Raw genomic sequence first — 56716 nt, forward strand, 5'->3', positions numbered from 1 at the left:
CGTAACGGTGGATATACACGTATCTTGAAGACTGCACCACGTCGTGGTGATGCTGCACCTATGGTTATTATTGAATTAGTTTAATAATAATATTAAGTTTCATTAATTAAAAAATCAGTCATTCTGATGGATTAGTGAGTGTTAAGATGATGGTTACAATGTAACTAAGTCTATCTCTGAGATCTCTGGAAACAGGGACACTAATTCGTCGAATGATTTTTTTTTACCCAAAGGTGATCAAATGGCCAATATAATCTCAATTAAAAATGTTTTTTATAAATATCCAGGTTCCGAATCATACGCTGTTAATGGCATTAGTTTAGATATTAAAGAAAACGAATGGATCTCAATTGTTGGTAAAAACGGTAGTGGCAAGACTACTCTGACTCGTTTGATCGACGGTCTTGAAGAATGTGAATCCGGTACGATTGAAGTGGATGGCGTCATTACCAATGAGGAAACTATCTGGGATGCCAGAAAGAAAATTGGAATCGTTTTTCAAAATCCTGATCATCAATTCGTTGGCGCAACAGTGGAAGATGACGTTGCTTTTGGTTTGGAAAATCAAGGTATGCCACGTGAACAAATGGTTCAAGCTGTGGACGAAGCCTTAACGATGGTCGATATGCAGGATTATAAGAAACGTGATCCTCAATCATTGTCAGGTGGTCAGAAGCAACGTGTGGCCATTGCTGGCGTGCTGGCTATTAAACCTGAGATAATTATCATGGATGAGTCGACTAGTATGTTGGACCCCCAAGGTAGAAAAACTGTCATTGATTTGATTAAGCATTTGCGTGCTGAACAAAACCTGACGGTAATTTCTATTACCCATGATATTGAAGAGACGCAACTTTCTGATAGAATTATAGTATTGAACTCTGGGAAAATCGTCGAAGACACTGACCCGGCTGAGTTATATAAATTAGGTCCTAAATTGATCGATTTTGGATTGGAAGAACCTTTTACTAATTTAGTGGCAGCTGGTCTGACTGATTTGATCGATTACGATGGCTATATCACTGAGAAGGGGTTAATAGATCAATTATGCAAATTGAATTCAAACACGTAACACATTCATATGAATCTAATAATCCTATGTCTGGTCTCGGTCTAGCAGATGTCTCGGCTACCATCAAAAGTGGTGGATTTACCGCCATTGTCGGAAAAACCGGTAGTGGCAAATCAACCATGGTCAAACATATCAATGCTTTGTTGAAGCCTACAAGTGGCGAGATAGTTGCGGGTACTCATGTGATAACGCCTGAGACCAACAATAAAAATCTTAAGCCGCTTCGTAAACAAGTCGGCATGGTCTTCCAGTTTCCTGAAAGTCAATTATTTGAAGATACTGTGGAAAAAGATATTATGTTTGGACCACAGAATTTTGGTTACTCCGAACAAGAAGCGAAGGATTCAGCCAGCAAAATGATCGATGTGGTCGGCTTAGGTCAAGATTACCTTCAAAAGTCGCCATTTGATTTATCTGGTGGACAAATGCGCCGTGTTGCAATTGCTGGAGTTCTAGCTAGTGATCCTGAAACAATTATTCTTGATGAACCGACCGCGGGACTAGATCCAGTTGGTCGAAAAGAGATTATGGACTTGTTTAAGCAACAGCAAGCAAAAGGTAAGACAATTATCCTGATAACTCATAATATGGATGACGTGGCAAATTATGCTGATTCAATGATGGTCATGCATGACAGTCGGTTAGTTGCCACCGGAACTCCACAAGAAATTTTTAACAACAGTGATTTATTAAATAAGGGATACATTAGCCTGCCACAAAGTGCCATTTTTGCACAAAAATTAGCTGACAAGGGCTTTGATTTTAAACAACTACCAATTACTATCAGTGAGTTGACCGCTGAAATAAAAGAACAAATTCACGGTGATTAGATGGATAAATTAATAATAGGACGATATTTACCCGGGGATTCACTGATCTATCGTTTAGATCCTCGGTTAAAATTTTTAATTACATTTTATTTTATTGGCATAGTCTTTTTAGCAAATAATGTGGCTTCATATGCCTTTTTACTAGTCTTTGTATTGTTTGCTGTTTATGTTTCCAAGGTCAATCTGCTGTTCTTTATTAAGGGATTGCGGCCGATGTTTTGGCTGATACTCTTCACCGTGGCCTTACAGGCGTTCTTTACGCCAAGTGCTCATCCATACTGGCATTGGGCATTCCTGTCGCTTTCTAAAGAAGGATTTACCATTGCAGCCTATATTTTCATGCGTTTTGTACTGATCATTTTCATTTCAACTTTGTTGACCTTAACAACTACACCTATCGAGATTTCAGATTCAATCGAGAGCATTTTAAAACCGCTCAAAGTCGTAAAATTTCCTGTTACGCAGGTTGCTTTAATGTTGTCGATTGCATTAAGATTCGTGCCACTGTTGATCGATGAAACGACTAAGATAATGGATGCTCAAAGAGCCCGTGGGGTCGACTTTGGTGAAGGTGGACTAATCAAACGGATCAAGGCGTTTGTTCCGATCCTGATTCCATTATTTGTTAGTAGCTTTTCAATTGCTTATGATCTTGCCATAGCGATGGAATCACGAGGTTATAAGGACGGCGAGGGAAGAAGTAAGTATCGAGTTTTAAACTGGTCAAAACGCGATAATTGGACGATTGTGTTCATGGTATTAATAACAATTATTTTATTGTTGCTGCGGAGTTATAAATGACAAATTATAAATTAACCATTGCCTACGACGGTGCAAACTTCCATGGCTTTCAAAGTCAGCCGAAGTTGCGTACCGTGCAAGGAGTTTTAGAAAAAGCTTTGACCAAAATGTCAAAGGGACAGTCCATCGATGTGATCGGATCCGGTCGGACCGATGCTGGCGTTCACGCCTTAGGTCAGGTAGTATCGTTCGAATTTCCCAATCAATTACCGGCTGATAGCATGTTAAAAGCAGTCAACTCGTTGATGCCGTTAGATGTAATCGTTAAAAAATCAGAAATCGTTGATGCTGATTTTCACGCACGTTTTGGTGTTAAAAAGAAGACGTATCAATATCGAGTAGATTGTGGACATTATACTGATCCTTTCAAGCGTTTTTACACAGGACATTATCCCTATCCATTTGATGTGGATAAAATAAAAACTGCATTGAAGGACCTAGAAGGTGAACATGACTTCACTAGCTTTGCAGCTTCAGGTGGCGTGATCGAAAATAAAGTTCGTACTATTTATCGAGCAACCGTTGATTACTTTCCAGCGGAAAACGAATTAGTCTTTGAATTCACTGGGAACGGATTTTTATATAATATGGTCCGCATATTGGTTGCGACTTTGTTGGAGATCGGTAACGGCAGAAGAGCAGAACATGACTTTTTACGATTATTTGAAATCAAGGATCGTCAAGAAGCACGAGGGACAGCTCCAGCAAGTGGGCTATATTTAAAAGAAGTTTTTTATGATTAAATCTCTTATCTAATATTGACTTATCGGGGAATACCAAGTATAGTTGTACCTGGTATTGTTTGCCCCACGATAAGCCCCGGAATCTTATTGAGTGTCAAACAGACAATGAACTTGGAGGAAAACAAATGCGTACAACACCATTAGCAAAAGCAAATGAAGTTGATCGTAAGTGGTATGTAGTTGATGCAACTGACGTCGTATTAGGTAGATTGTCATCAGTTGTTGCTGCTATTCTTAGAGGTAAGAACAAGCCAACATACACACCTAACGTTGATACAGGTGATAACGTTATTATCATCAATGCAGAAAAGACAAGATTAACAGGTAAGAAAGCTAAGACAAAGATCTATTACCACCATACAAATCACCCAGGTGGTATTAAGAGTATTAGTGCCGGACAAAAACGTGAAGAAACACCAGAACGTTTTGTTGAAGATTCAATTCGCGGCATGTTGCCTCATAACACACTTGGACGTCAACAACTCAAGAAGTTGCATGTATATGCAGGTCCTGAACATGACAACCAAGCACAAAATCCAGAATTGTTGGATATCAACAAACTAATTTAAGGAGGAAAACATTTTGGCAGATGTATTTTATGCTGGAACAGGCCGTCGTAAAGACTCAGTTGCACGTGTTAGATTAGTTCCAGGAAACGGTAAAATTACTATCAACAAACGTGATGTCAAAGATTACATTCCTTTTGACAATTTGATTGCTGATATGAAACAACCTTTAGATGTTACTGAAACAGCTTCAAACTATGACGTTATTGCTAACGTTAACGGTGGTGGCTTCTCAGGACAAGCTGGAGCAATCCGTCACGGTATTGCAAGAGCATTACTTGAAGCAGATCCAGACTTCAGACCAACACTTAAGAGTGCAGGATTCTTAACACGTGACCCTCGTATGAAGGAACGTAAGAAGCCAGGTCTTAAGAAAGCTCGTAAAGCTTCACAATTCTCAAAACGTTAATATACAAATCTCAAATATTACATTTTGTACACCTTCCACTTGTGTGGGGGTGTTTTTTTTATACTCTAGCTAAGCACCTATGGTGCATAGCTAGAGTAAACGGCGGAGCGTGCAACGGAGTGGAGCCGACGGCGATTCCATGCATTTTCTTTGAGTAAAGAGTGCATAGCAGAGTAAACGGCGGAGCGTGCAACGGAGTGGAGCCGAGGGCGATTTCATGCATTTTTTTGACCAAAGAGTGCATAGCTAGAGTAAACGGCGGTTAGGCACTCTTAGCATGGAGTGCTTAGAGTGCTTTACGGCGAGGTTCGAAGAACATCGGCGATTCCATGCCTTTATTAAGAATCTAGACATTATTTTCATTTATTACTTTTTCAATCAAAGTTTTTACCAAGTACCAAAATCATTTTCTGAATTCGCTTCCAATCCATTAGTTTTTTCCATGAAAATAAGATAGAATGAAGTTGTGAAAAAATTATCTATTTATTTATATGGAGGAATATATAATGAAAATTGGGATTCTTTTAGAGACTAAGGAACACGAAAAGGCTTGGAATGCATTTAGATTTGCTAATACCGCTTTAGGCAAGGGTAACGATGTAAAAGTATTCTTGATGGGTGAGGCTGTTGAGATCGAGGACATCAAGGATGATAAGTTTGACGTTGTTGATATGATGAACCAATATACAGAAGCCAAGGGTGAAATCCTAGCATGTGGAACCTGCATCATGTCACGTCATTTGGAAGATAAAACACATTGTCCAATTTCAACTATGGTCGACTGTGTTGAAATGGTTGAATGGTCAGACAAGACAGTCACGTTCTAGATTAATATAATAGGAGAGTCAGTATGTGCGGAAGATTTATGTTTGAGCCAGATGAAAATCCGATGATCGAACGCATTTTTGATCTGGCAGTTTCAGGGGGATTTAAGCCAAAGACTGGCGAAGTTTTTCCGACAGATCAAACTGCGTTGATCGTACCCGGACCTAAGCAAGTCCAAGTAGTTTCCATGAAATGGGGATTTCCAGGATTTAAGTCAGGTCAAACAATTATCAATGCTCGTTCGGAAACTGTTATGCAAAAGTCGATGTTTGCGTCAGCGTTTCAGAAAAATCGCTGCGTTTATCCCACAACTGGCTTTTTTGAATGGAATAATAGCAAGCAAAAGTATCGCTTTAATTATCAGACAGAAGCTGAACCGCTATTTATTGCTGGTTGCTTTAATTATTTTGATGAAGTGGCTCAAAGCGTGCTACTGACGACGAAACCCAACGAATCTATGATTCAGATACATGACCGGATGCCTTTGATCCTGGCAAAAAATCAAATTAATTCCTGGATTTATGATGATCGATTTGCTAAACAATTCTTGTCAGCATCTATGCCGCAGTTAACATCAGTAAATGTAAATAGTAACTAATCAAAAAGCAGGACTGAAAAAAATTCAGTTCTGCTTTTTTAGTATATAAAATTAAAAAGTTGCAATTATTTTTCCAGATATTTTTCGGTCCAACAAATCCTTTAAACCTGATGGAATCTCATCAAAATCAATGGTTTTAGTAATAATCGAATGAAGCTTTTTAGTGGCTAATAAGTTGCCAAGTTTTTCAGCCATAACTGCCAGGTCGTCAATCTGAGATAGGTTGTTATGTTGATGAGCACCACCTAGATTAACGCTTAGCACGCTCTGACCCATTGCACTTAAGTTATAGTCATCTAGTTTAGGTTCTCCAACAATCGTCATTAGAGCACCATTATAAGCTAAACGAGCTAAATCCTTTTGAGCTTCTTCAGGTCCCACTGTATTAACAATCAAATCTACACCAACTCCATCAGTCAATTCTAAAATCTTCTGAGTTGTATCTTCGGTTTTGTAGTCGATGATGTGATCAGGTTTAAATTGTTTTACCCAGTCGATCTTATGAGTCGAAACTGTTGTAAAAACTTTTAATTGAGCTATTTTCGCCAGTTGGATAGCAATACTGCCAACGCCACCAGCTCCAGCATGGATCAAAATCGTCTTTTTACCAGTCAGATTCATTTTGCGATGGATGGCAGAATAGGCAGTCATGCCGTTGCAAAGGACTGAGGCAGCTTCTTGATATGAAACAGAATCAGGGATTTTGGCAACGCAACGATAGTTAGTTTTAGCGTATTCAGCAAAACAACCGTCCTTTGACAGATCACTATGATAGAAGACTCGGTCTCCTAGTTTGAAATGTTTAGGATTAATTGATCCAACTTTGATTACTTCTCCCGCTGCATCCAAGCCTAGGGTATGCGGGTATGTCCAGTTGGGATGATGGCCGCTAACCAATTTGAAATCCACAGGATTTAATCCTACGGCATGCAATTTCACTAAAATTTCATCTTCATGTATGTCAGGAATAGCGAGATCCTGAATTTTTAAACCATTAATTTGCTTAATTTCCGGTGTAGGGATAACTAATGCCTTCATTGAGAGTGCCTCCATCATGTTTGTTAACACCATTCTAACGCAGTTGTACCAACGGATGTGGCAATTGTAAAGCTAATGTAAAGGAAATATATAGCGAAATCTTTACAATGTGTTGGAATCTTTACATTTAATAAACAACGAATATACATTCACTTGCTAATCTATTCTATGTTCTAAAAAATTGTTATAGGAAAGTTGGTAAGTTTCATATGAAAAAAGGGCGGTTTTTAACGGTTTGTTTAGGGGTAATGTTAATGGCCTTATTAGGTGGTACATTAGCAGGATGCTCAGGAAAGAATAGTTCAGCGAGTGGCAGCAGCGACTCAAAGAAAATTTCTATTGTATTTTACCCAAATGAATCTGCAAAAGACTACTTAGCTTCACGTAATGAGTTGAAAGCTAAATTAGAAAAGGCAACTGGTAAGAAAGTTGATATTAAGACAACTACAGATTACAACGTTGCTATTGAAGCAATCGCATCAGGTAAGGCTCAATTAGCATTTATGGGTGCTGATGGTTACATCAAGGCACGTGGTTTGAACAAAGCAGTTGCACCTCTTCTAACAGAATCAGGTCCAGATGGTACATTCAAGGGAGCAAGTTACCGTTCATACTTGATGGTTCCAGAAGATAAAGCTGACAGCTACAAGAAAGACGGCAAGTACAGCATTGACGGAATCAAAGGTAAGAAGATCTCATTCGTTTCAGCAAGTTCAACATCAGGTTTTGCAATTCCAACATACGAAATTCAAAAAGAATTCAAGCTTAAGAATAAAGATGCTTTCTCAGAAAGCGGCAAGTTCTTCAGCAAAGTACTTTACGGAAACTCACACCCAGGTTCAGCAGTTAACTTGTTGAAGGGTGACGTTGACGTAGCGGCATTTGATGATATTGATCTAACACCATTTATGAAAGTTACATCAGGTAGTTACTCAGAACCAGGTTCTAAATTCACAGTTCGTGAAGATGCAGCAGCACCATTCACAGACTTCCACGGCAAGAGTGTTGTAAACATCTCAACATTGCCAGTTCAAAATGGACCACTTGTAGCAAATACAAAGACTCTTAGTGCTAAAGATCGTGCAGCAATTCAAAAGTTGTTCACATCTGACGAAGTATCAAACGATCCTAAGTTGTTCGCAAAAGATGGTTCAAAACAAGCAGCATTGTTCCACAAGAAGGGACCTAAGTCACAACTACTTAAGGTTGATGACAACTGGTACAAACCTACTCACGAATTAATCGGTAAATAGTAAATAGGGGGGCATTACGATGCTGGAAGTAAAAAACTTAGCGAAGAGTTACCAAAAGGATAAACCAGCCTTGACTGATATTTCTTTTAAGATTGATCCGGGTAATTTTGTAGCAATCATTGGCCCATCAGGGGCAGGTAAAACTACAATTCTTAGAAGTCTTAATCAACTTATTAAAGATGATGGAGGCGAGATCCTACTTGATGGCGAAGATATTAGATCTGCCAACAAGAAGGAATTAAGAAAATTACGCCGTCAAATCGGAATGATTTTCCAAAACTACAACCTAGTTGAAAGATTGACTGTTTTAGAAAACGTTCTTCATGGTCGACTCGGATACAAGTCAACACTTTCAGGCGTAATGGGTCGTTATACTGAAGCTGAAAAACGTGAAGCACTTGATCTATTGGATAAGGTTGGATTGTCAGATTTTGCACTTCAACGTTGTTCAGAATTAAGTGGTGGTCAAAAGCAGCGTGTTGGTATCGCCAGAGCATTGATTCAACATCCAAAAGTTATTTTGTGTGACGAACCAATTGCATCTCTTGATCCAGCTTCTGCTCAAAATGTGATGAAGTTGTTAAAAGACTTAACTGAAGAATACAACATCATTTGTATTGCCAATTTGCATCAGATCGATCTTGCAAAAGAACACGCTGATCAAATCATTGGTATTCGCCTTGGTCAGATGGTCTTCAACGATACTGCTGATAAACTAACTCCTGACGTGATCACGGAGCTTTATGGAACATCAGCAAATAAGGAGCTAGCACAATGAATCCATCCAAATTATCATCAGCTAGCTACTTAGGCAAAAAACGCTTGATTCAATCAGGCGTTTTAGCCTTAGTTGCTGCCATTTATTTCGTTGGCTGCTATATTTTGAAATTCGACACCATTCAAGGATTGATGTCGATTCCGACAGCATTTTCTTGGTTAGCGGTTAATTTCCAACCAACTCAAAATTCGATGTCGTATTTGCCTCAAATAATGTCTAAATTATTTGAAACAGTTTTGATGTCGATCGCATCTGTAGTAGTTGCTGCAGTGATTGCAATTTTCTTTGCAATCTTAGGTTCAAAGGTAACTGGAATCAATAAATTCATGCAAATTTTAGTTCGTGGTATTGCATCGTTTTTTAGAAATATTCCATTGGTAGCTTGGGCAATGATCTTGCTTTTCTCCTTCAAGCAAAGTAACTTCACTGGATTTCTAGCCTTGCTATTAATGACAATCGGATTTTTGATCAGAGCTTTTATGGAAATCATTGAAGATGAAGCTGGCGAAGCTATGTTGGCTCTTAAAGCAACAGGTGCCAGTTATTATCAAGTGATTTTTCAAGCAGTTATTCCACAGATCGTACCTAGTTTGATTAGTTGGATCTTGTACATGATTGAAAATAACGTTCGTGATGCCACGTTAGTTGGTATTTTAACAGGTACAGGAATCGGATTTATCTTTGACCTGTATTATAAGAGTTTCCGTTTTGATGCAGCAGGGATGACTGTTTTAGCAATCATTGTTGTCGTAATCGCCTTGGAGACACTTTCGAACCAAATTAGAAAGGTGATCTTATGATTTCAAAAGAAGAAGCAACTCCTATCATCCAACGACCATCATTTCAAAATGATCCACAATCTAAAAAAATTAAATTACACAAAACTACTGCCTCAACTTGGATGATCCATTCAGTTTTTATCGCTTTAGTTTTGATAACTATCTACACACTTGCAACTCTCAATACAGAGAACGTCAAAATGGCTGATGCATTTCATGGCCTAATGATGACTCTTAATCAAATGTTTTTCCATCCAAATGCTGGTTCAGACGGATTTCTAGTCTTACTTGAAGCATTAGGTGTCAGTGTCATCTTGGCAATTCTGACAACGATTATTGGAGCTGTAGTAGGATTCTTTCTAGCAGTTCTGGCATCAAGAAATTTAACTAACGCATATTTGGGTGCAGGAATACGAGCCGTCATGGCAATCGTACGTGCAATCCCAACTATCCTTTGGGCATTGATCTTTTCTATCGCTGTTGGCTTAGGTCCGACAGCTGCAATTCTTGGACTTAGTTTTCATAGTGTTGCGTATTTAACAAAGGCATATTCGGAAAGTATCGAAGAAATCGATCCTTCTATTATTGAAGCCTTGAAAGTTACTGGATGTAAATTCTGGACCATAGTTTTCCAAGCTATCTGGCCAACAATAATTCCTTCCCTAGTATCTTGGACATTTATTCGTTTGGAAATTAATTTTGCTAATGCTGTTGCGGTTGGTGCTGCGGCTGGTGCAGGTGGTATCGGATATCAACTTTTTGTTACAAGTGGTTTGAGTTTTGATTTCCACGAAGTTGGTTACATCGTTTATATGGTAATTATTGTTACGATGCTTTTGGAATTTATCGCAGTTAAATTAAGACAACATTATTTAAGTAAGTAGAGGAGTTTTAAATATGATTGAAGCTGTTATTTTTGATTGGGCCGGTACAACGGTAGATTACGGTAGTTTGGCACCAGTAGTTGCTTTTAAAGCGGCATTTAATACCAAAAATATTTTTCCCACTGATGATGAGATCAGACAATTCATGGGGATGTCTAAATGGGATCACATTGGAGAGATGTTGAAGCTTTCAACAATTCGTCAACAATGGATCGAAGAATATGATGCAGAACCAAATGAAGACGACCGCAAAGAATTATACACAATGTTTGAATCTGCATTAATGGCACATTTGGTCAAAAAAACTGAATTGAAACCTGGTCTGTTAGAGACTGTTCAATTTTTGAATGAATCAGACATTCGTGTAGCCACGACAACTGGTTATACTCCAAAGATGATGGATGCAGTCCAACAAGGTGCAGCCTCACTAGGATATCGTCCTGAAATCGTTTTAACATCTGCAGATGTCGACAACAACGGACGTCCTGCTCCTGACATGATCAACAAGATCATGGGCGAATTTGGAATTGAAAATTCACAAAACGTACTTAAAGTTGGCGACACTTTGGTAGATATCGAAGAAGGTCAAAATGCCAATGTTAAGACAGTCGGAATCATCGAAGGCAGCAGCTTGATGGGGCTCACTGAAGATGAGTACAACAATCTTTCTGTTGAAGAACAAGAACTAGCCTGCGAAGCAGTTCGTCAACAATTTGAGTCTGTTGGAGCTGACTTTGTGATCAATAATTTGTCAGATTTATCAACAATTGTTAAAAGTCTAAATCAACTAAAGGAAATGTAGAATAATGGAAAATGAATATTTATTGCTTACACCAGGACCATTAACAACTAGTGCGACGGTTAAAAAGGCTATGAATCGCGATTACTGTACCTGGGATGACGATTATAAGAAGATTACGCAATCGATTCGTTCTTCTCTCTTAAAAATCGCCCAAGTCGATCCCGAAAAATATACTGCTGTTCCAATTCAAGGAAGTGGTACATACGGAGTCGAATCGGTCATCAGTTCAATTATTCCTACAAACGGTACTTTGTTGATTGCAATGAATGGTGCATACGGCGAAAGAATTGGCCAAATGGCTGATGTTTATGGCATTGATCATGTGGACCTTAAAGTGGATGAACAACAACCAGTTACAAAAGAATTGGTGGAAGCTGAAATCAAAGCTCATCCTGAGATCACACACTTTGCGATGATTCACTGTGAGACAACAACTGGTATTCTTAACCCAATCGAAGATATTATTCCTTGGGTCAAAGCTCAAGGAATCGTTACTATCGTTGATGCGATGAGCAGCTTTGGTGGAATTCCAATTGATGTTCAAGGTTTAGAAATCGATTTTCTGATCAGTAGTACTAACAAATGTATTCAAGGTGTTCCAGGTTTTGCATTTGTGATTGCAAACAAGATGATCTTAAATGGAACTCGCGGATATGCTAGAACTCTTTCATTAGATCTATTTGCACAGTATGACGAAATGGAAAAAGACAATGGTAAGTGGCGCTTTACGTCACCAACTCACGTTGTTCATGCATTTGCTCAGGCTTTAACTGAATTGGAAGTTGAAGGCGGAGTAGAGAATAGATATCAACGTTATCAAGACAACCAACGTCAATTATCAGCAGGTATGGATAAATTGGGCTTTAAGCAATTGATTGCTGATCAATGGCAATCTCCAATTATTACATCTTTTAGATATCCGACTGAAGATTTCAATTTTGCTGAATTTTATCAAGCATTAAAAGCAGCAGGATTTGTGATCTATCCTGGTAAGATTTCGGTTGTTCCAACATTTAGAATTGGAAATATCGGTGAGGTATACTCACAAGATATTACTGATTTATTAGACGCAATCGCTAAGATTTCAGCGACTACTGTCTAGTATAAAGAGCATCAATGATCACAACGTCATTGATGCTCTTTTTGTTTTGTAATGAAATGAATTAATTTATATGCTAAAATGTTCACAATTGGTTTCAATTGGAGGATTCTATGGCAGATTTAAATGAACAATCAACAGTAAAATTTACAAAGAATAATTTTTTAACAGTTTATCCAGCATTTTTGCATAGATTCTCACATATGAGCATTGATCAGCAGGACTTTATCATTGCTGATCCAACGATTGAAAAGTTATATCGCGAACGTGAAAACCACGGTGAGTTAGACTTAGATTTTGACAAGGCTAATGATGAACAAGTCGAAGATCAAGTAAACGATTTGATTGAAAAATTTAACGATGCAAAATAAAAACAGTAATCAATAATTGTTCAAATTAGTGATTACTGTTTTTTTATAATATCGGAATAATTTTATTTATCAAAAACTTCTTCTGACCAACCTAAAACATAAGTATTGTTTCCTAGGTGAGCACCAATTACTGGACTGATCTGACCAGTTTCAATAGTTAAGTCAGGATATTGTTTGGACAATCGTTCTTTCCATTTTTCCATGGAGTCAGCGTTGTTTGTACCAGTTAGAAACATTCTTAGTTTGTAGTCAGTATTTTTACGATGTTCCTCAAATTCTCCCTCGATAAAGTGCAGAGCACGATGCATAGTTCTGATCTTATCAGTTGCAACAATCTTATGCTCGGGATTGTTCATCGTTAGGATCGGCTTGATTCTGAGCATGCTTCCAGCAAATGCGGCCGCATTAGTGAGACGACCACCATGAACAAGATTTTTAAGGTCGTCAACGACGAAATACTCACCGATGGTCCGTTTTTGACTGTCGACCTTAGCAAGTATCTCATCGACATTTTCACCGTCATGGGCGAGTTTAGAAGCGTACTTGACTAAGTATCCCATTGGTTGAATGGATAAGAATGAATCAACGGCATGGACTTTTGGTCCCGTATAATCATTCAAAGCAGTTACAAGGTTGTTGTAAAAGCCAGTGATACCACTAGTGATATGAATGCTGATGATTTCGTCATATCCTTTGGCAGCAACTGTGTCGTAAAAATCAAACATTTCTTGCATTGAAGGTGGAGCAGTAGTTGGAAATTCTGGTGCGGTTGCTAATTCTTTATAAAATTGAGCATCAGTAATATCTACCCCCTCATGGTAGAACTTACCGTTTAGCTGTACTTCGAAATGAACTAAAAAGACGTTGCCTAATTCAGCAAGATCTTTATCGCTTAGCCCTGAAGTACTATCAGTGACAATTGCAATTTTACTCATTGTTGATTCTCCCTAATTGATTTGATCCCCGTAAAACGTTGCTAAATACTCTTAATTTGGACCAGAATATATAGCAAAATAATTTGTATAAGTCATAAAAAAATTACCATTGAAATGGCGTACTGTCAAACTTCACTTTAATTTATAATTTGAGATAAACATAAGTACTAAATTAGTATTGATGATGATATAATTTCCCAAAAGGAGGTCCAAAATGTTAACACTTTTGGCAGCAAATTCAAACAGTGGCACAGCCCTGTTAATTGCAGTTTTAGTCGCAGTATTTGTCATTTTATGGCTACTTTTTAAAACAGTCGGATTCATTTTCCGCCATCCCATTGTTGGTATTTTATTAATACTATTTGGGATTCTTGGACTTTGGAACTATGCCATCATCGGTATCGGAGCTTTAGTTGGTGGGATAGTCTTTCTGATTATTTCCTATTTCTTCAACCAGTAAAATATGACACAAAAAACGATCAATTCTTTTGAATTGGTCGTTTTTAAATTGATTCGATTTTTTCAAATTATTTATTTTGTTTATTCATCACTGAATGTTTCCGCGCATATCCGAAGTAGACGCACATGCCGATAGCAAACCAAATAATGAATCTTAGCCATGTTTCCCAGTTAAGTCCGGCAACAAGGGTCAAACAGAAGATGATTGAAATTAATGGCGTGAATGGAACACCAGGTGCTTTAAAATCACGTTTGATCTCTGGGTGAGTCTTCCGCATCCAGATGATACCAGCAGAAACTAAGATAAAGGCTGTTAAAGTACCGATATTTACTAGTTCGGCTAAAATATTCAAGTTAATAAAGCCAGCGGCAATTGAAGTAATAATGCCAAAGAACCAAGTACCCTTTAATGGTGTTTGGTGACGAGGACTTACAGCACCAAAGAATTTTGGAAATAGTCCGTCACGAGACATTGAGTAAGTGATTCTTGATTGTCCATAGATTTGGACCAAGATCACAGTGGTCATACCTAAAATTGCTCCTAGACTGACGATCATTGACAACCAGCCTTGTCCAGTTTTTGCTAGGACGGCAAGAATTGGAGCATCAATATATTTAGCAAAAATAGGATACTTAACGACACCAGTCATAGTTAACGACATTGCAATATACAAAACTGTGGCGATAGACAATGAAAGCATGATACCTCTAGGTAGAGTTTTACTTGGGTTGACAGTTTCCTCAGCACTTGAAGATACTGAGTCAAATCCAATAAACGAGAAGAAACAAATTGATGCAGCAGGGATGACACCTGATGCTACGCCCTTATGGAAACTATAAATACCATAAGGAGTAAATGGACGCCAGTTACCAACTTTGACATACCAAACGGTACATGTCAAAAATAGTACGATAACACCTAATTTAATGATGACCATTGTATCGTTGATTCTCTTGGTTTGGTTAATACCCATAGAAACGATTGTCGTAATTAGAATGATGATACAAAATGCAGGTAAATTAAATACGGTCGTAACTCCGGGTGTAGTACCAGGGGCAGCGGTCAGGATCTTAGGAATATGAATACCGAAATTAGCAATAAAGTTATTAAAATAGCCTGACCAACCTGCAGCAACGGTTGAGGCACCTAAGGCATATTCAAGCAATAGGTCCCAACCAATAATAAATGCAACAATTTCACCAAATGAAATGTATGAATAAGTATATGCTGAACCCGCTACTGGAGCCATTGAAGCAAATTCTGCGTAACATAAGCCAGCAAAGCCACAGCAGATAGCAGCAATCAAGAAAGATAAGGCAAGTGAAGGACCAGTAGTTAAAGCACCTTTACCGGTTAGAACGAAAATACCTGTACCGATAATATCACCAATACCTAGGAAGGTAAGATCCCAAGTGTGTAGTGTTCGTTTTAAGGGAGATTGCTGAGCCAACAGATCGCTTATCTGTTTTTTTCTAAACAAATCCATATAAAACACCACCTTTATTTATTAATTGCCTTATTTTAAGAACATTCTTGTAATTATTACTATTATTTAGAATTGATCATTCCGTTAGCTATAAACGTTGATATAACAACGATTCTAGCTATGCAAGCGTAACTATCAAAGAAGTTTTTACCAAAATAGGAATTAATGTTAAGTAATGTTTAAATTTGATTAACCAGCTATTTATCAGTATTTCAAACTATTTTTAATTGGTGATTAAAAAAAAACAAACGGATTTATATTCATGCAAAATCACTGTCTAGAAATTGTAATCAAGGTGTATCTAAATTAAAAAAAGTTAATATAATTAGAAAGATTTTTTTCATAAATGGACCGAATGGAGATTATTTGAAAAAACTAAAAAGTATGCGTTTTCATTGGTATGAAAAGGATTGAGTAGCTTTCTGTAATAATTTATACTAAAGACAGTGGCAATGAATTATTAAAATTTTTTTTAACAATTCCTGACACAATATTAATAAATATATATGAAATAATATGGAAAAATGGTTAGGAGTAGTAGCGATGATAAACTTAACAGTCAGTGATGAAAAATCATTAAACCAAGCTATTTCAGCAAAGGTAAATAACTTACAAGTTACCGATCAAGCTTTTGAGATCTGCAAAGAGGCTCTTGACAACTCTGCCACAGCAAGCAACCGTTTGGCTGCTTCAAATAAACAACGTACTTTTGATAATTTATATAAACGAATGCGCTTAGCTATGAGAGGTAAGAACAGTAAGAAGAGAACGGAATTGCAAAATCAAATCACCAGTCAATATATGATCAAGCAAGTCCCAAATAACAACATTTATGAATTGATTAGAGATACATTAGTATAATTAGATGCGACCAAACCTGAAACCAGCTTTGGTCGTATTTTTTTGCAATTTTACAGATTCTTCAGAAAGTGACAAAATGTATTCAGGAGAATAAATATTATGAATGAAATTTTGAACTTGCTAAAATTATTCGTTTCTCAGTATGAACAATCTGATATGGGGAAAATTGGGATCCTGCAGCAGACGACAGATGCTGAATTAAAAAAGATCATTTCACAATTAGATCCACGTGAGTTACAGATTTTAGGATTGTTTGAGATCAATACGGATGTCTCGTTAAAGGAACTCCCAAACTCGATTGGAGTTTCTCAAGCATCTGCTTCACGAAGTGCAAAAAAGCTTGAAGATCTCGATTTAGTCGTCAAGCACAAGACTGAGTTGAATAATAAAGAGTGGCTTCTAGCCTTAACTGAGACAGGTAAACAAGTGTCTGAAATAAAAATTCGAGCTGATCAAAAGCATCAAGACAAGCTTAATGAGATTGCCAAAAATTATTCTGCTGAGCAACTTCAAGATTTAGCTGATATTTTGCGACAAATTATTCAAGTAGACGATTGATTTTCACGATAGGTTCAAGTTAAATACCCCTAAAATTAAGTAATCATTATATTTATGTGATTCCATTGCTAAATTTGTTGATTTGGTTGAAAATATATTTAATGGGGGAAATATCATGAAAATCCAAAATAAATTTTTAAAAGCTACCATGTTTGCAGCAGTATTGTTAGGTGCTACTGTAACTACTCAAAATGTTAAAGCAGACGACGTTTCTGACAAAGATAACGACACTAACAATCTAACTACTCCCGTTAATAATCAGAAAATTTATAACGGTTTTACCGGAACAACTGAAAGTCAGGATTCTTCCGTGCAGGCGACCGTCAAAGATTCTAATGCTTCACATTCTTCTGCTAATGTCACGAGCGATGTTTCCTCAAATACTGAAAATACTCAAACTGATTGGTCAAATACTAGACAATTTAAGCCACAAAATGATTATTATCAATACACAAATCACGCATGGTTAACTTCAACAGATGTTAACAAAGACAAACAAGATCAAGGTACCATTCTATCAACTCAACAAGATGTAAATTCTCAGGTTCAAAATAAGTTTGAAAACTACTTGAACGGTACCGAACATACGACAGATCCGACCATGCAAAAAGCAATCGATTTCTATCATCTATACATGAGTCAAGGATATACAAGTATTCAGCAAGTTAATCAAGCTGCTACCAAGGGAATCGTCAAACAGCTTCAGGAACTGGATGGACTAGGTGACATTTATGAATTGAGCGACAATTTGAATCGTTTCCTTCAAAACGGAGTTACTCTGCCTATCGGTGTCAAAATCGATATTGACCAAGTTAATCCAAGCTTACGTGCATTGTATTTTTATGGAGCAGAGCCACTCTTATTGGATGACAATGGCGATGTTTCCAATAGCTATTCCGAATCTCAAGATACGATTGGTTCATTTCTTACCCAAGCTGGTTATGATATGTCTAACATTGAAAGTATCATCACCAATACGAAAAAATTCGATCAAATTTTGGCAAAGTATCAAACTAAAGAAGATTTGATAACAGACCATTTACAGGCTAATTACAAGGGCGACGGTATCAATCGCACGACTGGTTACTTACCTGTAAATTACGTTAACTTTTCCAATTTGAGCTCCTTTATTGATATTGATAAGTTCATTAACGAGAGTACTGGAACAACACCGGGATACGTTTTTGAAATGACTCCTAGTTTTTACAACAATATTAATGAGATCTTAACGCCTGAAAACTTCCAGTTGATGAAAGCTTGGATGATCTCAAATTATATTTTGAATAGCAACGTATATTTGAATCAATTGTCAGCTGGTTTTCCAACTGTAGCAAATGAAACTACTGAACAATTTAATCAGCGTCTAGGTTACTACTTGACCAAGAATGCTTTTTCAAATGAATTCAGTAAATATTTTGGGGATGTCTTGTTAAATCAGGAGACTCGCAGTGCTGTGAACGATATGGCTAAAAATATTGTTTCAGCTTATCAAAGTGAAATTTCCGAAAGTAGCTGGCTTAGTGCAGCCTCTAAGCAGGCGGCCATCAATAAATTGAATAATATCAAGATCAATGTCGGCTATCCAAAGGATTCATATTCGTTTTACAACACGGTTTCTGTACCAACGACGGGGGATTTCTACCAGACTTATCGCAATATCATGTCTGCTAGATCGTATCAACCATTCCTTGATTACAATAAGCCGGTTGATCGAACTGAATGGGGCAGTTTATCCAGTCTTGATGTTAATGCACAGTATTCAGCCTCTCGTAATGCAATTTTTATCGGAACAGGTATTATTCAAAGTCCATTTTTTGATGTATCTCAAACCGATTCCCAAAATTATGCTGGACTCGGTACAATTATTGGACATGAGTTGAGTCATGCTTTTGATCGTAATGGTTCGCTCTATGACGCAAATGGATTGGTTCATAATTGGTGGTCGAATGATGATTTTCATAAATATCTAGAAAAAAGTGATCAAATAATCAAAGAATATGACCAACAAACCTTTGAGACAGTTGCCTTAGATGGCGAAAACGTTGCTAACGAAGCTCTAGCTGACAACGCTGGATTAAATGTTTCTGAGCGAGCCTTAGCTCAAAAGGGCAACGCTAACTGGGATCAATACTTTAAGGCATACGCAGCCGTTAATCGACACAAGTACTATATTGATAGTCGTCAAACTACGGCAAGATTGAATAAACTTGATGCTATCAAGAGTGATCCGCATGCACCATTCCCAATCAGAGTAAATGTTACTTTACGGGACAATACGTTATTTGACCAAACTTATGGCGTTAAATCGGGCGATGGAATGTATAAAGGTCCAAGTACTAGATTTGATTTCTGGGCATAATAAAGGGCGTTACAACTAAGTTGTAACGCCTTTTTGCTTACGATAATTTAAATGGTTGCATCGTACTTAGATCTTGATGAGTTTGAATATTCTTGAAGTACATATTTACATCTGTACTGTCGTCGTTGACTTTGACGAGCAATGCGCCATCGAATGAATCGCCAGGTTTGACTTCTGTTAGGTTGCTACTATTGACCATACCAGCGTAATCGCCATCACCACCAGTAGGGATGAGCACTTGATCATTTTGCTTAAGGATCATGTTTTCCGATTGAACTTTTTGTGGGATTTGATTGTCCTTAGTTTTGTTAGTGTACGTATATTTGATCAATAGGGCAGAAGCGCCAGTCGAATCCTTGACTAGTTTGACATCATTTTTGATTTTGAATTCAAAATCATCAGACTTGTAATCAAGATTGTTATAAGAGCCAGTATTTGAATAAGTCTTAGCATCTGACTTTTTATCATCAGATTTGGCCTTTGAATCTTCCTTTGCAACTTGTTGACTCTTGGCACTCTTAGTCTTTGATGATTTCTTCTTTGTCGATTTGCTGGAACTTACATTTTCAACTTTGTTTGGATCTCGCTGGGCATCATTTTTGTGAGTGTTTCCAGCACGCCAATATAAAATACCGCCTATAATAGCTATGAGGATGACCGCAAGTGTGATTATGAACGGTGCCTTTTTGTAAAAAGGACGATGTGTTTTACGATATTGGCCACGTGTCATAGTTGGCTTTTGATTGTCCATAGTACTCTCCCATCAGATATGTGTATACCTACTAATGATAACTCTTTATAGTCCATATTATCATATTTCTTTATTCAAAATAATTCACTAAAAGTTGAGTAATTTATTTTCTCAAAAACAGGTGAAAAGTATTGAACAGATTTTTTAAAAGTGGTATAAATATCTGGTTGAAACATCAGGGGTGTTTTTAATCAATTTTACGAGGGGGTAACAATGATGTTGTTTTTTGGTAATCATGGCGACTATGAAGTCACATGTAAATTTTTAGATAAGAAAGGCCAAAGAATTGCTAAGAAGCGCATTTGCCATAATGTTTCTAAAAAAGAAGCACGCGATGGCATGATGAACTATATCACTAATCAATTCTCTGAATCGATTGATATCGCCCATCCAATTAAAGTAGTGGCCAAACCTGCAACTTCTAAATAATTTTTTAGAGGTCACAGCATTAAGACATAAATGATCCTTAAATGATGAAGGATATTAACTAGGCGTAAGCGTTGAAGCTTGCGTCTTTTTTTATGTCCAAAGTTAAATTGTTTTTTATCTGCATGAGTGTGCATATATGCAAATTTATTTGTTATTATAGACCTGTGTAGAGGGGAGCAATCGTTATGGAACATGAACATACACAAGTAACTGGCAAGAGATTTTTCTTCGTCACAGTTTTAAATATTTTGATTACTATCGCTGAATTCTTTGGTGGGTTCATTTCTGGAAGTTTAGGTTTGCTTTCCGATGCCGTGCACAACTTGGAAGATTCACTATCGATTTTTATTTCTTACATTGCTAATGTCATCGGACGTAAACATAATGATGCTGCCAAAACTTTTGGCTATAAACGTGCCGAGATATTGGCTGCTTTTGTTAATTCAAGTATTTTGATTGTGATCACTATTTTGATGATCATTGAATCTATCCGCAGGTTCCGGACCCCACAGCACATTAACGGAACTTTGATGATGGTCGTATCTGTCATTGGGTTAGCGGCTAATTTCATTTCAATGATTGCCTTGTGGTCAAGCTCAAAAGACAATTTGAATATCAAGGCAACTTTTTTACACATGCTGTCTGATACTTTATCGTCAGTTGGCGTTTTTATTGCATCGATTTTTGTTACTTTGTTCCAGTGGTATTGGGTCGACCCACTGATCACGATGATCATTGCCATTTGGCTTTCTAAAGAGGCATATGACGTCGTTAAAGAGTCAGTTAACATTTTGATGGAAGCTAGTCCCAATATCGATTTAAATGCTGTTAAAGCAGCTGTATTGACTGTACCAGACGTTGTGGGTATTCATCATATCCACGATTGGATGATTGATGGGAATTACATCATTTTTGATGCCCATATCAACGTCAATAAGAATTGCAACATGGAAGAGCTCGAGAAGATCTACCGTGAGGTGGAAAAAATTCTTAAAGAGCAATTCCACGTTTCACACGTTACTTTGCAAGCAGAGTGTACTAGAGGACTTAAAGAACCACTAATATTCTAGAAAATGAGGGCGTAATGATGAGTGAAGTTGATTACAAAGCTTTTTTAAAACATGCAAAGGAAAACACTAGCCGTCTGCAAAAACAGACTAAAGGCGTTGGAGCTGACTATTTTAAACTCCATACCGATGCTATGGCAGACGGTGCTTTGTCCAAAAAGGACAAGGAATTGATGTCATTAGCAATTGCAATTTCAACACGTTGTGAGGGCTGTATTGTCAGTCATTTGGCAGATGCCAAAGATTCAGGTGCCACCATTGATGAGGTTGTGGAAACCGTTAATATTGCAATTATGATGAGCGGTGGTCCTGCGATTGTTTACGGCGGCAAAGCTCTTGAAGCTGCTGAACAATACTATGGCGTTGATCTAAAATAATTGTGCCCTTTAAATTAGTTATGGATTAGTGATACCATTATTTACATTAATTCATTGAAAAAGTGGGAATTATTGGATGGTAAAACTTATTTTAGTTAGACACGGAGAGAGTGTCGCTAATGCAGAAAATCATTATACGGGCTGGAATGACGTTGATTTGACTGCTAAGGGGGTCGAACAGACTCATCAGACTGCTCAAAAATTAGCTGGCTATGATATTGATATCCGTCACGTTTGGACTTCAGTATTAAAGCGAGCAATCGCTTCAGCGTACATAATTCAAGATGATTTGGATTTAAATTATTTGCCAATCACTAAAGCATGGCAACTGAATGAACGTCACTACGGAGCTCTCAGAGGGCAAAATAAGGATGTTACACGACAGGAGTACGGTGTTAAACAAGTTCAGATCTGGCGGAGAAGTTTTTACGCATTTCCACCTAAGCTGGATGCACCGGATCCACGAGTAGGACCTTACAAAAATGTTGACCCAAGAGCCATGCCATTGTCAGAAAGTCTCTATGTCGCATACTTACGAATCATTCCTTACTACATTGATCACATTGTACCGGAATTGCTTGATGGCAAAGACCAACTGGTAGTTGCTCATGGCAGCACAATTCGGGCTATGATCAAATATTTGGAAGATATTGGCGACAAAGACATTGATGGCGTCGAAGTGGCAAATGGTGAACCTTTAGTTTATGAATTTGATTCAAAATTGAATTTGTTGAAAACAAATAGAAAATAATAGACCTTAATCCTTTTGGATTAGGGCCTTTTTTTGTGGAGTTGATATTATCTTGTGGTTTTGATTTTGGTTGGACGGTTTTATTTTTGTAGCGGAAACGCGCAAACGACACCCTGAATGCTACTGCATAAGTTTGCCAAAGACTGCGGGGCCTGACGGGCCCACTCCGTCTCTGTCAATCTTATATTCTTGCTTCAAACCTTTTCTTTTGTACTTTTGATATTTTATTGGTCGCTTTTATTTTTATAGTGGAAACGCGCAAAAAAACAATGAGGCCGGACACATAAGTCAATCCAACACTACGAGCGCGTGACGCGCGCCACTCCGTATTGGCTTGCCTTATGTTCTGGCCTCAGACCTTGTTTTTTCCGCTCTACTTCAAATAATATCCTCTCTGCTCTATTGGGGTTGAGAATACTATTTGCGTGCTGGTTCTTCCGAATTGATGCAGCTCGTTTATTAGGTCGTCCAAGTCCTGTGTGGTTTTGAATACTGCTTGGATGATCATTGAGTAGGGGCCGGTTATGCAGTCGCATTCTATTACGTTTGGGATTTTCTCGATGTACTTGTAAAACTTTGGCTTTTCATCTGGAGAAACTTCTAGTTGGATGAAGGCTTTAATATTTAGTCCGAGTTTATCCATATTCAAATTTGCGTTGTAGGATTTGATATAGCCGTTTTCTTCGAGCTTTTTTAGCCGTTGAGATACGGCTGGAGCAGTGATAAATAGTGCTTCGCTTAATTTTTTGATTGATAATCTTCCGTTTGATTGTAAGTAGTTCAATATCTTTTGGTCTATATCATTCATAGCTTTCCTCTCGATAGCAAAAATCACTAAATACTTTATATTATTAAGCAATTAAAAAAACAATTTTTGTTTATCAAATTATAACAGCAAAGGCATTTAATTGTGAAATATCAGGTGCTATCTTTGTCGTTGTAAAGAAAGTGAGGAAACAAATTATGATAGAAAGAATTGAAGAAGATTCAATTGGTACACTTAAAATTAGCGACGATAAATATTATGGTATCAATGCGAAAAGAGCAATGGACAACTTCAAATTGTCGACCAAGCACACAGATATGGAAATGATCAAACAAGTTGCTAGGATCAAAATTGCTGCCGCAAATGCCAATGAAAAAATCGGCAGATTGTCGCATCAAAAAGCTAAATATATCATTAAGGCTGCCAAATAGATTTTGGCAGATAAATTAGACGATCAATTCGTTACCACTGATATTCAAGGTGGAGCAGGTACTTCGACTAATATGAACGTGAACGAAGTTATCGCTAACCGTGCTTTAGTTTTGATGGGACACCAAAAGGGACAATATCAATTCTTAAGTCCTCAAGATGACGTCAATGCTGGTCAATCGACCAACGACGTGTATCCCAGTGCTGGCAAGTTAACCACTTTATTAAAAGCAGAGCAATTACATGCCTCTCTTTCTTTACTGATCAATTCTTTGAACGAAAAAGCAGAACAATTCAAAGATGTTAAAAAAATTGGTCGGACTCAATTACAAGAAGCAGTTCCTACCACTCTTGGCAATAGTTTCCACGCTTTTGCCAGTGGTTTGACGAGATGTCAAAAACAGCTGCAAAAAGGTATGAAGACGTTACTAGAATTAAACTTAGGTGGTACTGCTATTGGGACGGGAGTCAATACTAGTCCTGGATATAAAGAACTCCTTTACCAACAATTGCAACAGGATTATCAAATCAACATTCATCCAGCACCTGATTTGATCGATGCTACTCAAAACCTTGATTCATACGTGCAATTTTCAGGCACTCTAAAGGCTTTAGCAGTGACCATGTCTAAGATATCCCATGACTTGAGATTAATGTCCAGTGGTCCTAAGAGTGGCTTTAACGAGATCAACTTGCCAGCACGTCAACCGGGATCATCGATCATGCCTGGCAAAATCAATCCAGTCATCCCAGAAGTCGTTTCTCAGATTGCCTTTGAAGTTATTGGCGACGATGCAACCGTGACGATTGCTGCTGAATCAGGCGAGTTTGAACTAAATGCTTTTGAACCAGTCATCTTTAAAAACTTATTTGAATCAGTCGACTTTTTACAAAGTGCCTGCGTCATGTTAGCGACTAAATGTATTTCGGGAATCACTGCCAACCGAGACAAATGCTTATCAGACTTACAAAATAGTGCTGAGACGGTCACTAAATTGACTCCAATCATTGGTTATGCAACTGCGACAAAGTTCGTTAAAGAGGCTTTAAAGACTGGAAAGAATGTTTATGACTTGCTCAAAGAGCAGGGCGTCTATGATCCTGATGCCGAGCCATTAGCTGATAGTCAAATTGCTAACTAAAATAATAGACAGCAAAAAAAATAAGACTAATTTTTTCAATTAGTCTTATTTTTGTCTGTCTCATAAATTATTCTTCATCTTCGTCGTCATCAACTGGATTATCAACAGGGATATCCTTGAGAGCTGAACGATCTTTTCTGACCAGACGAATCCGGTTCAGCGATACTTTTCCAAGCACTAGTGGAACACGCTCTTCAACTACATCACTGTATGAAAGACCAAACCAGTTGGCAGGTGAGATGAATTTTTGAAGCAATAGTCTTAGATGAATGATACCTTTTTTAACTCCACTGATCCTAGTGTCAGGCGAGAGGACCTCTTTGATAAGTACGAATGAGAAGTCACCAACTTGACGATCAGGGATGGTGGTGTATTTTTGTGGCTGCGTCTTGATCTCACCGTTTGACATCAAATCGTTAACGATCTGTCTTAAGTAGACGTTAACCTTTTGGTCGACACGGAATCCCAGATACAATTGAACGCTGACCATGTAATCAGTATCAAAAGTTTCGGCACTATAAGCAGCTGTATAAGGTTCATCAGTAACATTAACAGTTACGAACCAATAAACCTCAGCGCGTTTTGGTCGTTTATCAAGGATCGAATACAAGATATTCTTCTTAATACGATAGCCGTCATGAACTTTAGTCAAGTAAACCAAGTTAGTTGTTGTTAGTGGATAGCTTGGGTCTTTTCTAAGGTCGTTTAATTGATGCTTGAATGCTAGTAGTGATGCAAAGTGACTTCTGAACGTATTGTCGTCCATCAAGCGGTCACCGTATCTCCAAACAAACATAATAGCAATCAATGCAGCGGCGATGATCATGGTGATATAAGCACCTTGAATGAACTTGCTACTGTTTGTGATCAAGAAGATACTCTCGATCACGAAGAAGAAACCGATGATCACCGTGGTAAAGAAGCGATTGACTCGTTTCATCAACATCCACTGATGCAGCAAGATAGTTGTCATCAGCATGGTGATCGTGATTTCCAGACCGTAAGCATTCGACATGTTTTCGGAATTTTGGAAAAAGATAACTAGTGAAATACAGATGATCCAAATAATTGAGTTAACAGTTGGAATATATAACTGACCCTTGAAATTCGTAGGGTAAAAAGTTTTTAATCTTGGAAAAATTCTTAATTTTGTAGCTTCTGAAACTAGTGTGTATGAACCCGAGATCAATGCTTGAGAAGCAATGATAGCAGCCATAGCAGCTAAGAAAATACCGAATAATCTTAGCTTTGGAGGCATTGATTCATAAAATGGGTTAAATGTTGCTGGGAGGTTGAATGCAGAAGCATTGTCTTTAACTCGCAACATCCATGTTGCTTGTCCTAAGTAACTAAGCAGCAAACAAATTTTAACGAATGGCCAACTAGTATAGATATTAGGACGGCCAACGTGTCCCATGTCTGAATAAAGTGCTTCAGCACCAGTTGTTGCCAAGAAGATACTACCTAAAATGAAAATACCACGAATATTGTAAGGACTTCTCAACAACTCGATTGCGTAATAAGGGTTAAAAGCTCTTAAAACTGACCAATCAAAAGATAAGTTGTAAATACCCAAGAGTCCTAAGAATGCGAACCAAACTAACATAATTGGTCCAAAAGCTTTACCGATCAGTTGCGTACCAAAACGTTGGATAAAGAACAATGTCGATAAAATGATGATGGTAATAATAATTACTTGCGTTTGGGTATGAATAAAGACCGTGTTGTTAATTGCGATACCCTTTAAACCTTCAATAGCCGCAGTAACAGTAACAGCCGGTGTCATCATACCATCGGCCAAGAAGGTGGCTCCACCGATCATCGCGGGGATGATCAGCCACTTTGCTCTTTTTCTAACTAACGTGTACAGAGCAAAGATTCCACCTTCACCACGGTTATCCGCTCGAAGTGCAATCAGAACATACTTAGTAGTTGTAACAATCGTCAAAGTCCAGAAGATCAATGAAACACTACCAAGAACAAAGTTGGTCGACATATGGCTCAAACCGCCATTTCCGACCATCAATGAGTTCATAACATAAAGAGGAGAAGTACCAATATCTCCATAAACAATACCTAATGCGATCAGAAATCCCGCAGCCGACATTTTAGCATGCGGATTTTTCCTTAGCATTGCCAAATCTTTTTTATCCATAAATATACTCTCCAAATCGAACAATTCACGAGCGATTATAACATGTAAAAATATCGCTTCAAACTATTTAACTTTACTATAACGTGTAAAAAAATATTTACTCAATTTCCCCAATTTAAAACACTCTTTACTTATGGAATGGAACCAAGATCGATGAGTAATCTGTATCGATCTGGTAAGTGATCGATTGATTGCCGCGAACGGTCATTCCAAAGTCAGTGCTATAAACAATTAAACCTAATTTGTGTCCGGATAACAACCGATACATCGTAGGTTGCAACTCGACTGAAATATCGTAAAATTTATCAGCAATTAATTCTTGTGCATGATAAGGCGTTTGTCGATTTTGCAAATTCAGATGTCCCTTGGTGATCATTTTATAGCTAGAAGGTGTCGAATTAGTGGTAAATTCACGCAAGTCATCCTCGCGCCAATCATAAGTTTCCGCCAATCCTTTAGCTTTTAAAATAGTTGGAGAAATATGCAAACGTTTATTTTCTCCAAAATCGATCACTTGAAAACTTAGTATCCCCACATTTTGATTGCTTGAAACACGCAATTTCACGGTTGGAGTCCCGTCTAACAATAGGTCGGATTCCAGTGGCTTAGTTTCAAAAATCAAGCGGTGGTTTTGCAGATCAGAATTTTCGACAACCAAATCATTTTGCCACTTATCGACATTTTTACAATAGTTATGATAGATATTTTCTGAAAGATTATCAGAAAAATTCAAAATACCGGTATTAGCTTGTTTAGTGGAACTTAGCTGATGATCTGATAAGTAAAAGTTCTTCTGTGGATTAGTTGGGTCACTCCAATTGTCAAAGTCATTCCAAGTTTCAGCTTGGGTATTATCTTGAACAATCACGTTTGGCAATAATTTTTCGGCACCGTTGTCGACGTCAAGCAATTCATGCGTTAGCCACAAGTTAGCAATGTCGGTAAAGTCAATAGAACGAAAGGCATTGATATAAATGTGTTGGCCTTGATGCAAAATGATTTTTTTATTGATCTGATTGTTAGCTACGCCATTCCAGAGTTTTTCAACGTTTCGAGGTTTGACGTTCCAGTCGTTTAGACCGTGAACAAGCAGGAGGTCTGCCTTGATATTGGCTAAATTTTTCCGATAGTTTCTAGCATCCCAAAATTCATTGTAGTCGCCAGTCGTTCGGTCTTGTCCGTTAGTGATGTCCTGTAGCTGTTTTTCCCAAGTATCCTTGATCTTGTGGAAGTCTCCAGCTTGCAAACGGCGACTAAAGGTCTCTTCAGCTAAAACGTCAGCGTCTTCGCCTGGGAATCCACCTGGGGCAATGACCAGTCCGCCATCACGGTAGTAGTCGTACCAACTAGAAATAGCCGCTTCACTGATGACTGTCTTTAAGCCTTCAACGCCCGTGGTAGCAGCAGCGGTGGCCAAAGTTCCTAAATAAGAACGGCCAGTCATGGCAATATGTTTATTTGACCAGTCAGCCGTGATTTGGATATTGTCGTGTCGGTTGGTGAAGGCAACTCGGTTGCCAGCTAGCCATTGGATAATGGCGATAGTAGAAGTAGTTTCTTCAGGGTCCCCAGTAGTTCTGACGCCATCAGAATCTTTGGTACCAATCCCTGCAGCATAAACCACCGCAAATCCTCGTGCTAAAAAGTAGTCGTTGAGCGTGTACGACTGTTCACGGGCAAAGGTTTCTTCAGCCTGTTCAGCTTTGCCATTGACTTTTCTAGGTGCAGGCAAATTAGTTTTTGGAGCAACGTATTCAATGTCTTCATATTTTCGATCATCGACTTTCTTAGGGGTCAAAGGGATGTCGACGTTGTGCATCATTTTCTCGCCTGTCTCGTCGTTAGTACCTTGGTTATACGGACTAGCTGTGTATAAAACTGGGACTTGGAAGTCCTTGCCAGATTCCTTAGGACGTAATATCTCAGCCTTGAGTAAATCTAACTTGCCGTCATGGTCGGTATCTTGAGGCGATTCAACGTAGACGACTTCACGGATCAATTCGTGTGGATCAAAGACTGGCAGAGTCTTCCCGTTAAACAACAATGGTTTTTTCACAGATTCATCGTGATAGAAGCTGACAAAATAGCCTTGAGCAGCCAATTGGTCGATCAAAGTTTGTCCGTTTTTATTATGTGTGGCGAGTAGCCAATACCAGGCAGATTTTAATTCGTCCAAACTGAAAAAATTAGTTTGGTGGTCAGCGACTTTTAGCTGGATCTTATCCATGGCGGAAAGCGGATCAGTCAGTTCGAAATCCAAACCTGGTTGAAAGTCCATCAATTGTAGACCAACGTTATAAAAGGTATTCACGTCTAATTGAGAATGCTGATCAAAAAATTCAGCTAGATCAAGCTCGGGCGTTGCCATGATCGTAGCCAATTTTTCATTAAAGATGGTTTCGCTTTTGGAAACTAAGAGCGACTTCTTGAGAAAACTTTTCCACAGTGCTAAGACACCTGATTCAGAATCATTGCCTTCATCTAAAAATCTGATTGCAGTTAATTCTTCAATTTGGGAATTGTAATCAGTCGGTTTGAGAGCAAATTGATTATTTCGCATAAATAAGACCTCGTTTTTCTCCAAAATTGCATTAATACCACTTATTATATCCTTGCTATTTAAAATTTGTAGTTTAATACCTAAAGAAAAAGACCCGAGAAATTTTCTCGAGTCTAATTTGGGCTATCCTATTAAGCTAAAGCACCCATTGGATCCCAAGGTGCAAGTACCTTAGGTTGTTTGCTTTCTTTATCGAATGTTTCCTTAAGTTCGTCGCTTAGGAGATTCTTGTTGATAACTAATTGGTAAACGAATTCGTTGAACCAATCGTCACTCATAACGAAGTAGCCTTTAGTTCCGACTTTTTCACCCCATGAATTTTCGACTTTCCACTTAAGCGGATTGCCATTTTCATCGAGGTCAACGCCGGTGATGACCATTGCGTGGTCCATCATACTTTCAACATAGTCAAGACGTTCTGCCTTAGTCATGCTGAAGTCAGTGTTGAATAATCCCTCAAGGTCGTAGATCTTAGTATCCATGATACCAATCTTGCGGTCTGAACTCTTAACGACATCTGAACCAAACCAAACAGCTTCGCCAGATTGAAGTTGTTTAACAGCTAATGACTTGAAGTCGTTGATCTCAAGGTTCAAGTGACGCACTTGACGTCCACCGACAACGTTTCCTAATAATTCAACTGTGTAGACGTGATTATAAGGCTTGTCATCTGTTGGTGCGTTGATTGTTGAAACGTAATTGTCGAGGTCCCAGCCAACGTACTTCTTGAAAAAGTCTTGTGGAGTGATGCCAACTTCTTTGTGATATTTCTTATCGTCGTCACGGTATGCCCAGTCAAATTTAGCAGGTGGTTCACCAACTGAATAAACTAAGATCTTGTAGATCTCGCTCAACATTTCGTCTTTTTCACGTTGAATGTCTTCACTTGATTTGCCATCGTTAACTAATTTACGAAGAGTGATAGCATTCTTGCGTAATTTAGTATTTAGGACAGCATTTAATTGTGATGAATTAGTTCTGCTGGCAGTATCTGGCATTACGCTCTTAGGAACAACGCCATATTTAGCAACTAAAGCCATGACCATGTCCCATTGACCACCATCTTGTTGTGGTGTAGCCATTAAGAAGTCAACTTTGCGGTCGCCAATTGGAAGGGCAGCAGTATTGATCACATTTTCGTAGAAGAAGTTAGATTTCTCCAGCTTATCCCAGAACAACATGTATCCTTCTGAAAGTTCGAAGCCCTTGATCTTAAAGTTGTTTTGAAGAGGATGTCTCATAGTGTTTAGTGCGGCGAAGATCCAGCACAAGCCTGATTGCTTTTGGTCTGCAACTGAACCAGTATCGATCTCAACTGAAAAAGTTGGATCCATGGCAATTTGTGAAGCTAATGTTTCACTTGATTTATAGATACCGTTATTTGCAACAGCATTTTTGATGGCAGATGATCCTGGAGTTTCGTCAAATGCCTTTTGAAAATCGGCTAATTCTTTATTTGTTATTTCCTTGGTCATATATCTTACTCTCCCTTAATTATCTAATGTTGTCGATGACTTTTGGACCGTCATCATATCCAACAACTACAGTATTCACTATATCAAGAAATAGACCATGTGCAACAATTCCGACTAGGTGATCGAGCCAATCAGCCAGAATATGGGGATGTTCGATCACGCCACAGTGAAGGTCAATGATGTAGTTGTTATTGTGAGTAGTAACGCGGTTTCCTTGGTCGTCTAATCTGAATTTTGGCTTGAGGTTTTCCTTTTCCAAAATGTCAAAGATCTTTTGACAACCAAATGGGATCACTTCGATAGGTAAGGGGAAACTGCCCAATTGATCCGCCATCTTCGATTGATCAACGATCCAGAGGACCTTGTTTGAGTTTACAGCTACCATCTTTTCTAGCAGGTGAGCACCACCTCCACCTTTGATACCTTGGAAGTTTTTATCGATCTGGTCAGCACCATCGATAGTTAAGTCGATATGGTCGACATCATTGAGTTCCTTCATTGGGATACCTAAAGCTTCAGCTTGTTTTTGAGAACGTGAAGAAGTTGAAACGCCAACGATATTAGTGATCTCGCCAGCTTGGTAACGACGTCCTAATTCTTCGATCATGTAATAAACGGTCGAACCTGTTCCTAAACCTACAACTGAGTTACTTTTGATAAAATCGACGGATCTTTCACCGACTGCTTTTTTTAATTCATCTTGATTCACTATGCTTCCCCCTTGTCTAATTGTTCTAATAGTTGTTGGTAATTGTCAGCTAAAAGAAATCTGATCTCTGGTCTTTTCTTAAAAGCGGCTTTGGCGTATTCGCAAACTGGTACAATTTTGAGATTGTTCAGATCTGCATAGTCTAACAATGCGTTCAGCAACTTTCCAGCTAAGCCGTGGCCTTGATAAGTTTCGTCAACTCGAGTGTGGTCGATCGAGATCACGCCGTCAGATACTTTTGAGTAGACGATCTCGCCAATTTCTTTTTGAGTATCAGCTTCAAAAATATAAAAACGGTTGTCGCTATGTCTTATTTCCATAGACTGCCTCCCATATCCTATTAATTAACTCAATCTTACCTTAATAAACGTTTAAAGTCAGTGTATTACTAACCTTTAAATGATAAAATTTAAAGTAACTAGGTTCGAAAAGGAGTATTTATTTTGGCAAAACAACGTGGATTTGAAATTGTAGAAAAATACCGTGATCAAGGTATCAAATTACCAGTCAGACAGACGAAAAAGGCTGCCGGGTACGATATCGAAAGCGCTGAAGATTTTACCGTTCCTTCAATTTGGAAATTTGGAGTGCTAAATGCTATTAAATTTATCCTCAATAAGGGTAAAATGGATGACACGAAAATTGATGAAATCCAAAAGTCAATCAAACCAGTACTAGTTCCAACTGGAGTTAAAGCTTACATGCAAGATGATGAAGTTTTGATTGTGGCTAGTCGTTCTAGTAATCCTTTAAAACGTGGCCTTTCACTCCCAAATGGTATTGGTGTCGTTGATGCAGATTATTACAATAATCAGAGCAACGAGGGAGAATTGTTTATTCAACTGATCAATTTTTTCCCAAAAGATTTCCACATCAAAAAAGGCGACCGTTTGGCTCAAGGAATTTTCGTCAAATATTTAACGACTGATGATGACCAAGGTGGCCTCAAAGAACGTCAAGGTGGTTTTGGTTCATCCGGTATCAAGTAGAGAGGATTTTATTTAGTGGCAAAATCAAAAAGTAAGTTTGTATGTCAAAGTTGTGGATATGTTTCGCCGAAGTACTTGGGCCGTTGTCCAAACTGTGGTTCATGGAATCAAATGGTCGAAGAAGTCGAGCACGTTGAATCGATTAAGGCAACACCTAGTCGCAGAACTAGTGATTTAGAGGCCAAACCTTTAAAGATCAATGACGTTGCTTTTGAAAAAGAACCTCGGATCAAAACTGATCTATCTGAACTTAATCGAGTTCTCGGTGGCGGTATCGTTCCTGGGTCATTGATTTTGATTGGTGGAGATCCGGGTATTGGTAAATCAACGCTTTTGTTGCAAGTGTCGGGACAACTTCAAAAGACTAACGGCAAAGTGTTGTACGTTTCAGGTGAGGAATCCGCTTCTCAGATCAAGATGCGTGCTGACCGTTTAGGAATCAGCGGCGATAATTTATTCGTTTATCCACAAACTGATATGAGTTATATTCGTCAAACTATTGATGAAATGAAACCAGATTATTTGATCATCGATTCTGTCCAAACGATGGATGAACCGGAGATCTCATCAGCTGTCGGCAGCGTTTCACAGATTCGTGAAGTCACGGCAGAATTGATGAATATTGCTAAACAACAAAATATTACGGTTTTTGTAGTTGGACACGTTACCAAGGGTGGTGCGATTGCTGGACCAAAGGTACTGGAACACATGGTAGATACAGTGCTATATTTTGAGGGGGATACGCATCACAGTTATCGTATTCTCAGGTCGGTCAAAAATCGTTTTGGTTCAACTAACGAGATCGGTATTTTTGAAATGCAGACTAAGGGTCTGACTGAAGTGGAAAATCCATCAGAGATTTTCTTAGAGGAACGACTCAAGGATACTAACGGATCAGCAGTTGTCGTGTCGATGGAAGGGACTCGTCCGATTTTGGTCGAGATCCAATCGTTGATCACGCCAACAATTTTTGGAAATGCCAAACGTACTGCAACAGGTCTAGATCACAACCGTGTGTCAGTGATCATGGCTGTGTTAGAAAAACGTGGCAATTTGATGCTTCAAAATCAAGATGCTTACTTGAAATCCACTGGCGGCGTTAAATTAGATGAACCAGCGATCGACCTAGCTTTAGCAATGTCAATTGCTTCTAGTTACAAGAATTTAGGAATATCTGCAACCGATTGTTTCGTTGGAGAAGTTGGTCTGACAGGCGAGATCAGACGTGTCAATCGGATCGACCAACGTGTTAATGAAGCTGAAAAATTAGGATTCAAACGGATCTTTGTCCCTAAGAACAATCTCGGCGATTGGGTCAAGGACCAAAAGATTCAAATCATCGGCGTTAGCACGGTAACTGAAGCAATGAACAAAACATTTTAATAATATAGGAGGTTGTACATGCGCAAAATTTTAGTTAATGCTATTTTTGCCTTGATTGGGATTGCCGTCGGCGTGACGGTCCTTCCAACCTTATGGCGTGCAACTGGTATTGCGGACGTGCGTCTAGTTAATAATGGGTATGTCGACGGACTTACTGGCGGCCTTATTTTTTATTTCTTTTCATTTCCTTTCGTCGAACCCATTACTAACCTCAATACCAGAATTGAAAAAAGTCTTAGTTCCAGATCGCCAGGGTGGATCATCTTTGGTTCGATCTTTTTGATCGGTGGTCTGATCTTAGCCAACATCATCTCGATTCCTTTTTACATGATGTCATCGTTGGTATTTAATACCATCATTCCACTGATCCTGATGATCATTTTCGGCTTTATCGGATTTAGGATCGGAACTACAAGACGAAATGATTGGCGGAGTTTTTCTTCCAAACGTAAATCGTCCAATGACAAGTTGGAAAGCGATGGACAGATCATCCAACGTTCAACTGAAAAAGAATTTTATCCTTATAAAATTTTGGATACGTCAGTCATCATTGATGGCCGAGTTCATCAATTAGCTCAAACCGGTTTTTTGGAAGGGAAGTTGATGATCCCAGATTTTGTTGTTCATGAACTGCAACTGATCTCTGATTCAGCCGACCAGCAAAAGCGTGAACGTGGACGTCGTGGTCTCGATATCTTAAATGAGATGAAGATGGACCAAACGATCAATTACGAGACAACTACTCGTGACTATGACAATATTCCTGAGGTCGATAACAAATTGTTAAAATTAGCCAAAGAAATAGGTGGTGCTGTTTTAACAAACGACTATAATCTTAATAAGGTCAGTGAATTTCAGAATGTCAAAGTTTTGAATATTAACGAACTAGCCAAAGTTTTGAAACCAACGGTTTTGCCAGGAGAAACAATGACTGTTAAAGTTATAAAGGATGGTACCGAACGAGAACAAGGTGTCGCATACCTAGAAGATGGTACGATGGTCGTTGTTGAGGAAGGTAAATACTTTATCAACAAGTCGCTAGAAGTTGTTGTTACTAGTGCTTTACAAACAGATGCTGGTAAAATGATCTTTGCGAAACCTTTGCATTCTTTAAAAGGTATCCAGGAAAAGAATCCAAAGAAGCCTGCGGATAAGAAACCAAGCAATAACAGAAACAAAAGGGGAGAACGAAAAAGTGGCAAACAAGGCAAATAATGATATTCGAGTTAGATATGCTCCAAGTCCTACAGGACATTTACATATAGGTAATGCAAGAACTGCAATTTTCAACTACCTATTTGCACGTCATCATAAAGGAACATTTGTGATCCGTATCGAAGATACAGATACAAAGCGTAACGTTGAAGGCGGCGAAAAGAGTCAACTTGAAAACCTCAAGTGGCTCGGTGTCGATTGGGACGAAGGTCCAGACGTTGGTGGAGATTATGGTCCATACCGTCAATCAGAACGTAAAGATATCTACCAAAAATATATCCAAGAACTTCTTGATAAAGGTTTAGCTTACGAGTCATACATGACTGAAGAAGAACTAACAAAGATGCGTGAAGATCAAGAAGCACGTGGCGAAATGCCTCATTACGAATATGAATTTGCTGGAATGAGCGATGATGAAAAGGCTCAAAAGATCCAAGCTGCTAAAGATGCTGGCCTCAAACCAGTTGTTCGTATCCACGTACCATTAGATAAGAAATACGAATGGGACGATATCGTTAAGGGTAAAGTTTCCATTGAATCAAATACTTTAGGTGGCGACTGGGTCATCCAAAAACGTGATGGCATGCCAACATACAACTTTGCCGTTGTTGTCGACGACCATTTGATGAAGATCTCACACGTTTTACGTGGTGATGATCACGTTGCAAATACTCCTAAACAATTAATGATCTATGAAGCACTTGGCTGGGAAGCACCTAAGTTCGGTCATATGACTTTGATCATCAATACTGAAACTGGTAAAAAGTTAAGTAAGCGTGATGAATCAGTTCTCCAATTCATCGAGCAATATCGTGAACTAGGTTACTTGCCAGAAGCTATGTTTAACTTCATTACGCTTCTAGGCTGGTCGCCAGTGGGTGAAGACGAGATCTTTACTCGCAAGCAATTCATCAAGATCTTCGACGAAAATCGTTTGAGCAAGTCACCTGCCAAGTTTGACCAAAAGAAACTCGAATGGGTCAACAACCAATACGTTAAAAAGGCTGACGTTAGTGAGATCACTGATTTAACATTGGAAAACTTGATCGCAGCTGGTCGCATTGAAAAGAATCCTGATACTAATACGATCCAATGGGTTAGACATTTGACAGAACTATACATGCCACAAATGAGTTTTACTAACCAAATCGTTGAATTAGCTGACGTTTTCTTCAATCAACCAGAAGTATTGACTGACGACGAACAAGCAGAATTAAACGACGACGATGCTCGTACAGCTATTGAAGACTTGCGTGGCAAGCTTGAAAAGCTTGACCGTTTCACAGCTGCACAAATCATGAATGCCATCCAAGGCGTTCGTGCTGATACTGGCGTTAAAGGTAGAAAGCTTTACATGCCTGCCCGTATCGCAACTACCAGAACTATGCATGGTCCAGCAATTGCTGAAGCAATCGAATTGTTCGGTAAAGAAGCTGCCTTGAAGAATATCGATAAAACATTAGATCAAATGAAATAAGTACTGATCTCAGTACAAAACAAGAGGTTGAAGGAAAACGTTGTTTTGCCTCAACCTCTTTTTATATAGGTGATACGATGCTAAAAATATTTAATACTTATACGCGTGAAAAAGAAGAATTTAAATCGATTCATCCTGATCAAGTGAATATGTATGTCTGTGGTCCCACAGTCTATAACTACATTCATATCGGGAACGGTCGCTCGATCGTAGCTTTTGACACGATCAGACGTTATTTAGAGTATTTAGGATACGACGTTAAATTCGTATCTAACTTCACTGATGTCGACGACAAGATGATCAAAGAGGCGGCTCGAGAAAATATTACCGTTCCAGAAGTTGCCGATAAGTTCATAAAAGCTTTTTTTGAAGACATCGATGAGCTAAATGTTCAACGTGCGACTGTCAATCCTAGAGCTACTGACAATATTCCTGAGATCATTGAATTCATTAAGGTCTTGATCGAAAAAGACTATGCTTATGAATCTGATGGGGATGTCTTTTATCGTGCCAGAAAGTTCAAGAATTACGGCAAGCTCTCGGATATGGACATTGACCAACTAGTTGAAGGTGCTTCAGAACACATTGGTGAAGCTGAGTTCGACAAGAAGCAAGATCCAATCGATTTTGCTTTGTGGAAAGCTGCTAAACCTGGTGAGATCAATTGGGATTCACCATGGGGTAAAGGTCGCCCAGGCTGGCACATTGAGTGCTCAGTTATGTCGACTAAATATCTTGGCAATAACTTCGACATTCACGGTGGTGGCCAAGATCTTGAGTTCCCACATCATGAAAATGAAATTGCTCAGTCAGAGGCTGAAACTGGTGAGAAATTCGTCAACTATTGGATGCACAATGGATTCGTTACGGTCGAAAATAACGAGAAGATGAGTAAGTCACTGGGTAACTTCGTTACGGTCCACGACTTAGTTAAGACGACTGACCCACAAGTTATCCGTTTCTTCTTATCATCAACTCATTATCGTCGTCCACTAGAATATTCCAAATCCAATTTGCAAAAAGCAGCCGATAACTTAGACAAGATCAAAACAGCTTACAACAACTTGAGCTTCCGTCTAAAGGATGCCAGTGGAGCAAAAGATGATACGATTGCTGATCAAATCTCCAAGATAACTGACGATTTCAAGACTGCCATGAACGATGACTTTAATGTTCAAAACGGTTTGACTTCGATTTTTGAATTGGTGACACTAGCTAACAATTACAGTGCTCAAGACGCTGTAAATGAGGACAATGCTAAAGAGATTTTGAAGGCTATTGAAACACTCGCCGGCATCATGGGCGTTAAATTCAACGGCCAAGACGAGTTGTCAGACGAGATCCAATCATTAGTTGATCAACGTGACGAAGCTAGAGCCAATAAAGATTTTGCTACCAGCGACAAGTTACGTGATCAATTAAAGGACATGGGCGTTATTTTGGAAGATACTCCGCAAGGAACACGGTGGCATATAGATGATTAAGATAGAACAATTAAACGGAGTAACCTTGGCTTATCTTGGCGATGCAGTCTACGAAGTTTATATTCGTGAGCATTTGCTCGAGACCGGAACGACCAAAGTCAACGACCTTCAAAAAATGGCGAAGCATTTTGTTTCCGCCAAAGCACAAGCATCTTTGATCAACTTGATGGTCGAACAAGACGTCTTGTCTGAAGATGAATTAAGAATTTATAAGAACGGACGTAATGCCAAAAAGTACACTAAAGCTAAAAATACTGACGTGGTGACTTATCACATGTCAACAGGCTTTGAAGCTTTAATGGGCTATTTGGACATCACTCACAATAAAACCCGTTTAGAAGAACTAATTAAATGGTGTATTCAAAAAGTCGAGGCAGGTGAAACAGATGCCAAATAATAGAGATAATAACTCTGAAGAAACAGAATTGATCTTTGGCACGCACGCAGTGGTTGAATTACTCAAGTCGCCAACTGCCAATCAACGTGTCAACAAAGTTTTAGTCCAAAAAGATTTAAAGAGCGAACACATTGGCGAAGTTATTAAACTCGCAAAACGTGACCGATTGATCGTCCAAGAGGTTCCCAAGAATAAATTGGATCAGATCACTGACGGTGGAACTCACCAAGGGATGGCAGCTTATATTGCACCTTATCAATATGCAGAAATGGATGCGATTTTTGACAGTGCCCAGAAAAAAGGTACAGATCCATTCATCTTGATCTTGGATAAGATTGAAGATCCCCATAACCTTGGTTCGATCATGCGTACGGCTGATGCCGTTGGAGTCGATGGAATCATCATTCCTAAGCACCGTTCGACCGGATTGACTTCAGTCGTTGCCAAAACTTCAACTGGTGCTATTGAACACGTACCAGTAGTCCGGGTAACCAACCTTGTTAACACGATCAAAGACTTGAAGAAACGCAATGTCTGGGTCTTTGGAACCGCCATGGAAGGCCACAACTACCGTCAATGGAATGCTAAGGGAGCAATCGCATTAGTCATCGGAAACGAAGGCAAGGGCGTATCGCCACTAGTTCAAAAGCAAGTTGACGAAACATTAAGTATCCCAATGGTCGGACACGTGCAAAGTTTGAATGCCAGTGTCGCTACTGGAGTGCTGTTGTATCAAGCATTTGCTTCAAGAAATGCATAAATTAATAAAATAAAATTAACAGTTGGCAAGAAATGCTAACTGTTTTTTTGTAAACAGACGTTCGCTTTTAAACCCGATTTTAAAAATGTTATGGTTTTTATAGGGAACACAGCAGCCAGGACTATGACTGTTAGTGTAGAAAAAGATCTAATTGTACGTGTGAAGAACCATAATGATTCTGATGCTTTGCAACTACTGATTCAAAAATATCAGCCGATGATCGACAATATGCATAATATGTATTGGTTGAATGGCTATGATAAAAGCGATTGGTATCAAGAATCTTATATTGTTTGTTATGAAACTTGTCAAAAATTCGATGGCACCCAAGGCTCAAGGTTTGCCAATTTTTTCAAGATGCGTTTTAATAACCACATTGTGTCTTTGATTAGAGCTCAGCGTGCTGCCAAGCGTGCAGTGAACGTTGAAGCTTGTTCTTATGAAGAATTATTATTAAACAGCGAGAGCATTTTGGAATTTTTGCATAAACCTGCACCTAGAACCATGGATTTGATCAATCACCTGGAAATGTTGATTGAAGATCTCAGCGACCTCGAATTAGCTGCATTTCAAGTTATTTTGGGAGATTTGTCGATGCAAGATGTTTGTGAACGTCTTAATTGTACTGACCAACAGCTGATAAGAGCTGCTAGTAGATGCAAGACAAAAATATCCCGAAGACTCAATGAGATGTAATTAATTTATTTTGTGATGGACTTTTTTAAATCAAAACGATACAATTATAAAGACATAAACCGTGCTATAAACACGGAAGATTGTGGTGAAACATATGGGACTAAGAAAAGTTGCCTTGGCTTGTAGCGTTTGCGGCTCACGTAATTACACGATTACTGAGAACCCAAATAGAACTGAACGACTTGAAGTTATGAAGTTCTGCAAGCATTGCGGTAAACATACATTACATAAAGAAACGCGTTAATTTTTGGAGGATCACATGAGACTATTTAGATTTTTTGGCAGTGTTAGAAAAGAAATGAAGTTGGTTGTTTGGCCAACATGGAAAGAAAACAGAAGAGATACATGGACTGTTATCATGACATCACTGATGTACGCTGTCTTCTTTGCTTTAGTTGATTGGGCATTAGTTGCAATTTTGCAACATCTAATCATGGGCAAGTAATTGAAACTAAGTGAAAAATCTGATATTATCTAACCAATGAGAAAAATCTCGAACTTTGTTCGGGATTTTTTATTTTGATATTTTTTGGAGGAAATTATGGCTGAAGCAGCTGGTGAAAAACAATGGTATGTACTACATACTTATTCTGGATACGAAAATAAAGTTAAGGAAAATCTAGAATCACGTGCACAATCAATGGGTATGGAAGACTACATCTTCCGTGCTGTTGTTCCTGAAGACGAAGAAACAGAAACAAAGAACGGCAAACAAAAGACTGAGATGAAGAAGACTTTCCCAGGTTACGTTCTAGTTGAAATGGTTATGTCTGATGAATCATGGTTTATTGTACGTAATACTCCAGGTGTTACAGGATTTGTTGGTAGTCACGGTTCAGGTTCAAAGCCTGCACCATTGTTGCCAGAAGAAATCGACAGTATCTTGCATGACATGGGTGTTTCTGCCCGTGATCACGATACAGACTTTGCTGTTGGCGAAACAGTTACGATCATTGATGGTGCCTTCGCTAAGATGAGCGGTAAAGTTACTGAAGTTGATGCTGAACATATGAAGCTTAAAGTTGAAGTTGACATGTTTGGTCGTATGACTAACGCCGAAGTTAATTTCGATGATGTCGACAAACAATAAAATTATATTGATATAGTGTGGCGAGCATGCTACACTATTACGGTATGTTTTACATACTGTGGGAGAGGAAATTTTCATCCTCATCAAGACCACATCACGGAAGAGGAGGTAATTTTTCGTGGCTAAAAAAGTTGCAAATATCGTTAAATTACAAATACCTGCTGGTCAAGCTACTCCAGCTCCACCAGTTGGTCCAGCTTTAGGTCAAGCTGGTATCAATATCGTTGCATTTACAAAGGACTTCAATGCACGTACACAAGATCAACACGGAATGATCATTCCTGTTGTTATCTCAGTTTATGAAGATCGTTCATTCGATTTCGTTACTAAGACACCACCCGCTGCTGTTCTTTTGAAGAAAGCTGCCGGTGTTGATAGTGGCTCTGGCGAACCTAACACTAAGAAGGTTGCTACAGTTACATCAGACCAAGTTCGCGAAATTGCTGAAACCAAGATGAAAGACCTAAACGCTGCCAGTGTTGAATCTGCTATGCGTATGGTTGCTGGTACTGCCAGAAGTATGGGCTTCGAAGTTAAAGACTAGTCTTAATTTCTATACAGTTTATAGGAATGTGAAAGCATTCTTAACAAGTGGGAGGGGAAAATTTAAATCCCCAGTGGACCACAAAGCAAGGAGGAACTTAGCATGGCTAAGCATGGAAAAAAATATATGGAAGCAGTCAAAGGTTTAGATAAGTCAAAGACTTATTCTGCTGAAGAAGCTGCTGATTTACTTAAGAAAATTGATTACGCAAAATTCGATTCAACAATCGAAGTTGCTATTAACTTGGACGTAGATCCAAAACAAGCTGACCAACAAATTCGTGGCGCAATCGTGCTACCAAATGGTACAGGTAAAACTTCAAAGGTTATTGTATTTGCTGAAGGACAACAAGCTAAAGATGCTGAAGCAGCTGGCGCTGACGTTGTAGGTTCAGATGACCTTGTTGAAAAGATCCAAGATGGCTGGTTGGACTTTGATGTTGCTGTTGCAACACCACCAATGATGGCTAAGGTTGGACGTTTAGGTCGTGTACTTGGACCTAAAGGTTTAATGCCTAACCCTAAGACTGGTACAGTTACAATGGACGTTACAAAAGCTGTTAACGACATTAAAGCTGGACAAGTTGCTTACCGTGTTGACTCAAATGGTTTGATCCATGCACCAATCGGTAAGGCATCATTTGATACAAAGAAACTTTCAGAAAACTTCTCAGCACTTTACGAAGCAATCTTGAAAGCTCGTCCAGCATCATTGAAGGGTGCTTATGTTACAAGTGTTAACATGACTTCAACATTTGGCCCTGGTCTTAAGATTAACGCTTAATCTTATTGACTTAATACCAAAATGATGATAAATTACAATAGTTGATTTCTACCGAAGACTCAGGTGATGAAAATCTTAATATCCTGCCGAGGCCAGAAGATTGTTAAATAATCTCTGTGCTCATTCGGGCACAGAGATTTTATTTTTTAAGCCAAATCGTAGAGAAAAACTAAATTAATTATGGAGGTGAAACGTAAAATGAAGCAAGAAGTATTAGACAAGAAACAAGCAGAAGTTGATGCAGTTGTTAAGAACTTGAAAGATGCTAAATCAGTAGTTGTTATCGATTACTTAGGTTTAACTGTTGAAGAAGTTACTAACATGCGTGCAGAATTACGTGAACAAGGTGCTTCTATGAAAGTTATCAAGAACACTATTTTGAGACGTGCTGCTGATGCTGCTGGTATCGAAGGAATCGAAGACTTATTCGCTGGTCCTACAGCTATTGCCTTCTCTGAAGAAGATCCAGTTGCTCCTGCTAAAGTTGCTGCTAAGTATGCCAAAGATGTTGAATCCGTTGAAATCAAGGGTGGAATGATCGAAGGCAAAGTAGCTACATTAGAAGAAATTCAAAACCTTGCAACATTACCATCAAGAGATGGATTACTATCTATGTTGGTATCTGTATTACAAGCACCAGTTCGTGACTTTGCTCTTACAGTTAAGGCTATTGCCGATAAAGGCGACGAACCAGCTGCTTAATTTTTAAAACACAAACAATAAACTCAATTTGGAGGAAATTAAAATGGCTTTAGATACACAAGCAATTATTGACCAATTAAAAGATGCATCAATCCTTGAACTTAACGACTTAGTTAAGGCTATCGAAGAAGAATTTGACGTTACAGCTGCTGCTCCTGTTGCAGCTGCTGGTGCTGCTGGTGGCGACGCTGGTGCAGAAAAGGATTCATTCGATGTTGAATTGACAGAATCAGGACAAGAAAAAGTTAAGGTTATCAAGGAAGTTCGTGCAATCACAGGACTTGGCTTGAAAGACTCAAAAGACCTTGTTGATGGCGCACCTAAGGTTATCAAAGAAGGCGTTGCTAAAGACGATGCTAACGAAATGAAAGAAAAACTTGAAGCCGTTGGCGCAACAGTTACATTGAAATAATTAACTTATGTTAAAATTAATCCTCGAAAGAGGATTTTTTTTTACCCAAATTTTTTTAGGGAGAGCAATTATGGCAAATCAGTATTTTGAAAATTCAGAAGATCTTGAACATGAACTAAAAACCTTTGATTTCACATTGAAGGGGCATAATCTCAAATTTACATCTGACAGTGGCGTTTTTTCACGACAGACGATCTACTTTGGCTCACGGGTCTTGATCGAAGCAATTGATTTTTCAAATGTCCCCCAAGGCGATATTTTGGACGTTGGCTGTGGATATGGTCCAATCGGATTAGCACTAGCTAAAGACCAAACAAGTCGTCAAGTAACGATGACAGATGTCAATTTAAGGGCGTTAGACTTAGCTAAAAAGAATGCGTCTGCCAATAAGATTGAGAATGTAAACATTTTTGAATCAAGCATTTATGACAAAATCGAGGACAAGTATGCCTTGATCGTATCCAACCCACCAATTAGAGCTGGCAAGGAAGTTGTTTCTGGAATCATTGCTGAAGCAGCTGACCACTTGTTGCCAAGCGGCGAAGTTTGGATCGTGATTCAGAAGAAACAAGGAGCACCATCCGCTAAAAAATTAATGAAGCTGACTTATGGAAATGTTGACGTTGTAACACGTGACAAGGGGTATTATATTCTTAGAAGTAAACTTCAATAATCAAAAGGGAGAACTTGTTATGGATAAAAAAACTTTAATCGCAATTGGTTTGGCAGTAGCAACTGGTGGATTAGGAGTTATTGCAATCATGGTTCATCACACAGTTCGCAAAATGAAAATCAAACGTGAACGTAAACAACTTCGCAAGTATGTTAAAAAGTATCTAGGTGGAAATGACAAGGCCTTAGAATTAGTCGATGGCTTATCAAATTTTGAAATCAGAATTTTATTCAAGGTCATTGAAAAAACTACGAAGAAGATTGGCGAGATCAAGTTGCCAGCTTCAATCAGTAAAAAATTCACACAGGCGTTGGAAGGATAATTATGCAATTCCCAGATAATAAGATGCACGACTTTATGCAAATGGCGTTAGATCAAGCCCAAATAGCTCAAAGCCATGGAGAAGTCCCAATCGGTTGTATCATCGTTGATAATCGAACATCCGAAATTGTTTCGGTTGGATATAATGAACGTGAAGAAACTCAAAATGCAATCAAGCACGCCGAGATCATCGCCATTGAAAATGCCTGTGCAAAGATCGGCAGTTGGCGTTTAGAACATATGAGTTTATTCGTAACGCTTGAGCCATGTCCAATGTGTGCTGGAGCAATTATCAACAGTCGAGTTGAAGAAGTAATTTTCGGAGCATATGACCCCAAGGCGGGTTCAGTCGGCTCGATCAATAACTTATTTGAAGAAACTAAATACAATCATCAACCTGAATATGTTGGTGGAATGTTGGCAAACGAATCGGCAGAGCTTCTCCAAAATTTCTTTCGAGAAATCCGTCGTAAAAAGTAGCATTCACTATTGATTTATAGTAATATAGTTATTGCCGAAAGGCCTTAGGGCAATGGTGCTCTTACGAATCGTGTCAGGTTCGGAAGAAAGCAGCACTAAGTAAGTTGCAACATGTGCCTTTTGTTATGAAATTATAGCCTCCTAATCATTTATGGTTAGGAGTTTTTTTTACGCTTACTAGCATCGCAGAGCGATGCGTAGAAAGCGTTATGGGGCAGACGTAAGTCTGCGGTATTCTTTCAAATCAAATTTTTTGACGAACATCCAATGAAGTGATGTTCATTTTTTATGGTAAAATTTAACTATTAAACTCAAAGGAGTAAGTATGGCATATCAAGCATTATATCGGGTATGGCGTCCCCAAACATTTGCTGATGTAGTGGGTCAAGAAGTGATCACACAAACATTACGTAATGCTGTCGCAAGTAACATGACTAGCCATGCATATTTGTTCAGTGGACCACGAGGAACAGGTAAGACCTCTTGTGCCAAAATTTTGGCCAAAGCTGTTAACTGTTTAAATCCTCAAGATGGCGAACCTTGCAATGAGTGTGAGATCTGTAAAGCAGCAAATGAAAACCGCCTTAACGATGTTATCGAAATCGATGCGGCCTCAAACAATGGGGTTGAGGAGATCCGTGATATTCGTGACAAAGTGAAATACGCTCCGACAGAAGCTAAGTTTAAAGTTTATATCATCGATGAAGTTCATATGCTTTCTCAAGGTGCTTTTAATGCCTTATTGAAAACACTGGAAGAACCACCTGAGAATGTAATGTTTATCTTAGCCACAACCGAGCCACAAAAGATTCCAGCTACAATTATTTCGAGAACCCAAAGTTTTACTTTCAGACGAATTTCTCGACAAGATATTTTGGCACGAATGGAATTGATCTTAAACGATAAACAAATCGAATATGATGAAGAAGCTTTAAACATCATCGCTACATCTGCAGAAGGTGGAATGCGTGATGCCTTAAGTATCCTTGATCAAGCTTTGTCATTTGGAAACGACAAGTTGACTTTGAACAACGCTCAAGAAGTTACCGGTGCGTTGAGCAACGAGCAAATTGTTTCTTACATGAAGGCAGTGGCTGAGAATAAACCGGCCGATGCCTTGACTAGTTTGTACAACATTTTGGGCAGCGGTCGTTCAGCAATTCGATTTACCGAGATGATCATCCGTGTTTGTCGTAATCTGATCCTCTACAATTCGAATTCTGATTTGTCGAACAAGATGGATAACACGATCATGACGAAGGAAATGTTGTCGATAGCTGATAAGTTTGACGATGATCGACTTTTTTACATTGTTGACCAAGTCAGCAATACGCAACGTAACTTGAAGAATTCCAATCAAACTGATGTTTATATGGAGATCTTGACTGTCAAGATCAGCGAACCACAAGTTGAAAAAGCGGCCAATGCGAGCGCTGAGCCTGTTGAGCAAGCTAGTTCATCTGTGGATAACGCTCAAGTTGATCGATTAAGCGATGAAGTTAAAAAGTTAAAATCAGAGATCAAAAATATTTCTGAAAATGGTGTCAGTGCTAAACCTGCCACTAGAAAACCGAAACCTAAACCCTCTGGTCAGAAAAAGAATTATCTTAACAAGACGGCAATTTATCGAGTCTTGAGTAAAGCTACCAAGCAGGATTTAAATGCGGCTAAAGATATTTGGCCAGATGTTATGAGTATGTTGTCGGTCACTCAACGAGCAATGATGCGTGTTTCAGAACCCGTTGCAGCCTGTCCTGATGGGTTAGTCATGGCTTTTGACTACCCAATGTGGTTTGAACAAGCCCAAGAAGATCAGGATTTGTTAGATTCACTGACAGCTGACGTCAGCAAGCTTTTGAAAAAAGATTGCGAGATCGTCATGGTGCCCAAAAATGATTGGCCAACCATTAGAAAAGAATATATTGCGAATAACATTGATTTAGATAAGAATAACGATGTAAAATCTAAACCAGAGGCAACAAAATCGGATAAGACAGTTGATGAAGCAGTGAACTTGTTTGGTGAAGATAATGTTGAGATCAAAAACGACTAGGAGGAATTAATTATGAGTAAAGGACCTAACTTTGGAAATATGGGCGGAAATATGGCAGACTTAATGCGTCAAGCACAAAAGATGCAACAACAAGTTCAAGAAGCCCAAAGCGAAATCAAGAACACTGAATACGAAGGTAAAGCCGCTGGTGAATTAGTAACAGTTAAGATCAACGGTGAAAGAAAGGTTACCGACTTAAAGATTGCCGAAAAGTTAATTGATCCAGACGATCCTGATACATTGCAAGATATGGTTATCATGGCTTTAAATGATGCCAATGATAAAATGCTTGAAGATCAAAAGAACAAGCTTGGTCAATACGCCGGCGGTTTAAGTGGTATGAATGGATTGATGTAAAATGAATTACCCAGAACCAATTACGAAATTAATCGATAGTTATATGTTATTGCCAGGTATCGGTCGCAAGACCGCTACTAGAATGGCTTTTTATACCCTAAGTATGGATAAGGATGACGTCAAAGAATTCTCTGACAATTTAATGTCAGCCAAGACTGATCTTCATTCATGCAAGATCTGTGGAAATATCACGACCGACGAAGTTTGTTCGATCTGTCGCGATAAGAATCGTGATCAATCTACTATTTTAGTAGTTGAACAACCAAAAGATATTATGTCGATTGACGATATGAATGCTTACAATGGCTTGTACCACGTTCTTGGTGGCGTTTTGTCGCCAGTAGATGGAATCGGTCCTGAGAATCTTAATATTAAGTTGCTCTTGAATCGACTCCGTGAAAACAAGGCCGTTAAAGAATTGATCATCGCAACCAATGCAACTCCAGATGGTGAAGCAACTGCGCAATATCTTGCTAAGTTAGTTAAACCAGCCGGAATCAAAGTTACTCGTCTTGCACGAGGCCTTGCAGTAGGTTCAGATATCGAATATGCCGATGAAATGACACTGAAGAGTGCAGTTCTAGGACGCAGGGAGATATAACTATGTTTGGAAGAAGAAAAGTTAACGTCAAAAAGCTTGAAGATGATCGTTTATTAAACGATATTCGTTTTATTCAAGCACGTGCTAATAACATGCAAAAGTTAGTCGACAACTCATTAGAGGTGTCTGACGAAACTCGGATCAAATTACGATTAGAGATGTGCAAGTACCAATTCTTGTACCTTGAAGCACGCCGTCGCAGCGCCAAAGCTCGTGAGACGACTAATATTATTTTTGGCGATGAGGATACATTGCTCAGCCAACCTAATGCTGCCGAAAAGCATTGGTAATAAATTTTTTCAGACAGAAATGTTTAAGCTGGAACTTATTGTTCCAGCTTTTTTTATAAATAACGGCTGAAATTTGTCTGGAGTGTCTGAATCAAGTAAAATAGGTTTATTAAATTAGGAGATATTATTGTATGTCAGGAATTTTTATATCGTTTGAAGGCCCTGATGGAGCTGGTAAGACAACTGCATTAACTAGCTTGACACCTAAGCTAAAAGCTCTTACAGAGCAAGAAATCGTGTTTTCAAGAGAACCTGGTGGCAGTCCCATCGCTGAGAAAATCCGTAAGATCATTTTAGATATTCATGATCAAGAAATGGACGACCGAACTGAAGCATTATTATATGCTGCAGCTAGACGTCAACACTTGGTCGATGTGATCTTGCCAACTTTAAATGCCGATAAGATTTTATTGAGCGATCGCTTCGTCGATAGTTCAATCGCTTATCAAGGTGGCGGACGTGAGATCGGTACCAAAGAAGTTGCTGAGATCAATGATTTTGCCATTGATGGACACCTGCCTGATCTGACGATCTACTTCGATATTTCACCTGAAGTAGGTCTCTCCAGAATCAGAAAAGACCATCAACAAGCAATGGATCGCCTAGAAAAAGCATCATTAGATTTCCACAAGCGGGTTCATGATTCTTATTTGAAATTAGTCCATGACAATCCAGATAGAATCGTCAGCATCAACGCTGACCAAGCGCCTGACCAAGTGGTCGAAGATGCAGTGAATGTGATTATCCAACGTTTCCCAAATGTTTTTAATGGAGGTCGATAATTATGAAAATGATTTTAGCAATCGTACAAGATAAAGATAGCCAACAACTTCAATCTAAGTTGGTCAAAGACGGATTTCGTTTTACGAGACTACCTTCGACTGGTGGTTTTTTGAAATCTGGTAACTCGACGTTTATCATGGGTGTCGACGATGAGAAAGTGGACGACGCCTTAGAAGTTATCAAAAAAGCATGCCACACTAGAACCCAATATGTGGCTTCATCATTTGTCTTGCCAGAAAGCGGCATTGGTGATCCAGTTGAAGTCCAAGTTGGAGGAGCAACGTGCTTCATTCTTCCAGTTGATAAATTTGTGAGATTTTAACAATGGAAGATATTACACAAGAGCAACCAAAAGTAATTTCTGAATTTCAAAAAATAATCCAAGCAAATATGTTGAGTCATGCGTATTTGATCGATGACGCATCCTCGCAGGTCCGTAATCAAATGGCCATTTGGATCGCACAGACTCAATTTTGCGAACATTTAGTCGATGGCTTGCCAGATCAAACTTGTCAAAAATGTCAAAATATTGCTTTGGGCGATAACCCTGACGTTTTGCAGGTGACGACTGACAAACAGAGTATCGGTGTCGACGACATCAAATTTTTTAAAAAAGAAGCTAATATGACTGCTACTCAAGGTAATCGCCGGATTTTGATTATCAATGAGGCTGAGAAGATGACTAGTGCGGCCAGCAACAATTTGCTCAAGACAATCGAAGAGCCCGAGGGTAATTTGATGATCATTTTGCTGTGTAATTCAGCAAAGCAAATGTTGCCAACGATCCAGTCGCGAGTTCAGATTTTTCATCTATCTAATAAGAGCAACAGCGATGAGATTGCTGACTTGCAAAAGGTCGGCTACAAAGAAGCAACTGCCAAATTAGCTTTAACAATGTCTGACGTTAAGTACTTGCTGTCGATGAATGGCGATAATTATCAAGCTTTGCACGGAGCAATTATTACTTGGCTAAAGCGTTGCAATAATCGTCAACCAGATAGTTTTATTGATGTTCAGACTGATATAATGCCATTGATCGAAAATAAAAGTCATCAGCAATTATTTTTTGACATGATGAATCAAATTTTTAGTGATATATTATCAATTAGGTATAATCTTGATAACACAAAATTGGTCAATGAGGATATACTATCTAACCGGAATATCCCAACAGTAGTTGAATTTTCCGAAGAGCTATTTCACGCGGAAGAAATGTGGAAAAGTAACGTGGCATTTCAAGCAATTCTTGAAGATTTATCATTAAAATATGTGAATTAGTGGGTATAAATATGGCAGAAAACGATTTATATAGTGAGTTTGAAGATATAACAAACAAATTATCAGATCTAAGCTCTCAATTATCTACCTTAAAGGAACAACTATCTAAGAGCTTAGAAGAGAACGAAGAATTGAAAATTGAAAACAAGAACCTTCGCAAGCATCTCGAAAAAGTCGATGATGGTCAAAAAGGTTTTGATCCAAACGATTTGCCAAGTTCGCGCTTGAACCTAGAAAAGCTATACGAGAAGGGATTTCATGTGTGCCAGCAGTTTTATGGCTCGCATCATGAAGAACCTTGTATGTTTTGTCTAGATGTAATTTATGGCAATCGTTCTAAAAAACAATAGTAAGGGAGCAATTTGAATGAAAGAACAAAAGAGTTTTGTTGATAATTCGAAGGGCTGCCTTTTTTTAGTGCCTACGCCAATCGGTAATTTAAACGACATGACTTATCGTGCAGTCCAGACGTTGCAAGATGTCGACTTAGTGGCAGCAGAAGATACTCGAAACACTAAGAACTTATTGAATCATTTCGAGATCACCACTGACTTGATTAGTTTTCATGAACACAACACAGCTTCACGGATTCCTGAGTTGATCGAAAAGCTTAACTCTGGTGTTAATATCGCCCAAGTCAGTGATGCCGGAACTCCTTCGATCAGCGACCCTGGTAAAGAGTTAGTTAAGGCAGCTATCAAAGAAGATATTTCAGTCGTACCGCTACCAGGGGCAACAGCATCGACAACAGCTTTGATTGCTTCAGGCATTGAACCGCAGCCGTTTTACTTTTACGGCTTTTTACCAAGAAAGGGTAAGGAACGAACTGAAGCTTTGGTCGACCTTGCTAACCGCAAAGAAACAACGATCATTTACGAGTCACCTTATCGTGTGCAAAAAACGTTAGATGACCTGGCTGACAAATTTGGTTCAGACAGGCAGATCACATTAGCTCGTGAATTGACTAAGTTGCATGAAGCATTTTTACGAGGCAGTTTAGTTGATGTGATTTCCTATTACCAAGATAATGAACCCAAGGGTGAATATGTTTTGGTAATTGCTGGAAAACCAACTGAACAAACGGAGACGATGAGCGATGAACAGATCATCCAAGCCGTTGACCGCTTGATCGAAGCTGGCAACAAGCCAAACAAAGCAATCAAAGAGATTGCCGCCCAAAATGACCTTAAAAAGCAAACGGTCTATAACTTATATCACAATATTGAAGGGAACGATTAATCATGGATGAAAAAAGCAAAGCTGAAGTATACAGCGAAGACGCAGTTTTTCCATTTTATCTATCTAACTTTACTGGCGACATTAAAACCTCAGCCTTACTCGACATCATGTTGTTAGCATCTGAAAATCAATTAAAACAAGCAGATGCTGACAGTGTTTCCATGGTCGAACGTGGACTGGGCTGGGTAGTCACGCAATACCACTTAGACATCAAGACGATGCCAAAAGTAGGACAGCCACTCAAGGTCAGCACTCGTGCTACTAGCTACAACAAATTTTTCTATTATCGTGATTTCTGGATCGACGATGTTGATGGCAATCGCATGGTAACGCTTGAAAGTGCCTTCGTGATCATCGACATTAAAAAACGTAAAATCGTCAGTGCTTCTGACAGTTTAGGTAGTATGTTTGGTTCAGAAGAAACTAATAGCATCAAGCGTTTTGCTAGATTGCGCGAGCCTAAGGAATTCGATAATCAAAGATTCCAACATATCGGATATTACAATATCGACGTTAACCGCCATGTTAACAACACCTACTATTTTGACTGGATGGTTGATTCTCTAGACATCGAATTCATTGCAACGCATCGTATCAAAACAATGGATATTAAATACGAAAAAGAATTAAATACGCAAAGTAAACCGGAAATTTATTCGAAGATGGATGGCTTGACGAGTACTCATTGGATCAAGAACGGCGATCAATTAAACGTTGTTGCTAAGTTCACTTGGGTAGAAAAATAATTATAATGCATATCGTTATTGGTTAACTATTGGTTGTGCTACTATGTAAAAGTACTACAAAATTTTTGGAGTAGGATTCAAAGCGTAAAGTGCTGGTGGAACGGAATGTGAACACCGGACAAAGGATTATCCCGCGATTTTGATTCCGCATTCGCCACATATATAGTTAATCGCCATATTCTAGTTATATTTTGTGGCAGCTCCTTGGGGAGATGTCAAAATGAACAGAAGTAAGGGAAGTACAGCAGTCATAAGTGTTCATGAACTAACATGGATGGCCTTATTGATTGCGATGCAAATAGTGTTGACCAAGTTCAACATTGGTAGCAACATGCTACAAGTTGGATTCAGTTTTATCGCGATGGCACTGATCGGTTATTATTTTGGACCTTATAAGGCCGCAATCGCAGGTGCAGTCGCTGATATTCTCGGAAACACAGTCTTATCTACTGGTGGGGGCTTTAACATTGGTTTTACAGTCTCAGCAATTACTCTAGGTTTGATTTATGGATTTATGCTCCACAATCGAAAGGTGTCACTGTTGAACGTATTTATCACAGTATTATTGACAACTTTGGTGGTTAACTTATTCATGAACACCTTATGGATCCACCTGCAATACGGAACGCCTTTTATGGCTCTATTGGTAACTCGAGGTATTAAAGAAGCAATTACCTTGGTATATCAAACTGGTATTTTGTATTTCATCTTAAGATGGATCAGCAATTCACGCTTTAACAGAATAGGTCGCTAAGGCCTATTTTTTTTGCAATAAACAATTGTGGTAGAATACCTTTATTAAGGAATGATAAAATTATGAAAATATTAGCTTTTGACACATCAAATAAGCCATTGACCGTGGCAGTAGTTGAAGATGGCAAAATCTTAGCCAGAGCTGATTCAACTGAGGAAAAGACGCACAGCGTTTCGTTGTTGCCAGACATTAAAGATTCTTTGCAAAAAGCCGGTTTGAGTATCGACGACATTGACCGGATCGCAGTTGCCCAAGGTCCTGGTTCATATACAGGTGTTAGAATTGCCGTGACAGTTGCCAAAACTTTGGCATTCACGCTCGACAAGCCGTTAGTTGGTATCTCAAGTTTGAGACTGCTAGCTGCTAATGGCGACGATGGCAAGTTGGTAGTTCCAGTTGAAGATGCTAGAAATGACAATGCCTTTGCCGGTGCCTACTTGAAGAAATCAGGTGAAGTCGTAGATGTTATCAAAGATCAGCACATCAAGATGGACGATCTATTTAAGCTTTTAGCCAATTATCAAGCTGATCAAATTCAATTTGTAAATGTTTCTGAACATCTAGCAGATTTGATCACAGAGAAATTGCCAAAAGCTACGATCACATTGACCAAAGATAGTTTGCCAGATGCTGCCAAATTAGCAGCTTTAGCTGAGAATGAAGAACCGGTCAAAGACATCAATGCTTTTGTACCAACTTACCTACGCTTAACTCAAGCTGAACATGATTGGATCAAAAAGGGACACAAGGAAGACGGTAATATTTCTTATGTGGAAGAAATTTAAACAGGCTGTATGGCCAAAAGATACTGAAGAAAAATACCCATTTGAAGATAAATATGTGAACATTAACGATTCGCAGCTCCTCTTACGAAAGGCGAAGCCAGAAGATCTCGACGATTTTATGGCTATCCAGGAATCGATCTACGGAACGCCCGCACCTTGGACGTCTGCAGTTGTATCCAGTGAAATCACGAATCGCAGTGCCCTTTATTTAGTGCTGGTCGATGCCGATAAGGTAGTCGCATTTATTGGCCTAGCCATGAATATTGGCAAGGAATCGCATATTACAAATTTAGCAATTTTACCTTCTTATCAAAAATTCGGCTTAGGTCACTTATTGTTGAATCAAGTGATCGACTTTAGCCGTCAGTACGATTACAACCGAATGTCGTTGGAAGTTGATATTACCAATCAAGCTGCCATTGATCTGTATGAAGCGTTCGGATTTGAAACTCGTTTAGTACACAAAAAATATTATTATAGAAACCACCATGATGCTTTAGAAATGGTGGCCAAGTTGTGAGGGAAAGACTTTGAGTAAAGATACCTTGATTTTATCTTTTGAAAGCAGCTGCGATGAAACTAGTGTAGCGGTGATTAAAAATGGTAAAGAGATCCTTTCAAATATTATTGCGACTCAAATAAAGAGTCACCAACGCTTTGGTGGAGTGGTACCAGAAGTCGCTAGTCGGCACCACGTTGAAGAAATTACGATTTGTATCCAAATGGCAATGGATGAAGCGGAAGTTGATTATGACGACTTAGATGCCGTTGCCGTGACTTACGGACCAGGATTAGTCGGTTCATTGTTGATCGGTATCATGGCTGCTAAATCAGTCGCATTTGCACATGATTTGCCATTGATCAAATCTAACCATCTTGCCGGACACATTTATTCAGCAAATTTTGTAACTGATTTAGAATATCCATTCATGGCTTTATTAGTCTCTGGTGGACACACCGAATTAGTTTACGTGAAAGCACCTGGAGAGTTTGAAACCCTTGGCGATACACGTGACGATGCAGTAGGTGAAGCCTACGACAAGATCGGTCGAGTATTAGGGATCAATTATCCAGCCGGAAAAGAAGTTGACCGACTAGCCGGAATTGGTAAAGATACATTCGATTTTCCACGCGCCATGGTTCAAGAAGACAATTTGGATTTTAGTTTCAGTGGTTTAAAGAGTGCCTTTATCAACACCGTTCATCACGCTGACCAAGTTCATGAAGAACTAAGCAAAGAAGACCTTGCTGCAAGCTTTCAAGGAGCGGTCTTAGATATCTTAGCCAATAAGACTTTTAGAGCAATTAAGACGCACCCAGTCAAACAGTTGATCGTCGCCGGAGGCGTGGCCGCAAACCAAGGCTTACGTAAGCGCCTAGCTGACGAGATTGCGAAACGAAACGACGACATTGAGCTAGTCTTTCCACCATTAAGACTATGTGGAGACAATGCCGCCATGATCGGAGCAATCGCTCAAATTCAATACGATAAAAAAGATTTTGCAGACTTGAAAGTTAATGCAGACCCAAGTTTAGATTTTTAATAAAAATAAAGCGAATGAAATTATAAAATTTCATTCGGTTTTTTTGTATATCATGAAGTTACTACATTGCCTAATTTTCCTATGATAAAATTGGGAAAAATAGCTATTTAGGAGACTAAAATGAAAATCAGCCTTGGATTAGATATTGGGGTATCTTCAGTTGGATTCAGCGTTCTTGACGCTGATACAGGGGAAATCCTTGAATTGGGATCAAGACTTTTTAATGGTAGTATCGCTGCCGAAAACTTAACGCGCCGTGATTCACGTGGCTCTAGAAGAACCAGTAATCGTAACAAACAACGAAGAAAAGATGTAGCCAAATTATTTGTCAAACACAATTTGATTGAACAATTTGCTGAAAATGATTACTTCTCAGCTTTTTCAAACAACACCAATCCTTACTCAATCCGTGCCAAAGGATTGACTGAGAAACTGACTAAATTAGAAATCGCTCAAGCTTTATACAACATTGTTAAAAGACGTGGTATTAGTTATGACCTTCAAGATGCAGAAGTAGACGATGATGCCTCAGTTTCTGATTATTCTGCAAGTTTAAATAAAAATACAGCTTTATTAAAAAACTATACACCTGCAGAAATTCAATTACAGAGATTGAATGAATATGGAGCGGTTCGCGGGAAAATCGTAGTTGAGAACAGTGAAAATCATGAAGTCTTGTTGAATGTTTTTCCGACTAAAGAATTTGTCAAAGAAGCCAAGAAAATTATTGAATGCCAAAGACAATTTTATCCAGATGTCGTA

General features: G+C 38.8%; 69 protein-coding genes, 1 other RNA gene, 1 riboswitch and 1 other annotated feature (2 of these 72 only partly in view). Of the genes, 60 read left to right on the forward strand and 10 right to left on the reverse strand.

The features are described from left to right. The 9 genes from rplQ to LKF16_RS11885 all read left to right on the forward strand — a co-directional run. Positions 1 to 84 carry the final stretch of a 50S ribosomal protein L17 gene (gene rplQ, locus LKF16_RS11845; protein ID WP_291471215.1) on the forward strand. It extends 297 nt beyond the left edge of the window, so the window shows 84 of its 381 coding nt (coding positions 298-381); the start codon falls outside the window, past its left edge; the stop codon is at positions 82 to 84. A gap of 157 nt (positions 85 to 241) precedes the next feature. After that, positions 242 to 1072 (forward strand): energy-coupling factor transporter ATPase, encoded by an 831-nt coding sequence (locus LKF16_RS11850; protein ID WP_291471214.1) that lies wholly within the window; start codon positions 242 to 244, stop codon positions 1070 to 1072. Further along, complete coding sequence (locus LKF16_RS11855) at positions 1048 to 1902, forward strand: energy-coupling factor transporter ATPase (RefSeq protein ID WP_291471212.1); 855 nt, start codon at positions 1048 to 1050, stop codon at positions 1900 to 1902. Before LKF16_RS11850 ends, LKF16_RS11855 begins: the two co-directional genes overlap by 25 nt. After that, positions 1903 to 2703 (forward strand): energy-coupling factor transporter transmembrane component T family protein, encoded by an 801-nt coding sequence (locus LKF16_RS11860; protein ID WP_291471210.1) that lies wholly within the window; start codon positions 1903 to 1905, stop codon positions 2701 to 2703. Continuing rightward, positions 2700 to 3446, forward strand: a complete 747-nt coding sequence (gene truA, locus LKF16_RS11865; protein ID WP_291471209.1) for a tRNA pseudouridine(38-40) synthase TruA — start codon at positions 2700 to 2702, stop codon at positions 3444 to 3446. Before LKF16_RS11860 ends, truA begins: the two co-directional genes overlap by 4 nt. A 125-nt stretch (positions 3447 to 3571) precedes the next feature. Beyond that, on the forward strand, positions 3572 to 4015 hold the full coding sequence (rplM, locus tag LKF16_RS11870) for a 50S ribosomal protein L13 (protein WP_291471207.1): 444 nt from the start codon (positions 3572 to 3574) through the stop codon (positions 4013 to 4015). 13 nt (positions 4016 to 4028) lie between these two features. Then, on the forward strand, positions 4029 to 4421 hold the full coding sequence (gene rpsI / locus LKF16_RS11875) for a 30S ribosomal protein S9 (RefSeq protein ID WP_291471206.1): 393 nt from the start codon (positions 4029 to 4031) through the stop codon (positions 4419 to 4421). 506 nt (positions 4422 to 4927) lie between these two features. Beyond that, positions 4928 to 5248, forward strand: a complete 321-nt coding sequence (locus LKF16_RS11880; RefSeq protein ID WP_291471204.1) for a DsrE/DsrF/TusD sulfur relay family protein — start codon at positions 4928 to 4930, stop codon at positions 5246 to 5248. Between the two features lie 23 nt (positions 5249 to 5271). Then, positions 5272 to 5844 (forward strand): SOS response-associated peptidase, encoded by a 573-nt coding sequence (locus LKF16_RS11885; RefSeq protein ID WP_291471203.1) that lies wholly within the window; start codon positions 5272 to 5274, stop codon positions 5842 to 5844. A gap of 51 nt (positions 5845 to 5895) precedes the next feature. Here the strand turns inward: LKF16_RS11885 and LKF16_RS11890 are convergent, their stop codons facing one another. Beyond that, a complete protein-coding gene (locus tag LKF16_RS11890) occupies positions 5896 to 6882 on the reverse strand; it encodes a zinc-binding dehydrogenase (protein WP_291471201.1) in 987 nt (328 codons plus the stop codon). Positions 6883 to 7091: 209 nt separating this feature from the next. Between LKF16_RS11890 and LKF16_RS11895 the strand changes: the two genes are divergently transcribed. From LKF16_RS11895 to LKF16_RS11925, 7 genes are all read left to right on the forward strand, one after another. Then, positions 7092 to 8135 carry a phosphate/phosphite/phosphonate ABC transporter substrate-binding protein gene (locus LKF16_RS11895; RefSeq protein WP_291471200.1) on the forward strand — a complete coding sequence of 348 codons (1044 nt, stop codon included), beginning with the start codon at positions 7092 to 7094 and terminating at the stop codon, positions 8133 to 8135. A gap of 19 nt (positions 8136 to 8154) precedes the next feature. After that, positions 8155 to 8913 carry a phosphonate ABC transporter ATP-binding protein gene (phnC, locus tag LKF16_RS11900; protein ID WP_291471198.1) on the forward strand — a complete coding sequence of 253 codons (759 nt, stop codon included), beginning with the start codon at positions 8155 to 8157 and terminating at the stop codon, positions 8911 to 8913. Next, a complete protein-coding gene (locus tag LKF16_RS11905; protein WP_291471196.1) occupies positions 8910 to 9713 on the forward strand; it encodes an ABC transporter permease subunit in 804 nt (267 codons plus the stop codon). Before phnC ends, LKF16_RS11905 begins: the two co-directional genes overlap by 4 nt. Continuing rightward, positions 9710 to 10576, forward strand: a complete 867-nt coding sequence (locus tag LKF16_RS11910) for a PhnE/PtxC family ABC transporter permease (RefSeq protein ID WP_291471194.1) — start codon at positions 9710 to 9712, stop codon at positions 10574 to 10576. Before LKF16_RS11905 ends, LKF16_RS11910 begins: the two co-directional genes overlap by 4 nt. Positions 10577 to 10589: 13 nt before the next feature. Further along, positions 10590 to 11378, forward strand: a complete 789-nt coding sequence (gene phnX / locus LKF16_RS11915; RefSeq protein WP_291471192.1) for a phosphonoacetaldehyde hydrolase — start codon at positions 10590 to 10592, stop codon at positions 11376 to 11378. A 4-nt stretch (positions 11379 to 11382) separates the two neighbouring features. Continuing rightward, on the forward strand, positions 11383 to 12480 hold the full coding sequence (phnW, locus tag LKF16_RS11920; RefSeq protein ID WP_291471191.1) for a 2-aminoethylphosphonate--pyruvate transaminase: 1098 nt from the start codon (positions 11383 to 11385) through the stop codon (positions 12478 to 12480). Between the two features lie 110 nt (positions 12481 to 12590). Further along, positions 12591 to 12848, forward strand: a complete 258-nt coding sequence (locus tag LKF16_RS11925; RefSeq protein ID WP_291471188.1) for a hypothetical protein — start codon at positions 12591 to 12593, stop codon at positions 12846 to 12848. Between the two features lie 62 nt (positions 12849 to 12910). Here LKF16_RS11925 and LKF16_RS11930 read toward each other — a convergent pair whose 3' ends face one another. Continuing rightward, positions 12911 to 13783 (reverse strand): DegV family protein, encoded by an 873-nt coding sequence (locus LKF16_RS11930; RefSeq protein WP_291471186.1) that lies wholly within the window; start codon positions 13781 to 13783, stop codon positions 12911 to 12913. A gap of 214 nt (positions 13784 to 13997) precedes the next feature. Here LKF16_RS11930 and LKF16_RS11935 point away from each other — a divergent pair, with 214 nt between their 5' ends. After that, entirely contained in the window at positions 13998 to 14243 is a 246-nt protein-coding gene (locus tag LKF16_RS11935; protein WP_291471184.1) for a hypothetical protein, read from the forward strand. Positions 14244 to 14310: 67 nt separating this feature from the next. Here the strand turns inward: LKF16_RS11935 and LKF16_RS11940 are convergent, their stop codons facing one another. Beyond that, positions 14311 to 15729 (reverse strand): amino acid permease, encoded by a 1419-nt coding sequence (locus tag LKF16_RS11940; protein WP_291471182.1) that lies wholly within the window; start codon positions 15727 to 15729, stop codon positions 14311 to 14313. A gap of 543 nt (positions 15730 to 16272) precedes the next feature. On the opposite strand from LKF16_RS11940, the gene LKF16_RS11945 reads away from it, so the two are divergent. The 3 genes from LKF16_RS11945 (at position 16273) to LKF16_RS11955 (ending at position 19507) form a co-directional block, all read left to right on the forward strand. After that, complete coding sequence (locus tag LKF16_RS11945; protein WP_291471180.1) at positions 16273 to 16590, forward strand: hypothetical protein; 318 nt, start codon at positions 16273 to 16275, stop codon at positions 16588 to 16590. 99 nt (positions 16591 to 16689) lie between these two features. Next, a complete protein-coding gene (locus LKF16_RS11950; protein WP_291471178.1) occupies positions 16690 to 17148 on the forward strand; it encodes a MarR family winged helix-turn-helix transcriptional regulator in 459 nt (152 codons plus the stop codon). 115 nt (positions 17149 to 17263) lie between these two features. After that, entirely contained in the window at positions 17264 to 19507 is a 2244-nt protein-coding gene (locus LKF16_RS11955; RefSeq protein WP_291471176.1) for a M13 family metallopeptidase, read from the forward strand. Between the two features lie 37 nt (positions 19508 to 19544). On the opposite strand, the gene LKF16_RS11960 is transcribed toward LKF16_RS11955, so the two are convergent. Next, a complete protein-coding gene (locus LKF16_RS11960; protein WP_291471174.1) occupies positions 19545 to 20258 on the reverse strand; it encodes a DUF5067 domain-containing protein in 714 nt (237 codons plus the stop codon). Between the two features lie 213 nt (positions 20259 to 20471). Between LKF16_RS11960 and LKF16_RS11965 the strand changes: the two genes are divergently transcribed. From LKF16_RS11965 to LKF16_RS11980, 4 genes are all read left to right on the forward strand, one after another. Continuing rightward, on the forward strand, positions 20472 to 20687 hold the full coding sequence (locus LKF16_RS11965; protein ID WP_291471172.1) for a hypothetical protein: 216 nt from the start codon (positions 20472 to 20474) through the stop codon (positions 20685 to 20687). Between the two features lie 185 nt (positions 20688 to 20872). Continuing rightward, positions 20873 to 21757, forward strand: a complete 885-nt coding sequence (locus LKF16_RS11970; protein ID WP_291471170.1) for a cation diffusion facilitator family transporter — start codon at positions 20873 to 20875, stop codon at positions 21755 to 21757. Positions 21758 to 21771: 14 nt separating this feature from the next. Continuing rightward, positions 21772 to 22131, forward strand: coding sequence for a carboxymuconolactone decarboxylase family protein (locus LKF16_RS11975; protein ID WP_291471168.1), 360 nt, complete (start codon positions 21772 to 21774; stop codon positions 22129 to 22131). 76 nt (positions 22132 to 22207) lie between these two features. Beyond that, a complete protein-coding gene (locus LKF16_RS11980) occupies positions 22208 to 22882 on the forward strand; it encodes a 2,3-bisphosphoglycerate-dependent phosphoglycerate mutase (protein WP_291471166.1) in 675 nt (224 codons plus the stop codon). Positions 22883 to 23255: 373 nt separating this feature from the next. Here the strand turns inward: LKF16_RS11980 and LKF16_RS11985 are convergent, their stop codons facing one another. Continuing rightward, positions 23256 to 23690 (reverse strand): Lrp/AsnC family transcriptional regulator, encoded by a 435-nt coding sequence (locus LKF16_RS11985; RefSeq protein WP_291471164.1) that lies wholly within the window; start codon positions 23688 to 23690, stop codon positions 23256 to 23258. Between the two features lie 155 nt (positions 23691 to 23845). Here LKF16_RS11985 and LKF16_RS11990 point away from each other — a divergent pair, with 155 nt between their 5' ends. Together LKF16_RS11990 and LKF16_RS11995 are read left to right on the forward strand one after the other, a co-directional pair. Continuing rightward, a complete protein-coding gene (locus tag LKF16_RS11990) occupies positions 23846 to 24079 on the forward strand; it encodes a hypothetical protein (RefSeq protein WP_291471162.1) in 234 nt (77 codons plus the stop codon). Between the two features lie 3 nt (positions 24080 to 24082). Next, on the forward strand, positions 24083 to 25219 hold the full coding sequence (locus tag LKF16_RS11995; protein ID WP_291471160.1) for an aspartate ammonia-lyase: 1137 nt from the start codon (positions 24083 to 24085) through the stop codon (positions 25217 to 25219). A 67-nt stretch (positions 25220 to 25286) separates the two neighbouring features. On the opposite strand, the gene LKF16_RS12000 is transcribed toward LKF16_RS11995, so the two are convergent. From LKF16_RS12000 to LKF16_RS12020, 5 genes are all read right to left on the reverse strand, one after another. Then, a complete protein-coding gene (locus LKF16_RS12000) occupies positions 25287 to 27374 on the reverse strand; it encodes a KUP/HAK/KT family potassium transporter (RefSeq protein WP_291471158.1) in 2088 nt (695 codons plus the stop codon). Positions 27375 to 27501: 127 nt separating this feature from the next. After that, the gene (locus LKF16_RS12005) at positions 27502 to 29934 is read right to left on the reverse strand and encodes a Xaa-Pro dipeptidyl-peptidase (RefSeq protein WP_291471156.1); all 2433 of its coding nucleotides are present in this window, start codon (positions 29932 to 29934) and stop codon (positions 27502 to 27504) included. A gap of 131 nt (positions 29935 to 30065) precedes the next feature. Further along, positions 30066 to 31409 (reverse strand): aminopeptidase C, encoded by a 1344-nt coding sequence (locus LKF16_RS12010; RefSeq protein ID WP_291471154.1) that lies wholly within the window; start codon positions 31407 to 31409, stop codon positions 30066 to 30068. 19 nt (positions 31410 to 31428) lie between these two features. Then, positions 31429 to 32118, reverse strand: a complete 690-nt coding sequence (gene rpiA, locus LKF16_RS12015; RefSeq protein ID WP_291471152.1) for a ribose-5-phosphate isomerase RpiA — start codon at positions 32116 to 32118, stop codon at positions 31429 to 31431. Next, positions 32118 to 32438 (reverse strand): GNAT family N-acetyltransferase, encoded by a 321-nt coding sequence (locus LKF16_RS12020; RefSeq protein ID WP_291471151.1) that lies wholly within the window; start codon positions 32436 to 32438, stop codon positions 32118 to 32120. Before LKF16_RS12020 ends, rpiA begins: the two co-directional genes overlap by 1 nt. A 123-nt stretch (positions 32439 to 32561) precedes the next feature. Between LKF16_RS12020 and LKF16_RS12025 the strand changes: the two genes are divergently transcribed. The 34 genes from LKF16_RS12025 to cas9 form a co-directional block, all read left to right on the forward strand. Further along, on the forward strand, positions 32562 to 33107 hold the full coding sequence (locus LKF16_RS12025; RefSeq protein WP_291471149.1) for a dUTP diphosphatase: 546 nt from the start codon (positions 32562 to 32564) through the stop codon (positions 33105 to 33107). A 15-nt stretch (positions 33108 to 33122) separates the two neighbouring features. After that, entirely contained in the window at positions 33123 to 34490 is a 1368-nt protein-coding gene (gene radA / locus LKF16_RS12030; protein WP_291471147.1) for a DNA repair protein RadA, read from the forward strand. Positions 34491 to 34508: 18 nt separating this feature from the next. Then, complete coding sequence (locus LKF16_RS12035) at positions 34509 to 35705, forward strand: PIN/TRAM domain-containing protein (RefSeq protein ID WP_291471146.1); 1197 nt, start codon at positions 34509 to 34511, stop codon at positions 35703 to 35705. Beyond that, entirely contained in the window at positions 35686 to 37182 is a 1497-nt protein-coding gene (gene gltX / locus LKF16_RS12040; RefSeq protein WP_291471143.1) for a glutamate--tRNA ligase, read from the forward strand. The genes LKF16_RS12035 and gltX overlap by 20 nt, the downstream gene beginning before the upstream one ends. Before the next feature lie 77 nt (positions 37183 to 37259). Beyond that, entirely contained in the window at positions 37260 to 38666 is a 1407-nt protein-coding gene (gene cysS, locus LKF16_RS12045; RefSeq protein ID WP_291471141.1) for a cysteine--tRNA ligase, read from the forward strand. Continuing rightward, a complete protein-coding gene (locus tag LKF16_RS12050; RefSeq protein WP_291471139.1) occupies positions 38659 to 39063 on the forward strand; it encodes a Mini-ribonuclease 3 in 405 nt (134 codons plus the stop codon). The genes cysS and LKF16_RS12050 overlap by 8 nt, the downstream gene beginning before the upstream one ends. Next, positions 39053 to 39823, forward strand: coding sequence for a 23S rRNA (guanosine(2251)-2'-O)-methyltransferase RlmB (gene rlmB / locus LKF16_RS12055; protein ID WP_291471137.1), 771 nt, complete (start codon positions 39053 to 39055; stop codon positions 39821 to 39823). The genes LKF16_RS12050 and rlmB overlap by 11 nt, the downstream gene beginning before the upstream one ends. 123 nt (positions 39824 to 39946) lie before the next feature. Next, positions 39947 to 40519: a sigma-70 family RNA polymerase sigma factor gene (locus LKF16_RS12060; protein WP_291471135.1), complete on the forward strand. Its 573-nt coding sequence runs from the start codon at positions 39947 to 39949 to the stop codon at positions 40517 to 40519. Positions 40520 to 40613: 94 nt separating this feature from the next. Further along, positions 40614 to 40763 (forward strand): 50S ribosomal protein L33, encoded by a 150-nt coding sequence (gene rpmG, locus LKF16_RS12065; RefSeq protein ID WP_083988266.1) that lies wholly within the window; start codon positions 40614 to 40616, stop codon positions 40761 to 40763. 15 nt (positions 40764 to 40778) lie between these two features. Beyond that, positions 40779 to 40964 (forward strand): preprotein translocase subunit SecE, encoded by a 186-nt coding sequence (secE, locus tag LKF16_RS12070; RefSeq protein ID WP_291471131.1) that lies wholly within the window; start codon positions 40779 to 40781, stop codon positions 40962 to 40964. A 96-nt stretch (positions 40965 to 41060) separates the two neighbouring features. Beyond that, entirely contained in the window at positions 41061 to 41609 is a 549-nt protein-coding gene (gene nusG, locus LKF16_RS12075; RefSeq protein ID WP_291471129.1) for a transcription termination/antitermination protein NusG, read from the forward strand. Between the two features lie 118 nt (positions 41610 to 41727). Next, positions 41728 to 42153, forward strand: a complete 426-nt coding sequence (gene rplK / locus LKF16_RS12080) for a 50S ribosomal protein L11 (RefSeq protein ID WP_291471127.1) — start codon at positions 41728 to 41730, stop codon at positions 42151 to 42153. Positions 42154 to 42255: 102 nt separating this feature from the next. Next, positions 42256 to 42936, forward strand: coding sequence for a 50S ribosomal protein L1 (gene rplA / locus LKF16_RS12085; protein ID WP_291471126.1), 681 nt, complete (start codon positions 42256 to 42258; stop codon positions 42934 to 42936). Between the two features lie 33 nt (positions 42937 to 42969). Continuing rightward, positions 42970 to 43088, forward strand: a sequence feature (ribosomal protein L10 leader region). A 46-nt stretch (positions 43089 to 43134) separates the two neighbouring features. Beyond that, on the forward strand, positions 43135 to 43638 hold the full coding sequence (gene rplJ, locus LKF16_RS12090; RefSeq protein ID WP_291471125.1) for a 50S ribosomal protein L10: 504 nt from the start codon (positions 43135 to 43137) through the stop codon (positions 43636 to 43638). Positions 43639 to 43681: 43 nt separating this feature from the next. Next, positions 43682 to 44050 carry a 50S ribosomal protein L7/L12 gene (gene rplL, locus LKF16_RS12095; protein WP_291471124.1) on the forward strand — a complete coding sequence of 123 codons (369 nt, stop codon included), beginning with the start codon at positions 43682 to 43684 and terminating at the stop codon, positions 44048 to 44050. 70 nt (positions 44051 to 44120) lie between these two features. After that, on the forward strand, positions 44121 to 44723 hold the full coding sequence (locus LKF16_RS12100) for a class I SAM-dependent methyltransferase (RefSeq protein WP_291471123.1): 603 nt from the start codon (positions 44121 to 44123) through the stop codon (positions 44721 to 44723). 19 nt (positions 44724 to 44742) lie between these two features. After that, complete coding sequence (locus tag LKF16_RS12105; RefSeq protein ID WP_291471121.1) at positions 44743 to 45045, forward strand: hypothetical protein; 303 nt, start codon at positions 44743 to 44745, stop codon at positions 45043 to 45045. A 2-nt stretch (positions 45046 to 45047) separates the two neighbouring features. Next, complete coding sequence (locus tag LKF16_RS12110; protein ID WP_291471119.1) at positions 45048 to 45524, forward strand: nucleoside deaminase; 477 nt, start codon at positions 45048 to 45050, stop codon at positions 45522 to 45524. A 43-nt stretch (positions 45525 to 45567) separates the two neighbouring features. After that, an RNA gene (gene ffs / locus LKF16_RS12115) (signal recognition particle sRNA small type) lies at positions 45568 to 45650 on the forward strand. A 199-nt stretch (positions 45651 to 45849) separates the two neighbouring features. Further along, positions 45850 to 47577 carry a DNA polymerase III subunit gamma/tau gene (gene dnaX / locus LKF16_RS12120; protein ID WP_291471117.1) on the forward strand — a complete coding sequence of 576 codons (1728 nt, stop codon included), beginning with the start codon at positions 45850 to 45852 and terminating at the stop codon, positions 47575 to 47577. Positions 47578 to 47589: 12 nt separating this feature from the next. Continuing rightward, entirely contained in the window at positions 47590 to 47934 is a 345-nt protein-coding gene (locus LKF16_RS12125; protein ID WP_291471115.1) for a YbaB/EbfC family nucleoid-associated protein, read from the forward strand. A 1-nt stretch (position 47935) separates the two neighbouring features. Continuing rightward, entirely contained in the window at positions 47936 to 48535 is a 600-nt protein-coding gene (recR, locus tag LKF16_RS12130; RefSeq protein WP_291471113.1) for a recombination mediator RecR, read from the forward strand. 2 nt (positions 48536 to 48537) lie between these two features. Further along, positions 48538 to 48825: a YaaL family protein gene (locus tag LKF16_RS12135; RefSeq protein ID WP_291471111.1), complete on the forward strand. Its 288-nt coding sequence runs from the start codon at positions 48538 to 48540 to the stop codon at positions 48823 to 48825. A gap of 131 nt (positions 48826 to 48956) precedes the next feature. Beyond that, positions 48957 to 49607 (forward strand): dTMP kinase, encoded by a 651-nt coding sequence (gene tmk / locus LKF16_RS12140; protein WP_291471107.1) that lies wholly within the window; start codon positions 48957 to 48959, stop codon positions 49605 to 49607. Positions 49608 to 49609: 2 nt separating this feature from the next. Next, positions 49610 to 49930 (forward strand): cyclic-di-AMP receptor, encoded by a 321-nt coding sequence (locus tag LKF16_RS12145; protein WP_291471106.1) that lies wholly within the window; start codon positions 49610 to 49612, stop codon positions 49928 to 49930. A 2-nt stretch (positions 49931 to 49932) separates the two neighbouring features. Continuing rightward, positions 49933 to 50886, forward strand: coding sequence for a DNA polymerase III subunit delta' (locus LKF16_RS12150; RefSeq protein ID WP_291471105.1), 954 nt, complete (start codon positions 49933 to 49935; stop codon positions 50884 to 50886). Between the two features lie 11 nt (positions 50887 to 50897). Then, positions 50898 to 51236 carry an initiation-control protein YabA gene (locus LKF16_RS12155; RefSeq protein ID WP_291471104.1) on the forward strand — a complete coding sequence of 113 codons (339 nt, stop codon included), beginning with the start codon at positions 50898 to 50900 and terminating at the stop codon, positions 51234 to 51236. Between the two features lie 16 nt (positions 51237 to 51252). Continuing rightward, positions 51253 to 52125 carry a 16S rRNA (cytidine(1402)-2'-O)-methyltransferase gene (rsmI, locus tag LKF16_RS12160; RefSeq protein WP_291471103.1) on the forward strand — a complete coding sequence of 291 codons (873 nt, stop codon included), beginning with the start codon at positions 51253 to 51255 and terminating at the stop codon, positions 52123 to 52125. Between the two features lie 2 nt (positions 52126 to 52127). After that, complete coding sequence (locus LKF16_RS12165; RefSeq protein ID WP_291471101.1) at positions 52128 to 52871, forward strand: acyl-[acyl-carrier-protein] thioesterase; 744 nt, start codon at positions 52128 to 52130, stop codon at positions 52869 to 52871. Positions 52872 to 52935: 64 nt separating this feature from the next. After that, a riboswitch (THF riboswitch) is annotated at positions 52936 to 53030 on the forward strand. Between the two features lie 61 nt (positions 53031 to 53091). Further along, positions 53092 to 53625, forward strand: a complete 534-nt coding sequence (locus tag LKF16_RS12170; RefSeq protein ID WP_291471099.1) for a folate family ECF transporter S component — start codon at positions 53092 to 53094, stop codon at positions 53623 to 53625. Between the two features lie 62 nt (positions 53626 to 53687). Further along, positions 53688 to 54410, forward strand: a complete 723-nt coding sequence (gene tsaB, locus LKF16_RS12175; RefSeq protein WP_291471097.1) for a tRNA (adenosine(37)-N6)-threonylcarbamoyltransferase complex dimerization subunit type 1 TsaB — start codon at positions 53688 to 53690, stop codon at positions 54408 to 54410. After that, on the forward strand, positions 54394 to 54930 hold the full coding sequence (gene rimI / locus LKF16_RS12180) for a ribosomal protein S18-alanine N-acetyltransferase (protein ID WP_291471095.1): 537 nt from the start codon (positions 54394 to 54396) through the stop codon (positions 54928 to 54930). Before tsaB ends, rimI begins: the two co-directional genes overlap by 17 nt. A gap of 10 nt (positions 54931 to 54940) precedes the next feature. Further along, complete coding sequence (gene tsaD / locus LKF16_RS12185; RefSeq protein WP_291471093.1) at positions 54941 to 55954, forward strand: tRNA (adenosine(37)-N6)-threonylcarbamoyltransferase complex transferase subunit TsaD; 1014 nt, start codon at positions 54941 to 54943, stop codon at positions 55952 to 55954. A gap of 120 nt (positions 55955 to 56074) precedes the next feature. Beyond that, on the forward strand, positions 56075 to 56716 hold the start of the coding sequence (cas9, locus tag LKF16_RS12190) for a type II CRISPR RNA-guided endonuclease Cas9 (protein WP_291471090.1). It continues 2772 nt past the right edge of the window; the window shows 642 of its 3414 coding nt (coding positions 1-642); the start codon lies at positions 56075 to 56077; its stop codon lies beyond the right edge, outside the window.

It is taken from the genome of Companilactobacillus sp., from assembly GCF_022484265.1.
GTDB lineage: Bacteria > Bacillota > Bacilli > Lactobacillales > Lactobacillaceae > Companilactobacillus.

Coding starts and splice junctions, on each gene's coding strand:
- LKF16_RS11850 (WP_291471214.1), top strand. CDS start 242: ATGGCCAATATAATCTCAATTAAAAATGTTTTTTATAAATATCCAGGT.
- LKF16_RS11855 (WP_291471212.1), top strand. CDS start 1,048: ATGCAAATTGAATTCAAACACGTAACACATTCATATGAATCTAATAAT.
- LKF16_RS11860 (WP_291471210.1), top strand. CDS start 1,903: ATGGATAAATTAATAATAGGACGATATTTACCCGGGGATTCACTGATC.
- truA (WP_291471209.1), top strand. CDS start 2,700: ATGACAAATTATAAATTAACCATTGCCTACGACGGTGCAAACTTCCAT.
- rplM (WP_291471207.1), top strand. CDS start 3,572: ATGCGTACAACACCATTAGCAAAAGCAAATGAAGTTGATCGTAAGTGG.
- LKF16_RS11880 (WP_291471204.1), top strand. CDS start 4,928: ATGAAAATTGGGATTCTTTTAGAGACTAAGGAACACGAAAAGGCTTGG.
- LKF16_RS11885 (WP_291471203.1), top strand. CDS start 5,272: ATGTGCGGAAGATTTATGTTTGAGCCAGATGAAAATCCGATGATCGAA.
- LKF16_RS11890 (WP_291471201.1), bottom strand. CDS start 6,882: ATGAAGGCATTAGTTATCCCTACACCGGAAATTAAGCAAATTAATGGT.
- LKF16_RS11895 (WP_291471200.1), top strand. CDS start 7,092: ATGAAAAAAGGGCGGTTTTTAACGGTTTGTTTAGGGGTAATGTTAATG.
- phnC (WP_291471198.1), top strand. CDS start 8,155: ATGCTGGAAGTAAAAAACTTAGCGAAGAGTTACCAAAAGGATAAACCA.
- LKF16_RS11905 (WP_291471196.1), top strand. CDS start 8,910: ATGAATCCATCCAAATTATCATCAGCTAGCTACTTAGGCAAAAAACGC.
- LKF16_RS11910 (WP_291471194.1), top strand. CDS start 9,710: ATGATTTCAAAAGAAGAAGCAACTCCTATCATCCAACGACCATCATTT.
- phnX (WP_291471192.1), top strand. CDS start 10,590: ATGATTGAAGCTGTTATTTTTGATTGGGCCGGTACAACGGTAGATTAC.
- phnW (WP_291471191.1), top strand. CDS start 11,383: ATGGAAAATGAATATTTATTGCTTACACCAGGACCATTAACAACTAGT.
- LKF16_RS11925 (WP_291471188.1), top strand. CDS start 12,591: ATGGCAGATTTAAATGAACAATCAACAGTAAAATTTACAAAGAATAAT.
- LKF16_RS11930 (WP_291471186.1), bottom strand. CDS start 13,783: ATGAGTAAAATTGCAATTGTCACTGATAGTACTTCAGGGCTAAGCGAT.
- LKF16_RS11935 (WP_291471184.1), top strand. CDS start 13,998: ATGTTAACACTTTTGGCAGCAAATTCAAACAGTGGCACAGCCCTGTTA.
- LKF16_RS11940 (WP_291471182.1), bottom strand. CDS start 15,729: ATGGATTTGTTTAGAAAAAAACAGATAAGCGATCTGTTGGCTCAGCAA.
- LKF16_RS11945 (WP_291471180.1), top strand. CDS start 16,273: ATGATAAACTTAACAGTCAGTGATGAAAAATCATTAAACCAAGCTATT.
- LKF16_RS11950 (WP_291471178.1), top strand. CDS start 16,690: ATGAATGAAATTTTGAACTTGCTAAAATTATTCGTTTCTCAGTATGAA.
- LKF16_RS11955 (WP_291471176.1), top strand. CDS start 17,264: ATGAAAATCCAAAATAAATTTTTAAAAGCTACCATGTTTGCAGCAGTA.
- LKF16_RS11960 (WP_291471174.1), bottom strand. CDS start 20,258: ATGGACAATCAAAAGCCAACTATGACACGTGGCCAATATCGTAAAACA.
- LKF16_RS11965 (WP_291471172.1), top strand. CDS start 20,472: ATGATGTTGTTTTTTGGTAATCATGGCGACTATGAAGTCACATGTAAA.
- LKF16_RS11970 (WP_291471170.1), top strand. CDS start 20,873: ATGGAACATGAACATACACAAGTAACTGGCAAGAGATTTTTCTTCGTC.
- LKF16_RS11975 (WP_291471168.1), top strand. CDS start 21,772: ATGATGAGTGAAGTTGATTACAAAGCTTTTTTAAAACATGCAAAGGAA.
- LKF16_RS11980 (WP_291471166.1), top strand. CDS start 22,208: ATGGTAAAACTTATTTTAGTTAGACACGGAGAGAGTGTCGCTAATGCA.
- LKF16_RS11985 (WP_291471164.1), bottom strand. CDS start 23,690: ATGAATGATATAGACCAAAAGATATTGAACTACTTACAATCAAACGGA.
- LKF16_RS11990 (WP_291471162.1), top strand. CDS start 23,846: ATGATAGAAAGAATTGAAGAAGATTCAATTGGTACACTTAAAATTAGC.
- LKF16_RS12000 (WP_291471158.1), bottom strand. CDS start 27,374: ATGGATAAAAAAGATTTGGCAATGCTAAGGAAAAATCCGCATGCTAAA.
- LKF16_RS12005 (WP_291471156.1), bottom strand. CDS start 29,934: ATGCGAAATAATCAATTTGCTCTCAAACCGACTGATTACAATTCCCAA.
- LKF16_RS12010 (WP_291471154.1), bottom strand. CDS start 31,409: ATGACCAAGGAAATAACAAATAAAGAATTAGCCGATTTTCAAAAGGCA.
- LKF16_RS12020 (WP_291471151.1), bottom strand. CDS start 32,438: ATGGAAATAAGACATAGCGACAACCGTTTTTATATTTTTGAAGCTGAT.
- LKF16_RS12035 (WP_291471146.1), top strand. CDS start 34,509: ATGCGCAAAATTTTAGTTAATGCTATTTTTGCCTTGATTGGGATTGCC.
- cysS (WP_291471141.1), top strand. CDS start 37,260: ATGCTAAAAATATTTAATACTTATACGCGTGAAAAAGAAGAATTTAAA.
- LKF16_RS12050 (WP_291471139.1), top strand. CDS start 38,659: ATGATTAAGATAGAACAATTAAACGGAGTAACCTTGGCTTATCTTGGC.
- rlmB (WP_291471137.1), top strand. CDS start 39,053: ATGCCAAATAATAGAGATAATAACTCTGAAGAAACAGAATTGATCTTT.
- LKF16_RS12060 (WP_291471135.1), top strand. CDS start 39,947: ATGACTGTTAGTGTAGAAAAAGATCTAATTGTACGTGTGAAGAACCAT.
- rpmG (WP_083988266.1), top strand. CDS start 40,614: ATGGGACTAAGAAAAGTTGCCTTGGCTTGTAGCGTTTGCGGCTCACGT.
- secE (WP_291471131.1), top strand. CDS start 40,779: ATGAGACTATTTAGATTTTTTGGCAGTGTTAGAAAAGAAATGAAGTTG.
- nusG (WP_291471129.1), top strand. CDS start 41,061: ATGGCTGAAGCAGCTGGTGAAAAACAATGGTATGTACTACATACTTAT.
- rplA (WP_291471126.1), top strand. CDS start 42,256: ATGGCTAAGCATGGAAAAAAATATATGGAAGCAGTCAAAGGTTTAGAT.
- rplJ (WP_291471125.1), top strand. CDS start 43,135: ATGAAGCAAGAAGTATTAGACAAGAAACAAGCAGAAGTTGATGCAGTT.
- rplL (WP_291471124.1), top strand. CDS start 43,682: ATGGCTTTAGATACACAAGCAATTATTGACCAATTAAAAGATGCATCA.
- LKF16_RS12100 (WP_291471123.1), top strand. CDS start 44,121: ATGGCAAATCAGTATTTTGAAAATTCAGAAGATCTTGAACATGAACTA.
- LKF16_RS12105 (WP_291471121.1), top strand. CDS start 44,743: ATGGATAAAAAAACTTTAATCGCAATTGGTTTGGCAGTAGCAACTGGT.
- LKF16_RS12110 (WP_291471119.1), top strand. CDS start 45,048: ATGCAATTCCCAGATAATAAGATGCACGACTTTATGCAAATGGCGTTA.
- dnaX (WP_291471117.1), top strand. CDS start 45,850: ATGGCATATCAAGCATTATATCGGGTATGGCGTCCCCAAACATTTGCT.
- LKF16_RS12125 (WP_291471115.1), top strand. CDS start 47,590: ATGAGTAAAGGACCTAACTTTGGAAATATGGGCGGAAATATGGCAGAC.
- recR (WP_291471113.1), top strand. CDS start 47,936: ATGAATTACCCAGAACCAATTACGAAATTAATCGATAGTTATATGTTA.
- LKF16_RS12135 (WP_291471111.1), top strand. CDS start 48,538: ATGTTTGGAAGAAGAAAAGTTAACGTCAAAAAGCTTGAAGATGATCGT.
- tmk (WP_291471107.1), top strand. CDS start 48,957: ATGTCAGGAATTTTTATATCGTTTGAAGGCCCTGATGGAGCTGGTAAG.
- LKF16_RS12145 (WP_291471106.1), top strand. CDS start 49,610: ATGAAAATGATTTTAGCAATCGTACAAGATAAAGATAGCCAACAACTT.
- LKF16_RS12150 (WP_291471105.1), top strand. CDS start 49,933: ATGGAAGATATTACACAAGAGCAACCAAAAGTAATTTCTGAATTTCAA.
- LKF16_RS12155 (WP_291471104.1), top strand. CDS start 50,898: ATGGCAGAAAACGATTTATATAGTGAGTTTGAAGATATAACAAACAAA.
- rsmI (WP_291471103.1), top strand. CDS start 51,253: ATGAAAGAACAAAAGAGTTTTGTTGATAATTCGAAGGGCTGCCTTTTT.
- LKF16_RS12165 (WP_291471101.1), top strand. CDS start 52,128: ATGGATGAAAAAAGCAAAGCTGAAGTATACAGCGAAGACGCAGTTTTT.
- LKF16_RS12170 (WP_291471099.1), top strand. CDS start 53,092: ATGAACAGAAGTAAGGGAAGTACAGCAGTCATAAGTGTTCATGAACTA.
- tsaB (WP_291471097.1), top strand. CDS start 53,688: ATGAAAATATTAGCTTTTGACACATCAAATAAGCCATTGACCGTGGCA.
- rimI (WP_291471095.1), top strand. CDS start 54,394: ATGTGGAAGAAATTTAAACAGGCTGTATGGCCAAAAGATACTGAAGAA.